Below are 56344 nucleotides of genomic sequence, written 5' to 3' on the forward strand. Positions count from 1 at the left end.
CCGTTGAGGACCCGAAGGTCAGTCAGTCCAAGGGTCAGACCCTGGCGGGAAGCGCTCATCTACATCATCACTGTCAGTCCACCCAAAGGTCCCACGTGCCGAGGTGGAAACGGATCGTCTTCACGCAGACGGGGTTGGTCCAGCGCCCCTTTCGCACCCCGTCACGGGCGGCCGCCCGGCACCCGGCCTCGGAGTAGTAGGAGGCGATGTAGCGCTTGGCGGCGGACTCGTCGGCCGCGGCGGCCCCGGCGGGCGTCAGCACGGCGCCGGCGACCGCCAGGCAGGCGAGCAGTCTGAAAGAGGTGCGCATGGGGAGCTCCAACGAAGGAGGATCGCGGAATGTAATCACTTGATCACCCATAGTAGCAATGAGCTAACTGCGATCTCCTGTTTCCGCAGATCTGCAGGGGCAGCCCTCCCCCAACCAGGTCCGCGAAGTGTGGGCCGTGGCCTCGCTCAGGGCGCGGCCACGCCGTGGGATCCAGTGCGATCGCCCCCCTGCCGTAACGCGGCGGCGGTCACCCCGGCCTTGAGCGGCTCCAGGCATGAGCTATGAGCCCAATTTGAGGTTCTCCGTCCTGAGGCGGGAGATTTCTTCGAGGATCGCTTTTTCTTTGCGGATGTCCTTCAGTGCTGCGCTCTTGAGGTCATTAAAAATGCTCAGCGCTGCCTTCATCCTTTCGTCGAAGATACTTACGAGAGCTCTGGCTTTTTTGTCCGCATCCAGGAGGCTCCACGGCCAGGTCTGGATCACCCAGTCATTGTGCTCGTCCAACGACTTCTTGAGCGTTAGTAGATTTTGCAGGGCGAGCTTCTTGTAGTTGGCAAGGTGGTGGCCTATATCCCAAGTTGGGAAGTTAAGCGCCCAGGACGAGTCGTGGAGGTCCTGGGCGTTCCGTGCGGGAACGGAGTACCAGTATTCCAGGAAGGCTTTGAATGCCGCCCCTCCGTTCCGCTCATCCAAATATTTCATATATTTCTCGCCTTCCGGCAGTTCGGCCCTGTTGGCCGTTCTCAGCCATCTTGAGCCCGCCTCATGATATTCCCAGTTGTCGTCCGCCGGCCATTTGAACCACATCGCGCCCTTGTCCGTCCAATGCGCGAGGAGGCTCCGCACCTCGTCGTGGTCCGCCAAGTCCATGTGCGACGGGATGTTGTAGAACTCTTTGCTCACGGCTTCTCCTTTTCTGGACGATCGAGGGCCTTCTCAAGGTCACCGAACCCCTCAGCGAGATTGTGGTCCTCTACGGCAGCCTGCCTTTTGGCCATCATCGTGAGTCCGTCCGAGCCGAGCCTCACCATACCGACCAGGTTCTTTATTGATGAATTTGCCGCCATAGCCGCGGCATCAAGTTCCACTGCGGCATCATCGGCGATGTAACACATCCAGGGCGCGGGCAGACCGCGGCGGCTCTCGGGCCGGGGAGCCGGCTGATCGGCTTCGCTCGTTATGTACTCCTCAACGTTATCCAGCCATCTCGCTGTATCTCTGAGCGACTCGCGATTCCACTTGGCTTCTTCCGATCCGGCCAATTAACGCTCTCCTTGCTCGGCGGCCGGTGACTTCGCGGCCGCGACGGACGGGATCGACAGCTCAGCGGTCTTGCGACAGTTTGGCGAGCGTTTCCTGGATCTCCCGCGTTCGATACGCGTACATCTGCGCGTTCTCCTCCAGGCTCTTCCGAAGGCGCTCCTGGATGACGCGCGCCCGCTCCTCACGCAGGGGGGCGGTCGCCTGGGCGAAGCGGCGAAACCAGTCCTCCTGGGCGTTCCGCAGCGCCTCCGCAGCCAACTCGGCCAGCTCCTCGGAACCTCGGCGCATCACCCGGGGATCTACCTCGACGAGCTCGACCAGCCCGCTCCCGCCGATCGTCACCCGGACACTCCGGTCGCCCGAAAACCCCTGCCCCACCAGCTGGGCAGCCAACTCACGGCATTCAGGAAGGACCGACTCCATGGAATAGCCCACTTCAGCCGGGCAACGGTCGTTCATCTCTACTCCGATACGGCACTCATCGTTCGCGATGGCAGCCCTCAAACCAGCATGATCCTATATAAAGATCGCCCAAGAAAGGGAGGAGTCGTCATATAGCAGCACATTGCATGTTGGATGGACCCATCGGGCTGAGCGATCTTCTGTTTCCACGGACCCAGGGGCTCCCCTCCCCTCGCCGGGTCATCAATCTTCGTGGACGTCCGGCAGGTCGCAGGAGCAGCCCCATCGGCGACGCCAGTCGCTCAGCTCCCCCGCCTCGCGTACGCCGGTCCGTGTGAAGGTGCGCAGCGCGGAGCGCCAGAGGTCGTGCGCGGACGGGCAACCGTCGAGCCGGGAGCGCGCCGCGCCCAGGTCCCGGCGGGTACGGGCGGCCCAGAGATCGTGTTCCATGTCCTCCCACTCGGTCAGGGCCAGGTGGAGGTGGGCGAGGGCCTGTTCGGGGCGTCCCGCCGCGAGATGCGCCTCACCGAGGGTGCGCAGGGCGAGCGCCGTGCCGAACCGGTCACCCAGCTCGGCGCTCATCTCCAGCCCCGCGGCGAGCAGCCGCTCGGCCTCCGCCGTTCGTCCGGCGCGGAGCCAGACCTTGGCCAGGGCCTGGCCGGTGTAGCAGCGCAGGTGCGGGTCGGCCAGCCCGGTCGCCCGCCGGTGAGCCTCCGCGCACCACCTCTCCGCCCCCACGAGGTCTCCCCTGGCCCGGAACACCAGACCGATGCCACGGATGGCGATGATCTCCCCGGGACGGTGTCCGGCCAGGCGGAACGCCCGCGCCGCCAGGCTCAGCCGGCCGAGCGCCCGCCGGTCGGCGCCCAGTTCGCGATCCGCGACGCCCAGGCCGTAGCTCGCGTGCGCGACGCCCTCGCCGTCGCCGAGCTCCTCGCACATCCGCAGCCCCCGGGTCAGCAGCGGTCTCGCCTCCTCGTGCTCGCCGAGCTCCTTGTGCACGGTCCCCAGGCCGTTCAGCGCGTTCGCCTCACCGCACGCGTCGCCTAGCTCCCGGTAGAGGGCCAGCGCGCGGGTGAAGTGCCGCTTGGCGTCGGCGAACCGGTCCTCGCAGTAGCGCAGCTGTCCCAGCCCGCTCTCTGCGGCCGCCTCGGCACGGCGGCTGCCGCCGGCGCGCGCGGCCGCGTGGGCGGCGTCGAGCGCGCGGTTCCAGGGGTCGAACCGGTTGCGGACGGCGAACAGTGCGTGCACCAGCGTTTCGGTGAGGGCGTAGGCCAGCTCGTCGAACCCGGAGCGGGCGGCGCGCTCGACCAGGCCGACGAGGAACTCCTCCTCGGCGGCGAGCCAGCCGGGAGGGGGGACCACGGTGGGCTCGGCGGGCTCGGGCGGGTGGTGCCTCCTCGGCAGTGTCAGGGGCAGCCGCGCGACCATCGTTCCCATCGTCCGCAGACCGGCGACGGCCACCCGTTCGATCGCGGCGGCCGCCTTCGCGGGGAGCTCCACCTCCGCGGCCCGCTCGGCCGCGTAGACCCGGACCAGGTCGTGCGTACGGTAGCGCGCGCCGGCCCCCCGGCCTCCGACGATCTCCAGGAGCCGGTGGTCGGCCAGGTCCTCGACCAGTTCGAGTGCCCGGCCGGGCGGCAGGTCGAGGAGCGCGGCCACGGCCCAGGCGCCGAACGCGGGCGATCCCAGCAGGCTGATCAGCCGCAGGGCCCGGCGCCGGTCGGCGGCCAGGCTCCGGTAGCCGAGCGCGATGCTCGCCCGGACGTCGAGATCGTCCACGGTCAGTTCGTCCAGGCGGTGGCGCTCGTCCGCGAGCCTGGCCACCAGGTCCGAGATCGCCCAGTGCGGGCGCGTGGCCAGGCGGGCCGCCGCGATGCGCACGGCCAGCGGCAGTCCGGCGCAGAGCCGTACGACCTCGGCGGCGTCGCGCGACTCGGCCCGCACCCGCTCGTCACCGGCGACGTGGCTCAGCAGGCGCACGCCCTCGGCGTCGGAGAGCACCCGCATCTCGACCCGGGCGGTGCTCGGCAGGCCGGCCAGCCGTCGGCGGCTGGTGACGATCACGCCGCAGCCGGGGTCACCCGGGATCAGCGGCCGGATCTGCTCCACGCTCCCGGCGTCGTCGAGGACGAGGAGCAGCCGCCGCCCGTCCAACGCCTGCCGGAATCGTCCGGCCGTCTCGTCGAGACCGGCGCCGTCGCCGGGCGCCTCGACGCCCAGGCTGCGGAGCAGCCGTTCCAGCGCCTCCGCCGGCGGCAACGGCTGCGCTTCGGTTCCCCGCAGGCCGATGTAGAGCGACCCGCCGGGATAGGACTCCCGGAGCCGGTGCGCCGCGCGCACGGCCAGGGTGCTCTTGCCCACGCCGCCCTGTCCCGTCACGACGACCACCGGCACCGCGCTGGACCCGGCTCGGGGTTCCCGGACCGGCAGGTGCTTCTCGATCAGGGCGAGCTCGTCGTCGCGGCCCACGAAGTCGCCGATGTCCGGCGGCAACGGGCTCGGCGGCCCCGGCAGGCCGGGCAGCAGCCGTACGTCGTCGGCGAGTACGCGCCGGTGCAGCTCGCGCAGCTCGGCTCCGGGCTCCAGGCCCAGCTCGGCGACGAGCTCTCCCCGGATCCGCTGGAAGATCTCCAGGGCCTCACCCCTGCGGCCCGCCCGGTAGAGCGCGAGCATCAACTGGGCGCTGAACCGCTCGTGCAGCGAATGCCGGCTCGCCAGCTCGGACAACTCCGGGATCAGCGTGGTGTCCCGGCCCAGCGCCAGCTCCGCCTCGGCTCGGCGCTCCTGCGCCGCGATGCGCAGTTGCCTGAGCCGGTCCGCCTCGAAGACGAGCGGCGGGCATTCCGGGAAGTCCGCGTACGGCTCGCCCCGCCAGAGCGCGAGCGCCTCCTCGAAGCGCTCGACCGCGCGGCCGGGGCCGCCCTCGGCCAGCGCGGTGTCTCCCTCACCGATCAGCCGCCGGAACCTCGGCGCGTCGATCTCCTCGTCGGCGGCGGCGAGGGAGTAGGCGTCCCGGTGGCCGAGGATGCGGTCCTGGCCGAGGGCGCGCCGCAGCCGGTGCACGTACAGCTGGATGTTGCGCCGGGCCGAGGGCGGGGGGTCGTCGCCCCACATGGCCTCGGTCAGCCAGTCGATGGAGGCCGGTGCGCGCGCCCGGGACAGGAGAAGGGCGAGCAGGAGGCGCGGCTTGCCCGCGCCCCCGATGTCGACGTCTCCGTCGGCGCCCCGGCCCGTGCCCCCGTCCGACACGGCCATCGGCCCCAGAATGCGGAACTCCACTCACGCCCCACGTTCGTGAAATTTCAATCAATGACCATCTCAGCGAGCCCGTCGCCCTGTCAAGATCATCTCAAGGCGGGCCTCGTCGAGCCGTGACCGTACCACCTACATCTGTCGATATACCGGCGGTATACCGACATGCCGGATCCTCGCCCCGAACACTTCTCACCAACACCGGGGGCACAGTGAAACGACCTCTCCTCGCCGCGCTCGCGGCCGGCGTGACGCTTACGGCGCTCGCGGCGCCATCGGCCGCCTCAGCGTCGGCATCGGTCCAGAACGGGATCGACGTCAGGACGTCCAAGATCTCCTACCTGCAGTATCCGCAGACCGGCAAGGCCAGGGCGCAACTGCGGAACATCACCGTCACCTGGCGCAGGGATCGGGTCGAGAAGCAGGTGTGGGTCACCGTGACCGCACAGCTGCGCGACTCCGGCCCGGGCGACGGGCACTGCGCGCGGATGACGCTCTCAGCGGACGACGGGTATTTCGCCGACTTCAGGGAGACCACGGCCAAGGAGTGCAACGGGGTCTGGCAGACGAGATCTCTGGCCACCGCGCCAGGCAACTTCGAGGAGCCGGGCAGCTACGGAGCGACCAAACTCATTCTCCGCACGAACCCCAACGGATCCGGGACCTACTGGGGCCTGAAGAACCCCTGGGCCCCGAACTCCGGAAACCGCTGACGATCCGGCCAGGTCATCCTCCGGCCGCAGTGGTCGCTCCTGAGGTTGCGCACGGGGCCCGCACCCTCACAGCACGCCAGATCATCTCGACGCCGTCGCCCGGACGGGGAATCCGGGCGACGGCCACACCTCACCAGCACTGGGGGCACAGTGAAACGACTTCTCCACACCGCGCTCGTGGCCGGCCTGACGTTCACCGGGCTCTGCGCGACGTCGCCCGCCGCGTCGGCGCAGACCGGAGTCATCAGCAAAACGTGGAATCTCCCGAACCTGCAGAACCCGTCATCGGGCCGGGCGAAGGCGCAGATCCGGAACGCCAGGGTGACCTGGTACATCGACCGCACCGAAGGCCGGGAGTGGGTCACGGTCACCGCGCAGCTCCGCGACTCCGGGCCGGGTGACGGCTGGTGCGCCCGGATCCGGCTCGTGGACTGGACCACGCCGGGTAACGAACCGGCTTACGCCAAGGAATGCAACGGCGTCTGGCAGACCAGGGCACTCTCCACGAATTACACTCATTACGCCCGCCCGTCTCACCGGGCCCGGGTCAACCTCGACCTCTACACCTCGAGTGTCAGCTACGGCACATCGCTGCACATCAACCGTCCCTGGTAGGCGCACCTGATGCGTGTCGACACCGTCGCCCGGACGGGGAAGCGGGCGGCGGCGCCGGCGTGCTGGTGCTCACCACCGCCCTGAGCGGCTCCAGGCATGAATCACGGGTTTAATCCGAGGTCTTTCGGCATGGGCTTGGCGATCTGCTCGAGAACCGCTTTCTGCTTGACGATGATTTCCCTTGCCTGGCCCACGTCCTGCTCGAGCTGGGACGTGAGCGGCTTCATGCGGAGGTCGAATTCATCGACGAGGGACCGGGATCTATTTTCCACCTCGCTGCGGTCACCCCCCATCGAGGACCAACGGGACCACCACCATCCCTCGGTGTCGTCCAGCGCCTTCTTGAGATCCAGAAGACTCAGCATGGCGGTCTCCTTGAAGGCGGAAAGTTTTCGATTCACCGCCCAGACCGCTCCCCTCATCACCTCGGATGAGTGGGAGATTTCCCTGGCATTCTGCAGAGGAATGGAATCCCAGTACTCCAGGAAGGCGTCCAACGCCACCCCGTCGTTCTTCTCCCGCATCTCCTTGAACTGTTTCTTCAAGGCATCATTATCTTCCAGCTGCGCCAGCAGCACATCACGCACATCACCCCAGGCCTCGAACGCGTCGTAGTATTCCGAGTTGTCGTCCGCCGGCCACCTGAACTTCATGCCTTTTTGGCCCCAGTGCGAGAGAAGATTCTCCACCTCTTCATGATCTGCGAAGTCCAGGTAGTACGGAGTTCTGCGGAAGTCGATGTCGTTCACGACGTCTCCCCTTCCGGCCGATCAAGTTCCTTCTCAAGCTTCCCGTACGCCGCGGCGAGGTTGTGGTCCTCCACGGCGGTTTCTTTCTTGGCCATCCTGGCGAGGCCGTCCGACCCCCACGTGACCTGGCCCCTCAGGTTCGACAGCGCGTCCAGCACCGCCTTAGCCGCCGCATTGACCTCCACGGCGAGTCCGTCGGCATAGAACCACTGGTAGTGGTGCGGGATCGGATCGCGTTGGCCCGAGGGCCGGGGGGCGCGCCGGTCGTAGGTGCGATCATCCGTTTTGGTCAGCTCTTTTACGGCACCCGCAATGCCCTCTATCGCTTTCGATCCTTTGTTGAGGGAATCGGGGTTCCACGTGGCGCCTTCGGGGCCGGCCAATCAACACTCTCCTTGTTCGGCGGCCGACGCCTTTGCGGCCGCGACGGACGGGATCGACAGCTCAGCGGTCTTGCGACAGTTTGGCGAGCGTTTCCTGGATCTCCCGCGTTCGATACGCGTACATCTCCGCGTTCTCCTGCAGCCGCTTCCGCAGGCGCTCCTGGATGACGCGCGCCCGCTCCTCACGCAGGGGGGCGGTCGCCTCAGCGAAGCGACGGAACCAGTCCTCCTGGGCGTTCCGCAGCGCCTCCGCAGCCAACTCGGCGAGCTCCTCGGAGCCCCTGCGCATCACCCGGGGGTCCATGTCGACGAGTTCGACCAGCCCGTTCCCGCCGATCGTCACTCGGACACTCTGGTCGCCCGAAAACCCCTGCCCCACCAGCTGAGCAGCCAACTCACGCGATTCGGGAAAGACCGACTCCATGGAATGGCCCACTTCAGCCGGGTAACGGTCGTTCATCTCTGCTCCGTTAAGGCACTCGTCGTTCGCGATCGCAGACAGGAAGCCATGACGACCGCTCGGGCGCAGCCGCGACGACGCTGATGCCGTCCACGCCCCTGGCCGCCAAGACCTGCCACCACCACAATCGCCTCCAGCTTCACTCCGCGCCCATCTCCACGACCGGGAACATCCTCACCGAATGGCATTCGGATTGCACCAGGACCACAGAGGCACCGCACGCGAAGAGGTGAGCCACCGCGAATGTCGTAGCGGCTCTGAAACCAGCATGATCCTATATAAAGATCGTCAAAAAAGGGGAAAAGTCGCACGATAGCCGTACATCGCGACCGACCTGAGGCCATCGATCAGCAAAGCAGCCAGGCCATGGTCAGCCGATGCGGAGCGTGCACGGCCGCGGACCTGGCCTTTGGCCCAGGGTCACCGCAAGGCGAAGCCAAACCCGTGGGACCCGTAGTCGTGGAGGTGGGCCGTGGCGGTGGTCAGGGCTCGATGCCGCCGCGGAGCAGGCTCCACATGCGCCGGGCGGTCTCGGACCGCTCGGCGGCCGGGAGGTTGGCCAGGAGGCTGGCCAGCATGCCGACGGCCAGGACCAGATCCTCGGCCGTCACGTCGGCGCGGACGCGCCCTGCCCGCCGGGCCTCGGCCAGCCCGCCCTCCAGCAGCCTCGCCACGCGATCGCGCAGGACGATGACGCGCGGGTCGGGATGCGAGGGCGTGCTGACCATGGTGACGAACGCGGTCGAGGCGATCGTCTGCTCGGTGATCAGGGCCAGCACGTCGTCGAGACCGGCGCCGGGCTCGGCGGCCAGGGCCTCCAGGTCGGCGACGCTGTCCTCGAACACGGCCAGCGCGAGACTGACGCGATCGGGAAAGTGCCGGTAGAGGCTGCCCTGCCCGACTCCGGCGGCGCGGGCGACTTGTCCGGTTGCTGTGACCACGTCGCCTTCACCCTCTGCCGCACCCCCATCAGGAGGACGAACCATGACGACCGACACCTTCGACAACCGCGTAGCCCTCATCACCGGCGCCGGCTCCGGGATCGGCAGAGCCATGGGCACGTCGGAGGCGGAGCGCGGGCCGGTCGCGCCAGATGGCCATGCTGTCCCGTTCGGGCTTGGAGGCGGTGCGGCCGGGGCCGAAGCGACGGGACGGGCGCCGGCCTCGATCCGCTGCGCGGCACCCGCCGTGACGAGCACCGAATTGTCCACCTGCCGACCGCGTTCGACTACACCTCCGGCCTGGTGCTGGCACAGACCAACGTGGACGGCAAACGAACGAGATCACCTGATTCCAGCCTTTGCCAGCAGGGCTTGACCTAGAGGGATGCGTCCTCAGCGCCGACGCGCTCCACACCCAGCGCGAGCACGCCACCTTCCTGGTGACCGAGAAGAACGCCCGCTACATCCTGATCGTCAAGGAGAACCAGCCCACTCTGCACGCCCAGACCAAGCCTCGCGCTGGCCGTGTTCGAGGACAGCGTCGCAGATCTGGAGGCCCTGGCCGCCGAGCCCGGCGCCGGTCTCAGGCCGGTTGCGATGTACGGCTGCCATGATGACTCCTCCCGTTTCTGGTGATCTTTTTATAGGATCATGCTGGTTTCAGGGCTCGCTGCGACATTCAGGGGGGCTCGCATACTTGTGTGCCGCACCTCCAGCATCCCAGGTGAGATCCGAGTGCCACTCGGGACGTTCTCTTGGGTGACGGGCGCGGGGTGAAGCCGGAGGCGATCGTGATGGTGCGAGCCTTCCTAGCTCAGGTCGCGGACGGCATCGGGCGTCGGCACGCCTGCGCGGACGGTTTGTCATGGCTCCCTGCCCACGATCGCGAACGACGACTGCCTTAACGGAGCAGAGATGAACGACCGGTATCCACCCGTAGAATCGCCCTTTCCCGCATCGCGTGCGTTCGCTCATGATGTGATCGTGCACGGCTTCTCGGGCGACCAGAGCGTCCGAGTGACGATCGGCGGGAGCGGGCTCGTAGAACTCGTCGAGATAACCCCCCGCGTCATGCGCCGAGGTTCCGAAGAGCTCGCCGAACTGGCCCTGGAGACGCTGCGAAAGGCCCAAGAGGACTGGTTCCGCCGCTACGCGCAGGTGACCGCCCCCGAGCGTGCGGAGAGGGCGCGGATGATCCAGGAGCGCCTGCGGAAGAGACTGGAGCAGAACGCGGCGATGTACGCGTATCGAACGCGGGAGACGCTCGACAAACTGTCGCAGGACCGCTGAGTCGTCGATCCCCGTCCACCACGGCCGCGAAGTCACCGGCCGCCGAACAAGGAGAACGTTAATTGGCCGGTCCAGAAGGCGCCACGTGGAACTCCGAATCCCTCACCAAAGGAGCGGAAGCGATAAAGGTCCTTGCAGGGGCCGTATGGGAGGCCACCATAAGAACCGACGGCGAACTGCGCGGACCTGACCCCAAGAGGTTTCGCGACGAGCCCCCACCCTGGATGCATTTCATCGCTGATGATCTCGCCATAGCCCTGAGTAAAGCGGGTTCGGGGGCGGCAATGGCCATGTCGAACCTGTCCGACACGGCGAAGATCGGCTGGCAGGGGCTCCAAATGATGGCCAAAAAACAGGATGCCGTAGAGGACCACAACCTTGCTGAGGCGTTTGGTGACCTCGAGAAGGTACTCGATCGGCCGCAAGGGGAGACGTCATGAACGCTGTCGACTTCAGAAACACCCCCTCCCACCTGGACTTAGCAGACTACGGCGAGGTGCGGAGCCTCCTCGAGCATTGGACCGGTAGAGGCGTGATGAAGTTCCGCTGGCCGGCCGACGACAACGCGGAATACTCCAGGGCGGCCCGGGAATGGTTGAAAACGGCAGACAGAGTCAGGGTCCTGGCGCCGGTGGAAGGCGGTGATGCCGCTAAGGAACACATCGAAATGATGGACAAACTGAACAAGGGGGTAGCGTTCGAAGCCTTTCTGGAATACTGGGACTCCATTCCACGGCGGAGGGCCGAGAAAATCTACCACTCGTGTCAATCGCTTTACCTGGTAGTTATGGGTATATCCGAGATCCTTAACGCCTATAAGACGCACGCGCTGCAAAGTCTACTGGCGCTCCAAGAGGCGTTGGACAAAAATAATGACTGGACATGGTCGCCCTGGGGGCGTAGCCCCGGCGAGGTGGACAAGAGCGCCAGGTCCCTCATCGAGCAATTCGACTACAATATGGAGCCGTCACTAAGAAATTTCAGTACCCAGAAGGGCTTGGCACAGGAGATCGTCAACAAACATATAACGATCCTCTTTCAACTATCCCAGGTCTGGACGCACGATCTGAAGTTGGAGCCGTGATTCCATGCGCGGGAGCCGCCGCCGCCCAGGGCGGCGGTCAGGGCCACGGCGAGGTATCGGCACCAGCCCGAGTGTCCGTTTCGTGACGTGACCGGTCTGGGCTGTGGGAGGGGGCCGGAGACTCGTCTGAGGACGAGAACAGGCACGACCTTCGAGATCATGAGGTTCTCGACGCCTAATGATCACCAGAGGAGACCGCGGCTGTCCCCTCATCGCCGATCAGTGTTGCCCTTGGCCAGCTGGCCGAGCATGGCCGGTAGCCGCTTCTGCTGCCGAATGCCTCAGCCTGCTGGGGTGTTTCCAACGCCCTGGACGATCGTGTGGTCACCGCCGACGCCCTGCATACCCAGCCCAGCGTGGGCACGCCACCTGCCTCATAGAGCAGAGAGATGGTCCAAGCCAATCCACCGCCACAGCCGCAGCATCCATTTCGTGGCGAGATCCTTGGCGATGTGATCCATCCAGAACGGGAGCTGGTCGCGGCGGTTCTCAAGCCGGAGAGAACGCGGTTCGGGGGCGGTTCTTCCGGTTTTCTCCAATATGTACCGCGCGATGTTCTCCATCGCTTTCGATCCTCTGCTGAGAGAATCGCGATTCCATGTAGCACAGCCTTCGGCGGTCAATTGGCGCTCTCCTTGTTCGGCGGCCGGTCTCCACTTTGCCGCCATGCAGGCGCGCCGACGCCGTCCGTGACGTGGGCTGCGAGGGCCCGCCACCACCACAATCGCCTCCAGCTTCACCCCACACCCGTCTCGCCAAGAAAAGGGGAGAAACGGCGGTCAGGGCTCGATGCCGCCGCGGAGCAGGCTCCACATGCGCCGGGCGGTCTCGGACCGCTCGGCGGCCGGGAGGTTGGCCAGGAGGCTGGCCAGCATGCCGACGGCCAGGACCAGATCCTCGGCCGTCACGTCGGCGCGGACGCGCCCTGCCCGCCGGGCCTCGGCCAGCCCGCCCTCCAGCAGCCTCGCCACGCGATCGCGCAGGACGATGACGCGCGGGTCGGGATGCGAGGGCGTGCTGACCATGGTGACGAACGCGGTCGAGGCGATCGTCTGCTCGGTGATCAGGGCCAGCACGTCGTCGAGACCGGCGCCGGGCTCGGCGGCCAGGGCCTCCAGGTCGGCGACGCTGTCCTCGAACACGGCCAGCGCGAGGCTGATGCGATCGGGAAAGTGCCGATAGAGGCTGCCCTGCCCGACTCCGGCGGCGCGGGCGACCATGCTGAGCGGCGCGTTGTATCCGGCGTCGGCGAAGACCTCACGGGCCGCCGCTATGAGTGCCGCGCGGTTCTCCGCCGCGGCACTGGGCCCTCTGTTCGGTCGACGCGCGGCAGGCATGGCGGCTATCGTAGCAACCGGACATTGTTGTCCGGTTGCTGTGACCCACGTCGCCTTCACCCCCTCTGCCGCGCCCCCATCAGGAGGACGAACCATGACGACCGACACGTTCGACAACCGCGTGGCCCTCATCACCGGCGCCGGCTCCGGGATCGGCAGAGCGATGGCCATCGCCTTCGCCAAGGCCGGCGCCCGCGTGGTGGTCTGCGACGTCAACCGCGAAAGCGCCGAGCTGACCGCCTCCGGCATCGGGGAGGCCGCCATCGCCGTGACGGCCGACATCGGCGACGAGGCGTCGGTCACCGCGATGGTCGAGACCGCGATCAGCGCGTACGGACGCGTCGACGTGCTGTGCAACAACGCCGGCATCATCGACAACTTGGCCCTGCCGGCCGACATCTCGATCGAGATGTGGGACAGGGTGCTGCGCGTCAACCTGACCGGCACCTTCCTGGTCACCCACGCCGTCCTGCCGCACATGCTGCGCGAGGGACGCGGTGCGATCGTCAACACCGCCTCCGAGGCCGGCATCCGAGGCGGCGCGGCGGGCGCCGCCTACACCGCCTCCAAGCACGGCGTGGTCGGCCTGACCCGCAGCGTGGCCTGGGCGTACGCCAAGGAGGGCATCCGCTGCAACGCCATCCTGCCCGGCCCCACCCTGACCAACATCGCCACGGCGGAGGGCGCCGCCGCCTTCGACACGGCCGGCGTCACCCGGCTCGGGCCCGTGCTCGCCCTGGGCGATCAGATGGCCCAGCCCGAGCAGATGGCCGACGCCGCCCTCTTCCTCGCCTCCGACGCCGCCTCGTTCGTCAACGGCGCCATCGTCCCGGTGGACGGCGGCTGGTCGGCGGGCTGAGTTCCGTCGGCGGGGCCGACGCCGGTCGGCGGGCTGAGTTCCGTCGGCGGGGCCGACGCCGGTCGGCGAGCTGAGTTCCGTCGGCGAGCTGAGTTCCGTCGGCGGGGCCGAGGCCGGTCGGCGAGCTGAGGCCGGCGGTCCGCGCACCTGTTGACTCGGCGAACGCTCATCGCACAGACTACGAACCGTTAACCGGACAGAACTGTCCGGTTGGTGAGATCGCCTTCCGGGCCGTCTCGCGTGAAACGAGGGAGCTTATGACCGATCAGTGGGACGACCTCGTCGACGTACTCGTCGCGGGCTCAGGCGCGGCGGGCCTGACCGCGGCGATCGCCGCGGCCGACAAAGGGCTGACCGTCCTGGTGGTGGAGAGCACCCCGAAATGGGGCGGCACCACGTCCATCTCCGGAGGCGGGCTGTGGATGCCGGCCAACCCGCTCATGATCCGGGCCGGCGTCCAGGACTCCACCGGCGAGGCCCGCCGGTACCTGGACGACGTGATCGGCGACGTCGGGCCGGCCTCCTCGCCCGAGCGCAGGGCGGCCTTCCTGCAGACCGTTTCCGAGGTCGTGACCTTCCTCGGCCGCCTCGGCGTCAGGTGGAGAAGGTCCGCCGACTACCCCGACTACTATCCGGACCGGCCGGGCGGCAAGGTGGGCCGCTCCCTCGAGGTCGCGGCCTTCGACACCAGGCTGCTCGGCGACTGGTACGCCAGCTCGCGCGCCAAGGACAGCATCCCGCTCCCGCTCATGACCGACGACGTGTGGCTGCTGGCCCGCGCCTGGTCCACCCCCAGCGGCTTCGTCCGCGGCGCGCAGTTCGTCTTCCGCTCGCTCGGCCAGCTCGCCGCCGGCAAGCGCCCGGTCGGCATCGGCGGCGCGCTCGCCTGCTCGCTCATGCACATCGTGCGCACCCAGCAGACCCCCGTCTGGCTCTCCACGCCGATCGTCGACCTCATCGTGGAGGACGGCGAGGTGGTGGGCGCGGTCGTCGAACGGGACGGCCGGCGGCGGAGGGTCCGAGCCCGGCACGGCGTCGTCCTGGCCGCCGGAGGTTTCGCGAACAACCGCGAGTGGCGCCTGAAGCATCACGGCGTCCCCGGATACTCCTCCGCCCCCGAAGGCGACCTGGGCACCGCCATCGAGGCAGGCACCCGGGCGGGTGGCGCGCTGGCGCTCATGGACGACGCCTGGTGGGGCGGGAGCCTGATCGGCCCCGACGGCAAGAGCAGCTTCCTCGTCGCCGAGCGCTCGCTCCCCTTCAGCATCGTGGTGGACGCCAACGGCGAACGCTTCACCAACGAGTCGCAGTCGTACATCGACCTCGGACACGACATGCTCCGGCACGACGTGCCCGGCCCGATGTGGATGATCACCGACGTCAGGCACGCGCGGCGCTACCTGAACACCGCCTATCTGGGCCGCAAGAAGAAGTGGATCGAGGCGGGCCTGCTCGTCGAGGAGCCGTCCCTGAAGGCGCTGGCCACGAAGATCGGCATCCATCCGGAACGGCTGGCCGCGACCGTCGAGCGGTTCAACGGCTTCGCCCGCGCCGGGGTCGACGAGGACTTCGGCCGCGGCCGGACCGTCTACGACAACTACTACGGCGACCCACGGGTCAAGCCCAACCCCAACCTGGGCGCGCTGGAGCGGGGTCCCTTCCGCGCCGTCCGCATCCATCCGGGCGACCTCGGCACCAAGGGCGGCCTGCTCACCGACGAGCACGCCCGCGTCCTGCGCGAGGACGGGTCGGTCATCCCGGGCCTGTACGCGGCGGGCAACACCACCGCCTCGGTCATGGGCCGCACCTATCCGGGCCCCGGCTCGACCATCGCCCCCGCCGTCGTCTTCGGCTATCGCGCCGCGCGGCACGCCGCGTCCCGCTGAGTCCGGGCTCGGATCCGCTGACCGGTCCCCACCGGTCCGCGGGTCCGAGCGCCGCCGGTGTCGAGCAAGGGGCCAGAGGCGGGCCTGGGCGGCGGGTGGGAGCTTTTACCATTCGCGCATGACCACGCACGGATTCACGCTCACCGCCGAGGGACCGTTCAGTTTCGACGCCTCGCTGCGTTTCGTCGAGGACTGGCCGGCCACCAGCGCGCTGCCCTCCGATGGGCGGGCGCTGCGCTTCGCCTACTGCGCGGAGACCGACTGGCGGCCAATCGGCGTGACCGTGACGGCCGCGCCGGGCGGGGTCGCCGTGGCCACCACGCGGGCCGCCGGGCCGGGGATCCGGGGCGAGGTGGCCCGGATCCTGTCCCTCGACGTGGACGGCGCCGGGTTCGCCAAGCTCGGCGAGGCCGACCCGATCCTCGGCGAGCTGCACCGGCGCAGCCCCGGCCTGCGGCCGGTGTGCTTCTGGAGCCCGTGGGAGGCGGCCTGCTGGGCGGTGATCGTGCAGCGTTCGTCGATGCTCATCGCCTCCCGGATCAAGCAGCGCATCGCCGAGCGGTGGGGCGCGAAGGTCACCCTGGACGGGCGGGAGTACCCGGTCTTCCCGCCGCCCGTGACGCTGCTGGACGCGGGCGGGCTCGGTCTGCCCGCGCAGAAGGAGGAGTGGGTGCGCGGGCTGGCCCGCGCGGCGCTCGACGGCGTGCTCACCACCGAGCACCTGCGCTCCCTGGCTCCGGAGGAGGCCCTGGCCGAGCTGCGCGCCCTGCCCGGCGTGGGACCGTTCTCCGCCGGGCTCATCCTGATCCGCGGCGCGGGCGCGCCGGACGCGTTCCCGGGCGACGAGCCGCGGCTGTTCGCGATCCTGCGCGAGGCGTACGGCCTGCCGGAGGACACCCCGCCGGCCACCTACCGCGGGCTCGCCGAGGCGTGGCGGCCCTACCGCTCCTGGGCCTCCTTCCTGTTCCGGGCGTCCACCTACGGCGCCGTGGACGATCGCGCCGGTGCCCGGCGCCTGACGACAGATGATCACTGACAGCGACACTTACCCCACGTTCAGCAAAGAGTCACAACTCCATTACAACCGCCCGCAAAGGACTTTCGAACCCTGCCCCATATCCAGTGATACTGACACCGGCAACATCAACACCGGTCAACCGCGACTCGAACCGCGCGGGGGCGGACCGGGTGACAACCCAGAGCGGGTGGCTCTCTGGGCGATACGACCGTCTGCTCGCCGGCAGTCCACAAGACCCATGGCGTGCCAGCCGGCGTGAAGAACCCAAGGACGGCAGTGGAGATTGACCTCGTCATAGCCGGCGCCGGGCTCTTCGGCCTCACCGTGGCCGAACGATCCGCGCGCGAGCTCGGTTTACGGGTGCTCGTCGTCGAGCGCCGCGACCATATCGGCGGCAACGCCCACAGCGAGATCGAGCCGACCACCGGCATCGAGATTCACACCTACGGCACCCATGTCTTCCACACCTCCAACGAACGCGTCTGGGAGTACGTCAACCGGTTCACCGCCTTCACCCCGTACCTGCACCGGGTCTTCTCGGTGTTCAAAGGCCGCGTGTACTCCATGCCCATCAATCTGGGCACGATCTGCGAATACTTCGAACGCGTCCTGTCGCCCGGCCAGGCCCGCGCGCTCCTCGCCGAGCAGGCGGCGGAGTTCCCCGACCCGGCCAACCTCGAGGAGAAGGCCATCTCCCAGGTGGGGCGCCCGTTGTACGAGGCGCTCATCCGCGGCTACACGGCCAAGCAGTGGCAGACCTCGCCGCGCGACCTGCCACCGGAGATCATCGGCCGGCTGCCGGTCCGGTACACCTTCGACGACCGCTACTTCGACGACACCCATCAGGGCCTTCCGGTCGACGGGTACGCGGCCTGGCTGGAGCGGATGGCCGACCATCCCCGCATCGAGATCCGGCTCGGCACCGACTTCTTCGACCTGGACGCCGCGGGCGCCGTCCCCGTCGTCTACACCGGCCCGCTCGACCGGTACTTCGGCTACGCCGAAGGCGCCCTGACCTGGCGCACGCTGGACTACGAGATCGAGGTCGCGCCGACGGGCGACTTCCAGGGGACGGCGGTGATGAACTACGCCGACGAGGACGTCCCCCACACCCGCGTCCACGAGTTCCGCCATCTGCATCCGGAACGCGGCCATCCGGACGACCGGACCGTCATCATGCGCGAGTACTCCCGCTTCGCCGGCGCGGGAGACGAGCCGTACTACCCGATCGGGACCCCTGCCGACCGGGCCCGGCTGCAGGCGTACCGGAAGCGGGCCCGTAGCGAGCCCGGAGTGTTCTTCGGCGGCCGGCTCGGCACCTACAAGTACCTCGACATGCACACCGCCGTCGCGTCCGCGCTGACCATGTACGACAACCGGATCCGCCCGCACTTCGCCACGGGCCGGCGTTGACCACGGGCGACGGCCCGGCCGACGCCGGGCTCTCGATCGTGATCCCCTGCTTCGACGAGGCCGACAACGTCGGCCACGTCTACGCCGAGGTGGTGGCCGAGTTCGGCGACCTCGACCTCGAAGTGATCTTCGTTGACGACGGCAGCGGCGACGGCACCCTGCCCGCGCTCAAGGCGCTGGCGGACGCCGACCCCCGGGTGCAGTACATCTCCTTCACCCGCAACTTCGGTTTCGAGGCGGCGTTCTCCGCCGGATACCGGTACGCGAGCCGGCCGTGGGTCCTGCACCTCGACGCCGACCAGCAGTTCCCCGCCGCCGAGGCGCGCCGGTTGATCGAGGCGGCGGCGCGGGGGCGGCACGACGCGGTGTTCGGCGTCCGGGCCGGCCGCGACGACCCGTGGTTCCGACGCCTCGGCTCGGCCGGCTTCCACGTCCTCGCCGCCCGGTTGGGGATCGAGGTCCCCCGTGGAGCCACCGCGTTCCGCCTGGTGCGCACATCACTGGCGCGCACCGTCGTGGACCTCCGGCTGGGCTCCCCGAACTTCCTGGCGACCGTGCCACGGCTGACGAACCGCTACACCACCGTCCCGGTGGGCCACCGCGCCCGCCTGCGGGGCACGTCGAAGATGAACGTGCGCGGGCTCGCGCGGCACGCCGTCGACCTGTACGTCAGCGTCGGCCGGCGGCTGACCACGGCGGTCACCGGCCTGGCCGTGGGCGCCGGCGCGGTGGCGCTGCTGTGCGCCCTCGCCACCGCGCTCGGGCTGCTCGGCCCGGCGGCCGGCCGCGCCGCCGGGTTCCTGCTCGCGGCGGTGGCGCTGGCGGTCCTCGGGTTCACCGTGCGTCACCTGGTCTCGATCGCGGCGGGCCAGGCCGCCCGTCCCCGGCTCTTCTACGTGCGGGAGTCGACCGTGCCGGTCCGCGACGAGGACCGGCTGCTCGGCCCGGCGGACACCACGAGGGCGCCGTCGTGACCACCGTGACGGTGGCCGTCCCCCGGACCGCGACGATCCTGCGGCTGCTGATCGGCCGGGGCGCGTTCCGGATCGGGGTCCAGGTGACCGCGGTCGCCCTGGTGGCCGTGTGGGACGGGCCCGCGTTCAGCCTCTACGCCGGCGCCGTCGGGCAGTGCGCGTGGCTGCTCCTGGCCGGCGACGCGCCGGAGAAGGCGGCGCTCAAGACGTTGCCCCGCACCAGACGGCTCGGCCCCTCGGTGGCCCGGCTGTCGCTCGCCATGGCGGCCGTCCCCACCCTGGTCCTGCTGGCCGCGCTCGTCCCGGTGGCGGTGTTCGCCCCGCTGTCGGCGGCGACCGCCTACCTGGCCGCCGGGACCTGGTCGGCCTGCACCGGCCTGCTGATGGCGGTGTCCGGCCTGCACCGGCTGCGTGGCCGGCCGGGGCTGGACACGGTCGCGTTCGGAGCGACCGGCGGCGTGGTGCTCGCCGTCACCGCGGCCACCCTGCTGGTCGGCTGGGCGCCTCAGGTCCATCTGCTGCTGCTGCTCGCCGGCACCCTCGTGGTCACCGCCATGGCCGTGGCGGCGCTGCCCCGCGACTGGCTGCGCAGACCGCCGGGCGCGCCGCGCCGCCGGCTGCTGGGCAAGCTGGCCCGCCTCACCTGGCTGCTCGGCGTCGCCGACCTGTGCGACGCGCTCTGCTTCGCGCTCGTCTACCTGGTGCTCGCCGTCTCCGGGCTGGCGGGCCAGAGCGGGACGCTCTATCTCGCCCTGCTCCCGGCGGTCGCGGTCTGCCAGGTGGTCGTCTACCTGCTGCGGGTAACGCAGCCGGCCACCTCCCACCGGCTGCGCGGCGTCCAGGGCCGCTCGGGCCGGTCCCGCGCCCGGCGGCTGCTGCGTCTCGGCGAGCGCCTGGGCGCCGGGTTCGCGGCGGTGTTCGCCCTGCTGCTGGCCGTACCGGTCACGCGGGGGCAGCTGACCGCCGGCGAGCCGTCCGTGCTCGCGCTCGGGCTGCTGGTCGGCGTCGTGCTGATCCTCTTCCTGATCGTGATGTACGCCGGCTACCTGGTGGAGAACACCAACAACGACGTGCTCGTCGTGACCTCGTCGGGCGCGCTGGTCGGCCTGGTCGCGACGGGCCTGCTGGCCGCCGCCCTCGTGCCCTGGCTGGGCGCGCTCGGCGCCTTGGCGGCTCTAGCCCTGTCCATCCCGATCAAGGCTCATACGATCCGGCGAATGATGATCTTCCGCGAATTGGAGCGAACGACATGTACGTACTAGGCATCTCCCGGGTGCACGACTCGGCCGCGGCGCTGGTGCGCGACGGCGAGATCGTCGCCTTCGCCGAGGAGGAGAGATTCACCCGGGTCAAACACGACGGCCGGTTTCCCGCCCGGGCGATCCAGTTCTGCCTGGAGCAGGCCGGAATCGGCCTCGACGAGGTGGATCACGTGGCGTTCTACTGGCAGCGCTGGCGGGAGGCCGCGCACGCGGCGAAGGTGTTCGCCCGCTACTTCCCCGGCACCCTTGACGTGTTCCGCAACGAGCGCGAGAACGGCGCCAAGTCGGCCGGCCTGGTCGAGACCCTGCGCCACGGCGGTGGCCCCAAGAAGAACGACGACTACCACGTCGGCGGGGCGGTCCTGGCCCACATCAAGCGCACGTACACCCTCGCCGACGACGTCAGGGCCGCCGTCGGCCACACCGGGCCGACCAAGTTCAAGGTCCACCTCATCGACCACCACCGCTCGCACGCGGCCAGCGCGTTCTTCGTCAGCCCGTTCGACAGAGCCGCGGTCCTCACCCTGGACGGGGTCGGCAGCGACGGGACGACCACCTGCCTCGCGGTCGGCGACGGCAAGCGGATCAGGGACCTGAAGCGCATCCGGTATCCGCACTCGCTGGGCGCCATGTACGCGATCGTCACGGGCTACCTCGGCTTCTACTCCACCCGCGACGCGGGCAAGGTGATGGGCCTCGCGCCGTACGGGAACGACACCTACGTGGAGCAGTTCGCCGAGCTGCTGCACCTCACCCCGGACGGCGGATACGAGCTGGACCTGAGCTACTTCCAGCACCACCGCAACGGCAAGCACATGGTGTCGCGGAAGTTCATCGACACCTTCGGCCCGCCCCGGCCCCAGACCCGGATCACCCAGGACAATCCCGTCCCGCAGCACTACATGGACATCGCCTACGCCCTTCAGGCCACGCTGGAACGGGCCGGCCTGCACCTGGCCCGCTGGCTGCACGAGGAGACCGGGATGACCCGGCTCGCGGTGGCCGGCGGGGTGGCGCTCAACTCCGTGATGAACGGCCGCATCCTGCTGGAGACCGGGTTCGAGGAGTTCTTCGCCCAGCCGGCCTCCGCCGACGACGGGTCGTCGCTCGGCGCGGCGCTGGAGGTGAGCGTGGGCCGGTTCGACCGGCCCAGGCCGACGACCGGTTACGTCTTCACCGGTCCTGAGTTCACCGAGGAGCGGATGGAGCAGGCGTTACGCGACGCGGGCGTCGAGTACCAGCGGGTGGACGACATCGCCCGCCACACCGCGGCGGGGATCGCCGAGGGGCTGATCGTCGGCTGGTTCCAGGGCCGGATGGAGTGCGGTCCGCGAGCCCTGGGCAACCGGTCGCTGCTGGCCGACCCGCGCGATCCCCAGTCCAAGGCGCGGATGAACGAGAAGGTCAAGCATCGCGAGCCGTTCCGCCCGTTCGCGCCGTCCTGCCTGGCGGAGCGGTCCGGCGAGTACTTCGCCAGTGACCATCCGTCCGAGGTCATGCTGCTCGTCTTCGACGTGCTGGAGCACCAGCGGGCCGTGGTGCCCGCGATCACGCACGTGGACGGCACCGCCCGGGTGCAGACGGTGAGCCGCGCCGACAACCCGCTCTACCACGAGCTGATCAGCCGGTTCGACGAGCTCACCGGGGTGCCGATGCTGGTCAACACCTCGTTCAACGACAACGACGAGCCGATCGTGTGCACCCCGGAGGACGCGGTCGCCTGCTACCTCAAGACCGACGTGGACGCGCTGGCGCTCGGGCCGTTCTGGGTGCGGAAGCCGGCCAACGAATCGGGTGCCGGTCGATGACCTCCGTTCGCCCCGCCCGCCGCGGCACCGCCCGCGCCGACGCCTGGATCGCGGCGGCCCACCGGAACCGGAACTGGCTGTGGCTGGTGTCCGGCGTCCCCACCGCCGTGCTCGCCGGGCTGATCATGCTCGTGCTGCCGCCCCAGCAGACGCTGGGCGACCTGGCCGACTGGGCCTTCCGGCTCAGTCCGTTCGTGTTCGGCGTGGTGACCGTCGCGCTGCTGCCCCTGCGGCGATTCGGACCGCCGCTGCTGCTGGCCGCGGTCGTCTTCTACATGGGGGTCCTGGACACCGGGCTGGTGCTGCGGATCCTGCCCTTCGGCGCCGCGTCCGGCGATCAGCAGGACCTCCTGTTCCAGACCATCTACCAGTGGATCCTGCTGACCGTCACGTTCGTCGTGCTGTTCGCGCTGCTCGGCTACCGGATGGGCGGAGCCCGTACGACGTCGGTCCTCAAGCTGGGGCTCGCCTCGGTCCTGGTGGTCATCTCCGGGCTGAACGATCTCACGTTCTGGCTCACCTACGACTGGCCCGACGGCCCGCCGTCGCACCTCCACTACGCCTCCCACATCATCGTCTTCACCGGTGGACCGCCCAGCATCGCTACCGCCGTCGTGTTCATGGTGATCCACCTGGCCCTGGCCGTCGCGGTGCTGTCGCTGCCGCTGGGGCGCTACATCGACCAGGCGGTCGCCCGGCACCGGAAGCACACGGCATGACCTCACTGCTGATCCTCGGCGCCGCCGACGGCGCGCTGTCCACCTACCGCGTGGCGGCCGGGATGGGCTACCGGACGATCGCGGTGGACCAGTCGGCCACCGCGCCGGGCGTCGCCCTCGCCGACGAGTACCTGCCGGTCAGCACCCGCGACGCCGGGGCGATCCTGGCGGCGCTCGGCGGGCGTACGGACGTGGCGGGCGTGGTGGCGCCGTCCAGTGACGTCGCGGTGCCGGCGCTGCGCGCGCTGGCCGTCGCGTTGGGGCTGCCGAGCCGGCTCTCCGAGGAGGCGGCCCGGGCCTCGCTGGACAAGTGGGTGGTGCGCGGCATCCTCGACGAACTCGGCGTATCGTCCTATCCCTGGATCATGGGCGACGACCCGGCCGAACTCGCCGCGCGGGCCCGCGCGCTCCGCTTCCCCGTGTTCGTCAAGCCCGCCGACGCGCAGAGCGGGCGCGGGGTGACCAGATGCGTCTCCCCCGGCGCTGTCCTGTCCGCCGCGATGGCGGCCCGTGACCGCTCCTACAGCGGCATGATCATGGTCGAGGAGGAGATCCCCGGAGTCCTCTACAACTGTGAGTGCGTCGTGGACGACGGACGCGTGGTGTTCATGGCGGTGAGCCGGCAGACGGTGAGCCCACCGCCTCTGGTGCTGACCCTGCGCCGCGACATGCCGGTCGCGCTGCCCCCGGACATCGAGGACACCGTCCGCTCCGTCGTGGACAAGGTCTGCGCCCGCCTGGACTACCGGCGCGGGCCGCTGAACCTCGACCTGATCGTCACTCCGGACGGCGAGCCGTACCTCATCGAGCTGGGGCTGCGCACGGGAGGCAACGGAACCGACGACCTGGTACGGCTCTGCCACGGCGTGGACCCCGTACGGGCCGCCGTGCAGGCCGCGACCGGTCTGCCGATCGAGCTGGATCCGCACCCGCCACGTCCGGTCCGATGGCAGGTGATCACCGCCGAGCGGGCCGGGACCCTGGTGTCGGTGTCCGGCGAGGAGCGGGTCAGGGCCGTCCCGGAGCTGGCCGAGCTGGTGGTGCTGGCCCGGCCGGGCCGGCGAGTCCGGCCCTACCAGGACGTGTCGGACCGGCTCGGCTGGTTCGTCGTGCGGGCGGCCACGACCGCCGCGCTGGACGCCTCGGCCGACCTCGTCGCCGGGACCATGAGGTTCGAGGTGGCCGGGCCGGAGAACAGCGATGCACACGGTTGACGTGCTCACCTCCATCGAGGGAGTGTCACCCGGCGAATGGGACTCGCTCCGCGGCGAGCTCCCCTTCGTCCGGCATCGCTGGCTCCACCTGGCCGAGACCGTCCTGGCCGATCACCGGCCCAGATATCTGCTGGTACGCCGGCAGGGAAGACTCGTGGCCGCCGCCGTCGGCGCGCTCGAACACCGGCTGCAGAACCCCCGGCTCGACGCGCGGTTCGGCCGGCTGCTGCGCCGCTCGCCCTTCCTGCACGTCGCCGTGCCGATGACGGCGTCCCCGGGGCTGCTGGTGGGTGACGGCCCCGATCCACGGGCCGAGCTCGACGTACTGCTGCGGGAGATCCGCGACTTCGCCAGACGAGAGCGGTCGCCGTTCTGCGTCGTCGACCATCTGCCCGCGCCGGATCCGGCCCATGCGGAACCACGCGGTTATCTCCGGCTCGGCTGGCTGCCGGACACCCGTCTGGATCTGACCTGGCCGTCGTTCGACGACTATCTGGCCGACCTGCCGAGCAAGAGGCGCCGTGAGATCCGCCGCACGCAGCGGCGCGCCGAACGCGAGGGCATCGTCGTCCGGCCGCTGAACCCGACGGCCGGGGACGGTCCGGCACTGGACCGGATGGTGGCGGACGTCACGCGCCGTCACGGCGCGGTCCGGCACTACGGGCCGGATCTGTTCGTCAAGGCGGCCACCGTCCTGGGCGCCGACCTGACCCTGCTCGCGGCCCACCGGGACGGCACGCTGGTCGGCTGCATCGCCCTGCTCCGCGATGACGACGACCTGGCGGTCAGATGGATCGGGCGTGACTACGAGCGCACCGCCGGCACGGCCGCCTATCACGCCCTCCTGACCGCCTGCGTGCGGAACGCCATCTCGTCGGGCGCCCGTACGCTGCGCTTCGGCGCGGCGGCCTACGAGACGAAGAAGCAGTTCGGGGTGAGCTTGGAACCGCGGAGCCGGCTGTTCGCCGCCCGCAGCCGGGCCGTCACCTCGCTCATGGGCCTGTTCAGCCGTCGTTTCGACCCGCCTGACCTCCCGGCCGGCTGAGGACGCGCGCCGCCCCGGACACCCGGCTCCGCGACCTGGAGGGTTTCGCCTGATGGATCAGGGGCACCAGGCGGGCCAGAGAACGGAGGGGACGGGGTGTCACGCAAGCTGGTGGCGATCGGCAATCCGGCCGCGGGCGGGGACGACGACGAGACCCGCCGGGCGGTGCTGCGCACGCTGGGCGACGAGGCCGACGTGGTGACCTGCGTCGTGGAGGAGCCGGGCGACATCGACCGGGTGCTGGACCGGCACCCGGACCGCGCCCCCGTCGTCCTCGGCGGCGACGGCTCGCTGCACCGGGTGGTGGCCGCGCTGCTCGCGCGCGGCGAGCTCGGCACCCGGCCGGTGGGCCTGGTCCCGATGGGCACCGGCAACGACCTGGCTCGCACGCTCGGCATCCCGCTGGATCCGCGGCAGGCCGCGACGCTCGTCCCGCGCGGAGTGGAGCGGCCGCTGGATCTGCTCGTCGACGACCAGGGCGGGATCGTGCTGAACGCCGTGCACGTCGGGGTCGGCGCGCTGGCCTCCGAGCAGGCCACCCCGCTCAAGCCGTTGCTGCGGCGGGCCGCGTACGCGGTGGGCGCGCTGGTCGCCGGCACCCGGGCGCGGGGGTGGCGGCTGCGGGTCCGCGTGGACGGCCAGGTGATCGCCGACGGCCGCCGGCGGATCCTCATGGTGGGCGTCGGCAACGGCGGCTCGATCGGCGGCGGCACCCCGCTGGCACCGGCCGCCCGGCCGGACGACGGGCTGGCCGACGTCGTCATCTCCTACGCCGTGTCGCCCTGGTCCCGCCTCGTCTACGGGCTGCTGCTGCGGCGCGGCAGGCACGGCCGGCTCGACGAGGTCACGACCGTCAGGGGGACGTCGATCGTCATCGACGGCGAGCCCGTCCCGGCCAACCTGGACGGCGAGCTGCGCCCGGCCGCACCGCGCTGGTCCTGGACGCTGCGCCCCGCGGCCTGGCGGGTGATCGCCCCCGGCGGATGAGCCGGAAGCGGGCCGCTCACTGAGCTCCAAGCCGCGTACAAGAGCGCGCCGGTAGTCCTTGGGGTGACGAACGACCCACGATCCCGGGAGACCTCTCATGCGCATCGCCGCCCGCCTGCTGACCGGCCTGACCGCCGCCGCCATCGCCCTGGCCGTCCAGGGTGCCCCCGCCGCCGCGGATCCCACGTCCTGGAAGTGGGGTGGCGTCCACTCCACCGACGGCAAGGCGACCGCGTGGGGGCGCGTCGTGGCCGGGCAGTCGGGGCTGATCGTGAAGGGATACCTCGACGACACCCATGGCAAGGGCTGCTCGTGGGTGCTCATCCGGCGCCAGAGCGGGCAGAACGGCCGCTGGCGGACGCACGGCGTGTACAACTGCGTGACGGGCACGGGCTCGTTCAGCAAGAGCGTCGGCGGGGCGCTGCAGATCAGGGTGCAGGTGTGCCGAGGCAACGCGACGCGCCCGGTCGGCGAGTGCTCCCGCTGGAAGACGATCTACACCCAGGGGAGCTGACGCAGAATAAACCTATATTTCCGGCTTGTTTACTTCTGTAACCTGAGTGACTCGATGAGTCGAAGAGAGTCAGGAGACGGAAATGACATCGCCGGCCGATCCGTTCAGCGACACCAGCGACCATGAGTTCAGCAGGCTACTCGACCGCTTCCGCCAGGAGACCGCGGAGCTGGAGCGGTTACGCGAACGGATCGCCGCAGTGCGCGGCCGGGGCGTGGCGGCCGACGGGCGCGTCGTGGTCGAGACGACGCAGTCCGGGGCCCTGGCCGGGCTCGTCATCGACTCGCGCGCCATGCGGCTCGACTCCGCCGAGCTGGCGGCGGCGATCCTGGAGGCGTCCGCCGAGTCGGCCGGTGACGCCCAGCGGGCGGTGGGTGACCTCATGGCCCCGTTCGTCACCGGCACCGTGCTCGACCACACCGGACCGCCGGACGCCCGCCGCGCGCGGAGGAGCCGCCCATGAGCGTCAACCCGGCCCGCGTGAGCGTCTACGGGCTCGGCACCATCGGCATCGCCGCCTTCGTGTTCAAGATGCTCGCGGTCGACTACCCCGAGGGCGACCCGGCGAAGGCGCGTCAGGCCGCCGAGGTCTGGTCGCGGCTGGCCGAGCGCATCGAGCAGGCCCCGGACAGGACGTTCGCCGCCGCCGAGTCGGTGTGGAAGAAGAACTCCGGGGACGACGTGGACGCCTACCGGAAGGCCGTGACGGCAGGACTGTATCCGCACCCCCCCGAGTCGGGCTTCGCCGGCCGGCTCGCCGACCGCTGCCGGCGCAACAGCGCGGCCTGCGCGGAGTTCGCCGAGGTTATCGAGACGGCCCGGCACGCCTACTGGACGCTCGCCCTGGCCAACTTCGCCAGCTTCGTCTACATCACCACCTTCCCCTGGCAGGCCGGCGCGGCCTACCAGATCACCCAGTTCCTCATGCGGCGGGCACAGGCGGGGCTGCTGGCGAAACTGCTGGAGCACAGCCTCGCCCGGATCCTGCTGAGCAAGCTGACGGAGTACACGATCGGCAGCGCCTTCTTCGCCGTCGGCGACGTGGCTGTGGTGGCGGGCGTCAAGGCGGCGCGGGGCGACGACCCCGGCTCCCTCGGGGACAACGCGACCCAGGCCCTGAAGGAGTTCGCCGCGTCGTTCGCCTTCTACGGCGTGTTCGACGCCGCCGCGCCGCTGGCCAGGAGGGCGACGGCGAACGTGGACGTCCAGTACTTCCTGAACCGGCTGGCCGGCGGGTCGCTCGGCTACGGCCCCACCTACGACGCCCTGAACGGCCAGGAAGGCTCGGACCTCGTGCCCACCTGGAAGGAGACCCTCGGCCGGCTGCTCCTTTACTTCACCATGGCCCACAAGCCGGCGGGCTGACGCGATGACGATGTGGAGGAGAGCGTGGAGAACCATCCGTCCCAGATCCGCTCGGCGGCCAAGGCGTTCGACATCGAGAGGGAGGAGCTCGGCGGGTTCGTCGACGACGCGGCCAAGCAGCTCAACGCCATCGGCGCCTTCTGGGGGGAGGGCAAGGAGGGCGTGACGTTCTTCAAGGGCCAGGGCGGGGGCAGCGGCTACGAGGCGGTCACCGGTCAGATCATCGAGGCCATCGAGATGCTCCTCGACGCGCACGAGGAGATCCCGAGGCGGCTGCGCCTCATGGCGGACAACGTCCAGGTGACCGACTGGGCGAACGTGGCCCTCGTCCTGTCGGCGCTGCCCCCGGCCGAACCCGGACAGCCGATCTGGGGGCAGCCGTAGGGGTGCTCGCGCGGCGTCTCCTCATCCGCGTTTAAGGATGGCCGCCTAGGGTGTGCGGCTGTGCTGACGCAAGGTGACACAGAGACGACGCGGCGGGCGCGGCCCCGCCGGACCCGGGCCGCGCGGGTGACCGCCGGGGTGGCCGTGCTGTTCGCGGCGGGGACGGCCATGCGCGTGGGCGGGCTGGAGTGGGGCGTGTTCCTGGTGCCGATGGTCGCCTTCACGCCGTACTTCGGGGTCGCCGCGCTGGTGGTGCTGGCGATCGCGGTCGCCGCGCGGAGCAGGGTGGCGATCGCGCTCCTGCTGGCGGTGTGCGCCTGCCTCGCCTGGTGCGTGGCGCCGCGCGCCGTGGGCGCCACCGCCGTGGCCGAAGGCCGGCCCTTACGGGTGCTGACCGCGAACCTCAACGGCGGGCGCGGGGACGTGACGGTGATCGTCGACCTGGTACGCCGGCTGGACGTCGACGTGCTGAGCATCCAGGAGCTGACCTGGTCGGCCCGGCAGCGGCTGGACGCGGCCGGGCTGGAGGGACTGCTGCCGTACGAGGTCACCCAGCCGGCGCCGCGCGGGCCGGAGGGCAGCGGTGTGTACGCGCGTCATCCGCTGCGCGAGCGGGGCGGGCTGTTCCGGCCGGTCGGGCACCGCATGCCGGTGGCCGAGGTGGCGCTGCCCGGCGGCTCGGCGGTGGAGGTGGTGGTCGTGCACCCGGTCGCACCCGTGCCCCCGACGGTGCCGGAGTGGGAGGCCGGCATCGCCACGCTGCCGCCCGCCCCGGCCGGGGGGCCACCGCGGCTGCTGGCGGGCGACTTCAACGCGACGCTCGACCACGCGGTCTTCCGGCGGCTGCTGGCCACCGGCTACACCGACGCGGCGGCGGCCACCGGACAGGGCCTGGTGCCCACCTGGCCGGCGGGGCGCGGGCTGCCGCCGCTGGTGGCCATCGACCACGTGCTCGGCGACGCCCGCGTCCGGCCGGTCGCCGTACAGGTGCACGACCTGCCGGGCTCCGATCACCGCGCCCTCTTCGCCGACCTCCGCGTCCGGCCGTGAGAGCCACCGGGAGAGCCGCGGGGAGAGCCGCCGACGGTCATTCGGCGGCGAGGCGGGCGACGTCCAGGTCGCCCAGCGCGCCCTGGTAGGTGCGTACGTCGTCGAGGATGCCCGGCCAGTGACCGGCCATCACCCCGTCGCGCAGCGCCCGGCCGAGCTGGAGCGGCCCAGTGGAGTTCCAGGTGCTGGAGTGGCTCACCTCGGTGGTGGACACCAGGTGCCCGCCGACGTAGATCCGGAGCTTGCGCGCGAGCGCGTCGTAGACGCCCGCGACGTGCGTCCACTCCATCACGTACGGCACGACGTCCGAGCGGGCCCGCACGATCGAGGCCGCGTTCGCGTCGGCGCCGGCCATGCCGAACATCCAGCGCGGTCCGTCGGCGGCGTAGCCGAGGACGAAGCCGCTGGCGCGGGTGCCGCTCTGGGCGACCGCGGCGGCGTCGGCGGCCGGCAGCGTGTCGAGCTGGGCCCAGGCGGTGACGGTGAAGCTCTGGTCGGTGCGGGTGGCGGCGCGGCCGGCCTGGGCGTGACCGCCGGTCCCGTCCAGCGAGAGCGCGCCGTCGAGCCAGCCGCTGGTCCAGGTCGCGGTCCCGCCCAGGGTGAGCGGGCCGGTCCTTGCGGCGGCGTCGGCGGCGGTGAGGCCGGACTCCTCGTCGAGCTTCCAGTGCCCGGTCAGCGTGGCCGCCTGGCTGACCAGCAGCGCCACCTCCTCGCCGAACACCGCCCGGTCGTAGACCCGCACGTCGTCCACGTCACCGGGCCATGGGTCGGTCATGCCGCCCTGGTAGAGGGCCCGCCCGAACTGCAGCGCGGTCGCCGGTCCCGCGCCGCCGTGGTAGGCCACGGGCCCGGCCGCCCGCACACCGTTGACATACAGGAACAGCGCCTTCGCCGCCGAGTCGTAGACGCCGGTCAGGTGGGTCCACTCGCCGGGTCGCGGCACCACCGCGGGGTTCAGCGCCCACACCGACTGGGAGGTGCCGCCGGAGTGGTTCATCATGAACCCCCACGAACTGACGTCGGTCCGGTAACCCAGCCAGAACCCGCTGTGCAGTTGGCCGCTCTGGCTGACCGCGGCGACGTTGCGCGCCGGGAGGGCGGTGCCGGCGAGCCGTACCCAGGCCGAGACGGCGAGGTTGTCCTCGGTCGGCACGATCGGCGCGCCGGTCGCCGCGTACTGCCCGGCACCGGCGAAGCGCAGCGCCTTGCCCGCGCGGCCGTCGACCCAGGCGCCGCCGCCGAGGGTGGCCGGGTGAGCGCCCGCCGAGTCGGCGGCCGCGGTCCCCTGTCCCTCGTCGAGCCGCCAGTGGCCGGCGGGGGCGGTGCCGTCCCTGACGTTGAAGACGTAGCTGCGGATCGGCCCCAGCCCGCCCGCGGCGTTCTTGCCGCGCACCGACAGGACGTTCGGGCCGTCGTCGCTCGGCGTGAGCCGGACCGTCGCCGACCCTCCCGGGGCGTCGGCCGGCACCTCGGTGGACGGGCCGGTGTTGAGCCCGTAGAGGAACGCGGTCACGTCGGCCGCCCCGTTGGCGGCGAAGGTGAAGGTCCCGGCACGGCCGACTCCGTCGCCCCAGCCGTTCTCCGGATACCGCTGAGAGCTCACCGTCGGCTCGCGGCCGGGCTCGCTGGTGTCCAGGTCGAGCTCGCACCACGGGCTCCACCCGCCGGTGGTGATGGCGTCCTCGGCGCGCACCCGCCACCGGATCATCGAGCCGTCGCCGTACGCCCCCGCCGGGACGCTCGCGGTGAACGCGTTGCCGGAGGAGGCCATCGGCGTCAGCCATTCGCCCACCGGGTTTCCGGCGGCGTCCTGCCACTCGAAGCGGCCTCTGACCGAGTCGTCGGCGTCCCGGAGCTTGGCCCAGAGCTTCGGCGTCGCGGTGCCCACGACCGGCCGGGCGGCGCCCGACACGCACGGGCCACCCGGGTCCGTCCAAACGTCGGCCGCCACCGGCGTGGCCGGGACGCTGTTGTACTCGACGACGAGCACGGGATTGTTGCGGAACTTCTTCCACGCGTACGTGTCGGTCTCGCTGGTCGCCCGCAGGCCCAGCGTGATCGTCCCCCAGTTGGCCGCCGCCGCCTTGACCGCCGCCGCCGTCGCGTCGAACTCGACGCCGCCGGCCGGGCACGACGAGCTCCAGCCCTTGGCCACGGTCTCGGTGTCGAGCTTCTGCGACCACGACGGCTGGTTGTTCCAGGTGGTGGACTTGCTGATCGCGCCGGTGAGCCAGAGCTCGACCGCCTTCTTGGTGCAGGACCACGACCAGGTCTCGTACGTGCGCAGCGTGGCCTTGACGATCTGCTTGCCGTGGATGGCGGTGCCGGTGTTCATGGTGAAGAAGGAGCGGTTGGTCTGGCCGGTTTCGTTCTCGTGGCCGACGCGGGCCACGTCGCTGGAGTTGAGGTAGTTGGTCGTCGGGTACTTCTTCCAGACCGACGTCCACGAGCCGCGCGGGGCCGACACCGACGGGTCCAGGTAGACGGGATAGCGGGTGCCGGGCGCGGTCAGCATGGCCCGGTCGGGGGCGAGCGTCAGCGTCTCGCCGGCCAGTTCCAGGCCCATCGCCTCGTGCCGCGAGCCCGGGGCCGGCCCTTCGCCCGGCCGGACGGCGGGGGCGGCGCGGCGGCCGTCGGGAGTGGCGGGCGAGTCCCACATCAGCGGCACCGGGGCGACGAACACCTCCGCGCCGGCCCGGTCGACCGCCTCGACGCCGCCGCCCCGGCTGCGCCGCACGGACAGCCCTTCGGCCCGGAGGGCGAACCGCAGCCGGTCCAGCCGGCCGTTCTGGGCCGCCTGCCGCGTCTTCACCACGAGCACGTGCGAGAAGCCGTCCACGTCGGCCGTGACCTGGAGGTCCACGCCGGGCAGCACCTCGGCGTAGGTGGCGGTGGGGCCGTCGAGGGCAGGCGCGGGCAGGCCGCCCGGCCAGGACACGGCCAGTGACTTGGCCCCTCGCGTGACCGTCGCCATCGGAGCCGCGCCGCCGCCGGAGAACCGTAGTCGGGCCGCCGTCGCGGCCGGGGCCACCGAGCCGTCGGGCAGGCGCCGCAGTGTCGTGTCCACCTCGACCCAGCGGCTGTCCTGGCGCACGCGGATCGGCCGGGCGTGCTGCTCCAGCACGAGGGCGCCACCGGGGGTGGCGTGGACCGTGCGCGTCTCGGTCCGCAGGGAGCCGACCTCGACGCGCTCCCCGGTCAGCCGCGCCGCCGACAGGGCCTCCCGCTCGGTGGCGGCCCCGGCCGCGGGCGGCTCGGCCCGCTCGGCCCGCTCAGCGCCCGAGGTGGCGGAGGTGGCGGAGGTGGCGGTCGCCGGCGGGACGACGGCGGTGCCGGCAACGAAAAAAGCAGCCGCCATGGCGACTGCTGTGACACGTCGGGTGGTGTGACCGGGACCTGATGGGGTGTGCCCTCTCGCCTGCACCGCGATCACCGCTCCGATAACGCGACAGGCGGGTGTCCGCATGAATCCACTCGACTCTCCTCCGGCTGGTACGGGGCGGCCCCGGGATGGTGTCCGACGAGGGAAGGGGCCGTCACGGCCGCCGGCCGATCCGACCGAACTACGATCTTGACCGCACTATACGACGCCATGGTCATCCCGTCACCAGCCCACTTCGGCCGACCCGTCCGCCGTCCTGAAAGAAACGACATCCGCGCCCCGGCGTGCGGGGCGCGGATGTCGTCCGGACGGGGGATCTCCGGCGGAGGGGGTCAGGAGGAGGTCAACCGGTCAGGCCTTGTAGGCGGGGTAGCCGTAGCCCGTGACCTGCGTCTTGGGCCGGACTCGCTCCTCGACCTTGCCGTTGCCGGTGTTGCCCTCGATCGCGGTGATCGTGCCGTCGCCGTTGTCCTTCTTGACCAGGCCGACGTGGTCGATGCCGCTGGTGGACTCGCCGCTGTTCCAGTCGTAGAAGACCACGGCTCCGGGCTTGGCGCCGTCGCCCCAGCGCTTGTTGGCCTTGAACCAGTCGGCGTAGGTGACGGTGTAGGCGTCCCAGCCCATCGTGCTGCGGGCGCCGGCCTGCTCGCCGACCCAGGAGATGAACATGGCGCACCACGGGGCGTTGGCGTACAGCTTCGGGCTGCCGCCGCCGTCACGGGCGAGGGTCTCGGCCGCGCGCGGCGAGGACATGTACCAGCTGTGGTACGGGGTTCCGCCGCCGGACGCGTTCTCCTTGACGCCGATCTGCGATTCGGCGATCTGCAGCACGCTCTGGGTGCTCACCTGGTTGGCGGGGGCCGCGGCGACCTGCTGCTGGGAGGCGTTGGTCTGCGCCGGGTGCTGGGCCGCCATCGCCGGCGCTCCGACGAAGGCCGCACCGGCCGCGATGGTCAGCCCGACTGCGATCCGGGAGGCGTTGGCCTTGATCTGGGCGCGGTTCAGGATGTTCTTGGCCATGCAGAGATTGCTCCTTGCTTCCATTCCGCCTACCGGGTTAGCTGCCGGGTTCGGGCGTGGAAGTGCCCTACGGACCGTCTCTGGAAGAGATCGACCGATTCACCCCAGAAATGAAGTGGGTCCCCGGTTTCGCGATGTCGCGGATTCGGCGGGCCACGTCGCTCTGCGCTGAAGGTTCACGCAGGTCAGGACGTAGTCTCCGGCAATTGAACGGTAACGCGGACGTCTCTCTCAGCCCTGGCGTCTACCGCATATGTCCACCAAGGTATGCGAATCGTATAGAGCACTGCAAGCGCGGTTAGGGTCCCCCTAACGGAATCCCCTATCCCGCAACGGATGTCGGCCCGAACTTTTACCTTTCCACCCTCAAACGGGCCTCTCGGAAAGGCAAAGCGGGGGCGCTCCAGACCACCCCGCGATAGATCGAACCGCGACCGGCATGGTATGGAGACTGTCCACTGTCGTGACACCCGTGAGGACCACCATGCCGATCTCCCTTGGCCCGTTCGCCGGCCGCGGCATCACCGAGCTCGCCCGCGACCTGCGCGCGGGCCGGACCACGTCGGCCGAGTTGACCGAGCTGGCGCTCGACGCCATCGCCCGGCTCGATCCGCCGCTCAACGCGTTCGTGACCGTCGACGCCGACGGGGCCCGGGCGGCGGCGCGGCGGGCGGACGACGAGCTGGCCGAGGGCGCCGATCGAGGCCATCTGCACGGCGTGCCGGTGGGCGTCAAGGATCTGATCATGGTCGCCGGCCTGCCCGTGACCATGGGATCGCGGCACTTCGCCGGCCACGTCGCCGAGACCGACGCGGAGTGCGTGACGCGGCTGCGCCGGGCCGGCGCGGTCATCGTCGGCACGACCACGACCCACGAGTTCGCCTACGGCCCCACGGGCGACCGGTCGGCCACCGGCCCCTCACGCAACCCCCACGATCCGGCCCGCATGTCGGGCGGCTCCAGCGGCGGCAGCGCGGCCGCCGTGGCCGCCGGCCTGGTCCCGCTCGCGCTCGGCACCGACACCGGCGGCTCCGTGCGCATCCCCGCCGCGCTGTGCGGGGTGGCCGGCTTCAAGCCCGCGTACGGCGCCATCCCGGCGGACGGCGTCTTCCCCCTGTCGCGGACTCTCGACCACGTCGGCGTCCTCGCGGGCGACGAGCGGGACTGCCTGCTCGCCTACCGCCACCTGGCCGGGACCGCCCCGGCCGAGGGCGGTCACCCCGAGTCCGGCGCGGATCACGGCACCCCGGCGGGCCCGCCCGACGACGCCGGGGCCGCGCGGGTGGCCTGGCTGGATCCCACCGGTCTGTTCGCCTGCGACGCGCGGGTGGTGAGCGCCGTGCGCGCGGCGGCGGGGCCGCTGGAGGAGGTCCGGCTGCCCGCGGGGATCGCGGGGGAACTACGGGAGACCTACACCGCCGTCCAGAGCGCCGAAACGGCGGCCGTGCACGCGGGCCGCCTGGCCGAGGCGCCCGAGCTGTTCGACCCCGAGGTGCTCGAACGCCTGCGCGTCGCGTTCGAGATGCCCGGCTGGAGATACGTCCGGGCCATGGACGAGCGGTCCCGGCTCGCCGAGATCGTCGGCGCGCTGTTCGACCGGCACGACGTGCTCGCGCTGCCGACCGTGCCGCTGACCGCCCCGCCGCTCGACCGGCGCGAGACCCGGCTCGGCGGCGAGACCGTCGCCGTGCGGGCCGCCCTGCTCGCGCTGACCAGCCCGTGGAACGTGCTCGGCCTGCCCGCGCTGACCGTGCCGGCCGGGACGGTGGACGGCCTGCCGGCCGGGCTGCAGCTGGTCTGCCCTCCCGGCCGGGAGCACCTGCTCTTCGCGGCCGCCGCCCGCCGGCCCGCGCCGCGTCGCGCCGCCGCCCCCGGCCGGGACGTTCAGCCCTGACCCCTGGCGGCCCTGGTCAGCGCGGGCCGCGGACCTCCTCCGACGGGACGGGCTCCGCCCCTGCCCGCGCGGCCAGCGAGGTGTAGACGTTCACCTCGTCGGGACGGATGAGGCCGTCCTGGATGGCGCAGATGAGCAGCTTCTCCTTGGTGGGCGCGGGCCGTCCCGCCGCCGCGTACTTGACCCGGGCCCGGTCGATGTACTGACGAACGGTCCGCTCCTTGATCCCCATCCGGGCCGCCACCGACGCCTTCGACATCGACTGGAACCAGAACAGCAGGGCGGCCCGCTCCTTGTCCGACAGCTGCGGCCGGTGCGGGCTCTCGTCCGTGGCGATCGCCTGCGCCATCGGCGGCGTCACGCTCGGCCGGTCGGCGGCCACCTCCAGGACGGTCTCCAGGCAGGACTCGCGGGTGGCCCGCCCCTTGCCAATGAACGCCGAGGCCCCCGCGTCGAGCACGACGCGCACCGTCTCCGGCTCCTCATGCTCGGAGAAGACGATGACCCGCTGCCCGCTCCCGCACAGCTCGGCGACGCGGTCGATCACCATGGTCCCGTTCAGATGGAGATCGAGCAGCAGCACGTCGGCCGGCACGTCGCGGACGGACTCGATGGTGGGCCCCTGCGCCACCAGCTCCACCGGCCCCGGCGGGGCGAACCACGACCTGACGCCGTCCACCACCACCTGGTGGTCCTCCACCAGGGCGACCGTCACGGGCCCTGCCAGATGCTGTTGATCCATACCTCCCCTTCCTGCCGCTGGTACGTGACGACGACCCCACTGGGCTCACGCACCGAGGTCGCGCTGATGGGCAGGTCGTCGTTGTCGGCCACGACGGCCACGCTCACCATGGTGGACATCGCGGACACCGTGACCCTGGCCCGCGACCGGGCTCCGTCCAGCGCCCGGATCGGCGCCCTGAGCAGGTCCTCCCGCACGCCGTCGGGCAGGTGGGGCAGGTGCTCGCCGAACGGCGGCGCCGTCACCAGGACCCTGCGCCGCTCGGCCGCGTCGATGCGCTCACGCAGCGCCGACACCAGCTCGTCGGGCACGTCCTCCCGCTCGGTGATGAGGCGGCGCAGCCGCATGGCCCCGGCCGTGCAGTCGGCCCGCACCCGGGGATCACCGGGATCGGCGCCGTCGGCGAGCTCCTTGAGCAGTGACTCCGCCGCGTCGCGGATCACCGCGTACCTGTGCAGCCGGTCGGCGTGGATGCGCCGGGCCGACTCCCGCCAGGCGTCGTCGGAGGCGAGCCTGCGGGCCAGCAGCACGGCGTCCTCGGCGCGTTCGCGCAGGGTGTGGCAGCCCGCCAGGTAGCCGAGCTGCAGGGTGACGGCGCCGACCATGACGACCAGGTACTTCGCGATGGAGACGCGGTCGTACGTCCCGGTCACGGCCATGGCCGCCAGCATGATGCCGGCGTTGGCGGCGAGGAACACCATCAGGTCGCGCCGCCGGCGCGGCCGGTTCCACATCAGCAGGACGCCGAGCCAGCCCACCGAGCCCCAGCCCCAGTCGATCGGGCCGAGCAGGTCCTCCGGCCGGCAGGACACGATCACCGCGACGTCCACGGCCAGCACGGCGACGGCGAGCGCGCGCGCCCTGGCCGGCGGGCGGGAGCCGCGCAGCATGGCCAGCGCGGCGACCACCCCGATGGCGGTGTAGACGACCCAGGCCGCGGCCGCCAGGGCGGGCCAGCGGAAGGACTGCCAGCCGGTGACCGTGACCGTGAGGTCGTAGCCCGTGTGCCAGACCGCCGCGATCACCACCGCGCCGATCGCGGTGTAGCGGGAGTAGCGCTGGGCGACCTGCTCGATGTCGTCGGTCATGGCCTCCACCACAGGCTGACGCGGGTGCCGTGGCCGCCGGAGGAGATCTCGGCGCCGCCGTTCGGCAGGGAGCGCATCGTGGCGAGGATCGACCCGCGCACGCCGAACCGGTCGGGCGGCAGCCGGTGCTCGTCGAACCCTCGGCCCTCGTCCGCGACCTCCACGCGGATCTCGCCGTCGCGCCGGCTGGAGACCAGCTCGGCCTCGCCGACGCCGGCGTGCCGGGCGACGTTCGCCAGGGCCTCGGTGACGGCGCGGGCGAAGCTCTCGGCCACGTCCCCGGGCACCGTCCCGGGTGTCAGCCGCCGGTGGACGACCAGGCCCGGCGCCCGTCCGGCCACCTCCTCCAGCAGCGTGTCCAGCGCGATGGGCGCGGCGGCGGCCCGAGGGGTGTCGCGCAGCTTCTCCAGCGCCGCCAGATCGGTCGCCACCTGCTCCCGCAGGGTGGGCGAGGGCTCGTCATAGGTGCCCAGGCCGACCATCGTCAGCGTGTGCAGCGACGTCTCGTGCACGCTGCCGACCTGCCTCAGCTCGTCCTCACGCCGCAGCCGTTCGACCATGAGCGCGATCCCGGCGCGCGCGCTCTCCCTCAGGAAGGCGTCGGCCAGGGCTGCGGAACGGCGCAGCAGCGTCATCAGCACCGCGATCGACACGATCTGGACCAGGTGCACCCCCAGGGTGCCGGTCACGTCCTGGCCCGGGGACGCGAGCCGCACACCGGCCAGGTACGCGCCCGCCACGACCAGCCCGGCGGGAACGGCCGCCCTCGGCCGCCACGAGACCCCGGTGACGACGATGCTCATCGTGGCCAGCCCCGCGACCCAGCTCGCGCCGCCTTCGAGGGCCTCCTCCGCCACGAGATGGCGCTGCGCGAGGCAGAGCGCGACGGTGACGGCCACATCACCGGCCACCAGCCGGCCGGGCAGCGGCCCGCCGCGCCAGGCCAGGCGCAGGAACAGGGCGGTCAACCCGAGGTCGGCCGCGAGCATGGGCACCAGCCACAGGGCGGAGACCGGCGGATCGGCACCGAGCGTCGCGGCGAGGACCGCCACCAGGCCCACCGCGCCCCGCGCGCCCGCGCCGGTGCGCGCGACGGCCTGCTCCAGTTGCCTGGTCGCCGAGTCGTATCTCGTGGAGCCGGGGTGAGCCATGTGCCGTCCGCCCGCCATGAGAGCACAAGACGGACTTCACCCTAACGCACCTGTTAAGGAGGAGAAGGGAGTGCAAGGAGGTTTCTCCGGTCATCGCGGCGGACGAGATGCTGGGTCGCATGGCTGATTCCTCGGTCCGGCTCGGCTGCGGTCTGCACCGCCTTCTCGCACCCTGGCCCTCCGGTCTGCAGGCGGCATGACGGCCGATCGGCCGTCAGTCGCCGCGTCCCGCGCGGGCGTCTACTGAACTGGCATCGCGATGACCTCGTCGCAAGGGGGGCCCATGACCTTCGTCGTGATCACGATCCTGCTCGCCTGCCTGCCCGTGATGGCGGTCAGCGGCCGTCGCGCCGCCTGGCCGCCCGGCCTGCCGGTGCCGCGGCCGCGACTGGTGGCGGCGGGCGGCACGTACGAGGGCTCGCACGGCCACCCCTCCGACGCGTACGTCATCCAGGAACGGCTGATCGCGGTGGCCGACGGCGGGGGCGGCGAGCACGGCCCGGCCGCCGCGGCCCTGGCGCTGAGCGCCGTGGTCGCCGCCGGCCCCGACCGTACGGGCGGACGGGAGGCGGACCTGGAAGACCGCGCCGCGCGCGCCACCGCCACGCGCGCCCCCACCAGGCCCGGCCTGGTCAGCACGCTGGACCTGATCATGCTCGACCCCGGCGAGAACCCGTGCCTGCGCTTCGCCCACGTCGGCAACGGCGCGATCTGGCACGTCGCGAAAGGCGAGACGCCTCAGCCGCTCACCACGTCGCACTCCTTCGACGGCGGCCCGCCGCCGCACGGGATCGCGCCCGAGGTCGGCACCGTGCCGCTGCGTCCGGGCGACCGCGTCGTCATCGTCACGGACGGCGTGATCCAGGCCGTCGGCATCCCGCGCATGGCCGAGCTCTTCACCGACGGCTCCTCCCCCGCCGCCTGCCTCGACCGGCTGTACGACGAGATGGCCGCGGTCGAGCCGAAGGACGACGCCACGGTGGTCATCGCGGAGTTCGTCACGGTCTGAACGGCCGGACCCGGCGATGGGCCACCTCCGGGTGACGCGGCCCACGATGCGGCACCGGCCGCCGGCGGCCTGACGGTCAGTACGGCGGGCGGGCGAGCCGGTCGAGACGCTGGAACAGCCCGTACACGAAGAGGGCGCGGTAGTCCGTGCCCTCGTGGACGAAGTCGACCGCCCAGTGGTGCGGGGCCGCCCCCTCCCGCTGCGACGCCCCTGGGAAACTCGTGCCGACATCGCCGACGACGCACCGCCACGGAACGAGGTCGTCGAAGGCCAGCGCCCGGTCGCCGCCGGGCCGGACGAACCACTGGTTCCACACCCCGCCGCCGGGACCGGACAGCAGCTCGAACTCCAGGCCAGGCCAGGACGGCAGCGCCCAGCGGGCCACCCGGCAGGTCACGCTCCCGATCGGCCTCGTGCCCTCGTAAGCGGGCGGCCCGAGCGCCGTCCGCAGCGCGGCCCGCCCCTTGGGTGTCCGCGCGGACCAGGCCCGCCTCGTCCACTGGGCGTGCGCGGCGCGCACCTCGGCCCGGGACGCGCCCATGTCGCCGAGCGCGTCCTCCACCCGCTCGGCGTTGAGATCACGCATGCGATGCATCAAGGTCAGCTCGAACTGTCGAACCCCGAATCCCATGGCGACCAGCCTGCCAGCCCTCGAGAGTGAGCCGGGGCCCCGTCAGGTCCGGCCGAGCCGGGTCAGCGTCCCGGATCGGGCCCGTCCCGGGGCCCGCGCCGCAGTCTGATGCCGACCACCGCGGTGGTCACCAGGACGACGCCCGCGATGATCAGGATGACCGAGCCGCTGACCGCGCCGCCTGTCCAGTCCCAGACGGCCTCCGGGACGGCCACGGTGAACCCGATCACGCTCGCCACGAGCAGCACCCAGGTCCGTTCCCACCGGTACAGGAGCAGGCAGGCCAGGGAGACCGCGAACGTCAGCCCGTACGCCCACGCGGCTGTGTGCTCCTGGCCGAGCGCCCACTGGCCGCCGAGCAGCGCCATGGCGGCGCCGAGCCCGAGCCCCAGCCGCCGCTGCCTGATCACCCCGGTCAGCACCAGGACGGTCCAGAGCACGCCCGCGCCGATCAGGGACAGGCCGACGGCCAGCGCGGAGTGGGTCAGCTCGCCGGCCAGGGTGCCGGCCGTCAGGACGGCGAAGGCGGCGCAGGCGAGAGCTCCAGGCACGGCGGGAAGCAGGGCGTAGCCAGCCGCGGCCAGCACCAGGCCCGCCGAGGCCGCGATCGTGCCCCCGTCGGCGAGCAGCACGTCGGAGACCAGCACGTCGACCGCCAGCGCGCCCGTGCCGGAGGCCAGGGCCAGCGACACCGCGGCCGAGCGGGCCTGCGCCGGCCCGACCCGCGCGGGCGGGCGCCAGGGCAGCCGCACACCGCCCAGCGCCACCCCGGCGGCGAGCAGGCCGCCCGTCGCGGCCAGCAGGATGACGATCCGGGCGGTGCGGCTCAGCTCCGCCCAGGACAGGCCGACCAGCGAGAGGGCGCCCATGAGCACCAGGCCGCCCCCGACGTATCCGGCCACCTCCACCCACCGCACCCGCGCGCGGGGCGGCTCCGCCTGGTCGAGCGCCTGGCTGACGGCCGCCGCCTGCTGTGCGGTCAGCACGCTCTCGCGCACCAGACGCCGCAGGACGTCGTCCCGGCTCTCCGCCACCGCGCGCTCCTTCCGTGCCCACCTGGCCGCGACGGCCCTTGCCTCCATCCTCCCGCCTCCGGGACGAGGGCGCCCGGCCGGGGATCGACCGGGCCCGCGCGGGCGGCGGCGGTCCTGGCCGCCGCCGCGGCCGGTGGCGCCGTCAGCGCCGGTAGTCGGCGGCGATCCCGATCAGCGCGATGAGGCCCGAGGCGAACTCCATCGCCTCCTCGTGCCCCTCGCTGAACGGCGGCTGGAAGCCCACACCCTCCCATTGGCCGGTCGCGGGGTTCCACAGGTCGCTGCCGACCTCGAAGTCCCAGCCGAAGACGCCGTAGTCGTACCAGAGCTCGTCGGCGGAGTTGCCGGCCGCCGAGTAGAGCACGTCGGTCACCGGCCCGGTCTGCTGCGGCCAGGTGACGGTACCGCGTTCGGCGGCGATGGCCTCCTCGATCGTGCGGGCCGAACGCAGGAAGTACGCCTCCTGCTCGGCCGTGGGCCGGGGCAGGGTGACGCGGCCGTCGAGCTTGTAGGCGCCGGGCGGCCACATGAAATAACCGCCGTAGCTGTGCACGTTCAGCGCGAACTTGATGTTGCGGTACTTCTGCGCCAGCCAGATGACGTTGCGGCTCTCGGGCTCGGAGTGCTCGGCGGGCCCGGCGAACGTGCCGCTCTGGCAGTTGGCCGAGGCGCCGAAGTAGCCGTCGGACAGCGAGCCCACGGCGTAGTTGCGGTTGACGTCCACGCCCCACGTGTTGCGCAGCGCCGGGTCGGACTGCTGCGGCGGGCAGTGGTTGGTCATGTTCTTACGCTGGGAGTTGAAGTCGTAGAAGCTGTAGTTGGCGCCGTCGGGGTTGACCGTCGGCACGATGAACACGTCGGTGTTCCTCAGCAGCCTGCGCGTCGCCGCGTCGCGCGCGTGGTTGCGCAGCAGCCGCTCGGCCGCCTCGATGGTGACCAGCGGCGTCACCCATTCCCTGGCATGCTCCTGCGCGTAGGCAAGCACGCCGGGGCGCGAGCCGTCGCGGTGCGCGCCGATGCGCAGGGCCAGCACCCGCATGGGCTGCCGGGAGACGTCGGCCGGGGCCTGGAGGAAGTCGCTGAGCTGGGTGAGCGGCGCGGGAGCCATGACGCCGGCGCCCGGGTCGGTGCGGTAGGTCGAGGCCTTGACGGGGCTGCCCGGCGTGCCGCTGATGGCCGCCGCGACCTGGGCGGCGGTGCTGGTGACCGCGCCGGAGCCGTCGGTGGCCAGGGTGACGGTGATCTGCTTGCCGTTCACCGTCACCTGGAGCGGACGGTCGGGCGCGCCCGGGGTGACGAGCTCGACCGCCAGGTCGTTGCCGCCCTCGGAGCCGTAGGCGCCCGAGGTGACCACGACCGCGGCGCCGGGCGGGGCGCCGATCAGCGCCTGGGCGTGCCGCCGGTAGCCGTTGGTCGGGTTGGGCAGCGTGATGATGTCGGTGAGCTGCGGGAAGCGCCGGTGCAGCGCCTTGATCCGCTCGTTGAGCTGCGCGGGCGGCATGTACTGGCTGACGAAGTCCTTCTGGTAGCCGGGGCCCGTGCGATCGGGCCGCTCGCCGTCGGGCCACTCCCTGACGCGCGCCTCCGCGCTGCCGCCGCCCGCCGAGGTGACGGTGACCCACTGCGGCTGGTCGGTGGCGGGCACGGGGGTGCTGAGCTGATGGCCCAGGTACGCCCCCGCGTCGACGTACGGCACCATGGGCGCCTGCCCGGTGGAGCCGCGCCTGCCCTTCCAGGTCACGCTGAGCGTGGCCGCCGCCCCGGCGCCGCTGGACGCCTCGACCGACAGGAAGTAGCCGTCGCGGGACCTGAACCAGACGGCGCGCTCGACCACGATCTGGTCCTCGGCCGCGGTGCGCTCCTGCGCGGGGCGGGACGCGGAGGGCGAGCCGGGCGCGAGGGTCGCGCCGAGCGAGCGGAGCCCGGCCAGCTGGCTCGCCGTGACGACCGCGTCGACCTGGATGCCGCCGCCGGGCTGCGGGCGTACCCGCTCGGTCAGGTCGGCGCCCGAGGCGACCAGGCGCTCCATCGCGGCCCGGTCCGGCACGGAGAGCGTGACCAGGGAGGCCGGCTCCGGGTCGGCCGGGCCGGCGACCGCCGGCGTGGACGGCCCTGCGGACAGGGCCGTCGCGAGAACGATCGTCAGTAGTGCCGCGGATGCCCGTAAGCCACGCATCGGCTCCTCCAGATCACCGGTATGGGGATCATTGAAGGCCGACTTGACGCGACCGGCAAGACCCAGCCGGACCGCGAGGGCGTCACTTGCTGAAGCCGACGGTCAGGCCGCTGACGAGCTGGCGGCGGCCCACCACGTAGAGCAGCAGGATGGGCATCGTGGTGAGGACGACGGAGGCGAGCACGGCCGGCACGTTCACGCTGTACTGCCCCTGGAAGGTCCACAGGGCGAGCGGCAGGGTCCGCTTGCCGGGGCTCTGCGTGAGGATCAGCGGCAGCAGGAACCCGTTCCAGATGGTCAGCGCGTTGTAGATCGACACCGTCACCACGGCCGGCCGGGTGAGCGGGAACGCCAGCCGCCAGAGCGTCATCCACTCGGTCGCGCCGTCCATCCGCATCGACTCGAACAGCTCCCTGGGCACGTCGCGGATGAAGTTCGACAGCACCAGCACCGACAGCGGGATCGCGAAGGCGATCGACGGCAGGATCAGGGCCAGCAGGGAGTCGTAGAGCTGCAGCCGGATGATGATCAGGTAGACGGGGATGATCGTGGCCTGGAGCGGGATGGCCAGGCCCATGAGGAAGAGGCCGTTCACCGAGCGCAGGAACCTGCCGGAGCCGCCCCGCACGATCGCGAAGGCCGCCATGAAGGAGATCACGACCGCGGGGACCACCGCGCCGACGGTGGTGATGAGGCTGTTGAGGAAGTACAGCGGGAAGTCCGACTCGATGACCAGCTGGTAGTTGCGCAGGGTCGGCTCGCCGGACGGCACCAGCGGGTTGGTCGCGTAGTAGGTGCTCTGCGACTTGAAGCTGGTGATGACGATCCAGTAGATCGGCACGATCACGACCGCCAGCCAGAGCCAGCCGGCCAGACCGGCCGGCCAGTTGCGGCGACCGGTGGCCGGGCCGCGCCGGGCGTGCCGGGCGTGTCTGGGCGGCCGGGCGGCGGGCCGCTTGGACCGGGTCGTCAGCGTCGTCTGCATGGTCAGGCGCCTTCCAGCTGGCTGTGGGCGGCGTCGCGGCCGCCGAGCCGGCGCAGCAGCAGCGCCAGGACGAGGCCGACGAGGACGAGGATGACGGCGATCGCGCTGGCCGGGCCCATGAGGTTGGCCTGGAAGCCCCGTTTGTACATGTCCAGGGCGAGCACCCGGGTGGTGTCCCCCGGACCGCCCGCGGTCAGCACGAAGATCAGGTCGAAGAAGGTCAGCGAGCCGACGACCATGAGGGTCGAGGACGTGATGATCGTGTACTTCAGCTGCGGCAGGGTGATGCTGAAGAACTTGCGGACCCGCCCGGCGCCGTCGAGCTCGGCGGCCTCGTACATGGAGCGGGGGATCTGCCGTACGCCGCCCTGGTAGATCAGCGCGTGGAACGGGATGAACTGCCACGACACCACGAAGATCACCACGCTGAAGGCGAGGACGGGCTCGCCGAGCCAGTCCTGGACGAGCAGGGGGATCCCGAGCCCCGCGCCCAGCCCGAAGTTGGGATCGAGCAGCGCCTTGTAGGTGATCGCGATGGCCGCCGAGCTGAGCAGCAGCGGGATGAAGTACAGCACCGACAGGAAGGCGCGGTAGCGCTGGTCACCGGCCAGGAACGTGCCCAGCAGGATGCTCGCCGGCGTCTGGACGGCCCAGGAGGCGGCCATCACCAGGAACGTCACCCACAGCGCGTGCGGCAGCTGCGGGTCGGCGAGCACGGCCCGCCAGCTGTCGAGACCGGTGAAGCCGATGTCGCCGAGCCCGTCCCACGAGGTGAAGCTGAGCACGAGGACTCCGGCCAGCGGGATCAGGCCGAACCCGGTGAAGAGGACCAGGGCCGGCACGGCCAGCCACGCGAGCGAGCCGGAGCGGCCCGCTCGCGAGGCGGCCGTGGCGGAGGTCGCGACCGTGCTCACTTGCCGATGACCGCGTTCATGTTCGTGGCGAACTCCTTCGGCGAGATCGACAGCTGGAACAGCTTGGAGATGTTGTCCAGCAGCACCTCGGCGGCGGTCGGGCTGAGCGCCTGGTCCCAGGACTGGGCGAACGACTTGGCGTTGACGGCGATGCCGTAGACGAACTTCAGGAATTCGGCGTCCTCGGCGCTGGCGAACGCGCTGTCGGCGCCCTTGACGATCGGCACCGCGCCGGTCCCGACCCACTCCTTGACCGCCTGGTCGCCCATCAGCTCGGTGGCGAAGAACTTCTTGGCGATCTCCTTCTGCTCGGGGGTCGCCTGGGAGGAGATCGACATGTACTGGCCGGGGTTGCCGACGGTGTTGCTGGGGTCGCCCTTGCCGCCGTCGATCGGCGGGAAGTTCATGTAGCCGAGGTGGCCGCCGGAGACGAAGTCGCCCCCGTCCTGCTTCATGCCGCCGTAGGTCCAGCCGCCGTGCAGCATCATCGCGGCCTTGCCGGTGTAGAGCAGCGCCTGGTCGGCGTTGGAGTCGGCGGTGATCGACGAGAAGCCCTTGATGAACCCGTCGGCCTTGACCAGCTCCTGCACCTTGCCGAGGGCGTCGATGGCGATCGGGTTGTTCCAGGCGTCCTTCTCCTCGTCGAACACGGCCTGGAACACCTCGGGTCCGCCCATGCGGTCGAAGAGGAACTCCAGCCACATCATGTTGGTCCAGCGTGACTGCCCGCCGAGTGAGAACGGCGCGATGCCCTTGGCGTTGAACTTGGGGACCAGGTCCATGATGTCGCCCCAGGTCTGGGGCGGCTGCGCGCCGATCTTCTCGAAGGCCTGCTTGTTGTAGTAGAGGACGATCGGCTGCATCGTCTCGCAGGGCATCGCGTAGATCTTGCCGTCGATGGTGGCGGCGCCGAAGGAGGAGGGGAACAACCGGTCCTTGAGGGCGGTGTTCTGGTCGAACCACGAGGTGAGGTCCTCGACCTGGCCGGCCTGCACGTAGCTGCGCAGGCCGCCGCCGCCCCAGCCCCAGATCAGTGTGGGCGCCTGGCCGGCGCCGATCGCCGTCTTGATCTTCGTCTTGAAGGCGTCGTTCTGGAGGATCGTCCCGACGATCTTGCCGTTGGGGTTGGCCGCGTTGAACCGTTCCATGGTCCTGGTGCGCACGCCTTCCTGCGGCTGGACCGACAGGTACCAGTAGGTGGCGGTGGCGCCACCCCCGCCACCGCTCGGGCCGCCACCGGGTCTGGTCGGTCCCGAGGTGCCGCACGCCGCGAGCGCGGCTCCGAGCGGCAGGCCCATCGAGAGGCTGAGGAACGTACGGCGGGATGTTGTCCTGGACTCCACGCTGATCTCCGTACTCGAATGCCGGGGGCGGGCCGCGGCGCGTTGATCATCGGTTGCGGTGGCCGGCGGTCATGGATCAGCACCCCCCGATGCCGTTCCTCCCATCGTCTGAGCAGGTCTCGAAACTTTTCCGAAATGACCGCGCGGCACGTCAATCTAGATTTCGGCCCTTGGCCTGTCAACCCCCTGCGGGGACACGAATTCGGCTCGGCGCAGGGCAGGTCGTTGAGGTACCCTCGCATGGGCGCTTAGCTGGTTATCCAGGCCAGGGACAGTCCTTCGGCCAGGCCACCCGACAGCGCCGAAACATTGCGAAACATGTGTCAGGAACCGTCTGCTAAGGAGACCAACAATGACGGCACTCGATCGGATCCCCGCCGCGGGACAGGACCTACGCCCTTGGCAGGACCCGGCGCTTCCCGTGGCCGACCGGGTGGAGGCCCTGCTGGCGGAGATGACGCTGGAGGAGAAGGTCGCCCAGCTCGGCAGCCTGTGGGTGGGCAACCACACGCAGGCCGGCGACGGACCGGCCGATGCCTCCCTTGACGGCACGGGACTTGACAGCCCCGGAGCTGACGGCACCGGACCTGACGGCACGGGACTTGACGGCACCGGCTCCGAGGCCGATGGGACGCCGAGCGTGGCGCCGGCGCAGGACACCTTCGGGGCGTTCGGGGCGCTCCCCTTCGAGGAGGCCGTCCGCCACGGGCTCGGCCACCTGACCCGCGTGTTCGGCAGCAGGCCGGTGACCGTGTCGGAGGGCGCCGCGGAGCTGGTCCGGCTCCAGCGCTCGGTCGTCGAGGGCTCCCGGCTCGGCATCCCCGCGCTCGCCCACGAGGAGTGCCTCACCGGCTTCACCACCTACGGCGCGACCGTCTATCCCGCGGCCATCGCCTGGGGCGCGACGTTCGACCCCGAGCTGGTGGAGCGGATGGCCTCCGCCATCGGCCGCGACATGCGCGCGGTGGGCGTGCACCAGGGCCTGTCCCCGGTGCTGGACGTGGTCCGCGACTACCGCTGGGGCAGGGTCGAGGAGACCATGGGCGAGGATCCGTACCTCGTCACGATGCTCGGCGCGGCCTACGTCCGGGGGCTGGAGAGCGCCGGGATCATCGCCACCCTCAAGCACCTCGCCGGCTACTCCGCCTCGCGCGCGGCCCGCAACCACGGCCCCGTCCCGATGGGACGGCGCGAGCTGATGGACCTGATCCTGCCGCCGTTCGAGACGGCCATCACCGAGGCCGGGGCTCGCTCGGTGATGAACTCCTACTCCGACGTGGACGGCGTCCCGGCCGCCGTCGACTCCTGGCTGCTGACCGACCTGCTGCGCGAGGAGTGGGGGTTCACCGGCACCGTCGTCTCCGACTACTGGGCGGTGCCGTTCCTCGCGACGACGCACGGGGTCGCCGCGGACACGGAGGACGCCGGCGTCCAGGCGCTCACCGCGGGCCTCGACGTGGAGCTCCCCGACACCCGCGGCTTCGGCCGGCACCTGGCCGACCGAGTACGCCGGGGCGAACTGCCGGAGTCCCTGGTGGACCGGGCGGCGCGCCGCCTGCTCACCCAGAAGGCGCAGCTCGGGCTGCTCGACCGGGATTGGACCCCCGAGGGGTCGGTCGCCGCGGCCGGCGAGGTGGACCTCGACTCGCCGGCCAACCGCGCGCTGGCCCGCGAACTGGCCGAGCGCTCCGTCGTCCTGCTCGACGCAGGCACGGCGTTGCCCCTGCTCGGGGAGGGCCGCCCGGCTCCGCGCCGGGTCGCCGTGGTCGGTCCCGGCGCGGCCGAGCCGCGCACCTTCATGGGCTGCTACGCCTTCCCCAACCACGTGCTGCCCCGCCACCCCGGCCTCGGGCTCGGCATCGACGCGCCCAGCGTGCTCGACGCCCTGCGGGCCGAGCTGCCCGGCACCGAGATCGTCCACGAACGGGGCTGCGACATCCGGGACGACGACCGCTCGGGCTTCGCCGCCGCGACGGACGCGGCCCGCGACGCGGACGTGTGCGTCGCCGTCGTGGGCGACCTCGCGGGCATGTTCGGGCAGGGGACCTCGGGTGAGGGCTGCGACGCCGAGCACCTCCGGCTGCCCGGGGCGCAGGAGGACCTGCTGGCCGCCCTCGCCGCCACGGGCACGCCGCTCGTCGTGGTCGTCGTCTCGGGCCGCCCGTACGCGATGGGCGACACACACGCCCGGGCCGCGGCGCTCGTGCAGGCGTTCATGCCTGGTGAGGAGGGCGGAGGGGCGATCGCCGGTATACTTTCCGGACGTGTCCAGCCCGCAGGCAAGCTGCCCGTGCAAATCCCCCGCCGGCCGGGCGGCCAGCCGGGCACCTATCTGCAGCCGCCCCTCGGCAACGACAGCCAGGGCATCAGCAACCTCGACCCGACCCCCCTGTTCCCGTTCGGCCACGGCGCCTCCTACACCACCTTCGACGTCGGCGACCTGCGCGTCAGCGACACCGAGGTGCCCACCGACGGCGAGTTCACCGTGTCGGTCCGCGTTCGCAACACCGGCGGCAGAGCGGGTGAGGAGGTCGTCCAGCTCTATCTGCGCGACGTCCTCGCCCAGGTCACCCGGCCGGTGAGGCAGCTGACCGGCTTCGCGCGGGTCCGGCTGGAGCCCGGCGCGAGCACCGAGGTGAGCTTCCGCGTCCACGCCGACCGCACCGCCTTCACCGGCCGCGACCTGCGCCGGATCGTCGAGCCGGGCGACCTCGACATACTCGTCGGCACGTCCGCGGCCGACCTGCCCTGCCGCGCCGGCATCCGGCTGACCGGCCCGACGCGGGTCGTCGGCCACGGCCGGCGGCTCGTCACGCCCGTGTACGTGGGTTCGTCGCCGGGCTCCGCCGCCCGGCGACAGGAGGGAAGAGATGCAGGCCAGTCCTAGACGCACCACGCTGGCCACCGTCGCGGCCTCGGCCGGGGTGTCCGTCGCGACCGTCTCCAAGGTGCTCAACGGCCGCAGCGACGTCGCGCCGGCGACCCGCTCGCTGGTGCAGTCGCTGCTGCGGCAGCACGACTACGTCGCGCCGTCACCGCGCCGGGCCGAGGCCACCCCGTCCGGCACGATCGAGGTGCAGTTCGACACCGACCTCAACGCCTACTCCTCCGAGATCATCCAGGGTGCGGTGGAGGCCGGCGCCGAGGTCGGCGTCGGGGTCGTGGTCAGCATCCGCAAGGACACCGACCGCACCGCCGCCTGGGCCCGCGACCTGGTCGCCGCCGGTCGTCAGGCGCTGATCGCGGTCACCAGCGAGCTGACCTCGGGCCAGTTGGCCGCCTTGTCCCGGGCCCGGCTGCCGCTGGTCGTGATCGACCCGCTCAACCTGCCGCGCGCCCCCGTGACCAGCGTCGGCTCGACCAACTTCGCCGGCGGCCTGGCCGCGACCCACCACCTGCTCTCCCTCGGGCACCGGCGCATCGCCTACATCGGCGGCCCGGCGACGGCCGCCTGCAACCAGGCCCGCCTGCACGGCTACCGCGCCGCCATGGAGGCCGAGGGAGTGCCCGTGCCGCCGGGCTACGTGCAGACGGGGCACTTCCGCTACCCCGACGGCGTGGCGGGCGGCGCCACCCTGCTCGACCTGCCCGAGGCGCCGACGGCGATCTTCGCGGGCAGTGACGAGACCGCCCTCGGCGTCATCGAGGCGGCCCGGGCGCGCGGCCTGCGCATCCCCGAGGACCTCAGCCTCGTGGGCTTCGACGACACCCAGATCGCCCGGATGGCCTCGCCGCCCCTGACCACGGTCCGCCAGCCCCTGCGGGAGATGGGCCGGGTCGCCCTGCGCACCGCGATGCGGCTGGCGGCCGGCGAGCAGGTCGACTCCCATCACGTCGAGCTCGCCACCGAGCTGGTCGTACGAGGATCGACCGCCCCCGCGTCGGCCACGTCGGGCGGGCGGCCCGGACACCGGGGAGCGTGACGCGGGTCGATCACGGAGCCCCCGAGCGCCTGATTCGGCAAGATTGATGAGATGCCCTCATGTTTGGGCCTTGTAGGGGGGCCGGCGGGGGCGGATGCTGGCGATGGATCCGGTACCCCCCGTCCAGTGTGAGGTGTCCGTGATATCTCCCCGCCCCCTCGCCCACCGCCTCGCCCGTCAGGCGGTCGCCGTCGTCCTCATCCTGTCCGCCTCGCTGGTCTCGCTGGCCTCACAGGCCTCGCAGGCGGAAACCGTCGCGGCGGCCCCGCCGAAGGCCGTCGCGGCAACCCCGCCGCAGGCCGGTGCGACCGCCGGCGGCGACGTCCGCGGGTTCGTCGACGCGCACAGTCACCTGTTCTCCTACGAGGCGTTCGGCGGCAGCCTGATGTGCGGCAGGCCGTTCCACGCCGAGGGCATCGCCAAGGCCCTGACGGACTGCGCCGACCACCACCCCAACGGCGAACTGGCCTGGTTCGAGAACTTCACCCGCACCGGCTCGCCGACCGGCACCCACGACCCGGTGGGCTGGCCCACCTTCCGCGACTGGCCGGCGCACGACTCGCTCACCCACCAGCAGGCGTACTACACATGGGTGGAGCGGGCCTGGCGGGGCGGGCTGCGGATCATGGTCAACCACCTGGTGGCCAACCGCCAGCTGTGCGCGATCTACCCGCTTAAGAAGAACTCCTGCGACGAGATGAGCTCGATCAGGCTCCAGGCTCAGCGGGCCCGCGAAATGCAGGACCACATCGACGCCGAGCACGGCGGTCCCGGCCTGGGCTGGTTCCGGATCGTGCGCGACGCGGCCGAGGCCAGGCGCACGGCCGAAGCCGGCAAGCTCGCCGTCGTCCTCGGGATCGAGACCTCCGAGCCGTTCGGCTGCCGCCAGACCCTCGGCATCCCGCACTGCACCAAGGGGCAGATCGACCGCGGCCTGGACGAGATGTACGAGCTCGGCGTCCGCAGCATGTTCGTCTGCCACAAGTACGACAACGCCCTGTGCGGGGTCCGCTTCGACTCCGGCACCCAGGGTGCCATCGTCAACCTGGGCAACTTCCTCAGCGGCGGCTCCTTCTGGAAGGCGCGCACCTGCACCGGGCCCTATCACGACAACCCGATCGAACCCGGCGGAATCCTGCCCGACCAGCTCGCGGGACTGCTGCCCCCCGGCATCTCGCTGCCGGTCTATCCCCCCGCTCCCCACTGCAACACCAAGGGCCTGACCTCCCTCGGGGAGTACATGGTCCAGGGGCTGATGCGACGGGGCATGCTCGTGGAGGTCGACCACATGAGCGTGAAGGCCGCCGACCGCACGCTCGGCATCCTCGAAGCGGCCGGCTACCCCGGCGTGATCTCCTCCCACAGCTGGACCGACCCGGGCTACTTCGACCGGATCTACGCCCTCGGTGGCATGATCACGCAGTACGGGCATGACGCGTCGCACTTCGTCGCCGAGTGGCGCCGCACCGAGCCGCTCAGGCAGGCGCGCCAGATCACCGGGTACGGCTACGGCCTGGACGTCAACGGCATGGGCCAACTGCCCGGCCCTCGCGCCGGCAACTCCGCCGACCCGGTCACGTACCCGTTCGCCTCCTTCGACGGAAGCGTGACCCTGGACCGGCAGCGGACCGGGCAACGGGTCTGGGACGTCAACACCGACGGGGTCGCCAACTACGGCCTGGTGCCCGACTGGATCGAGGACATGCGGATCATCGCGGGCCCGGACCTCGTGCGGGACCTGGCGGCCGGCGCCGAATCCTACCTGCGCACCTGGGAGGCGGCCACGGCCCGCGCCCGGCGATGAGCCACCCTGCCACGTTCCGTGACGTCGCGGCACCGGGTCCGCACGGTGCGGTGGCAGGCTGAAGGAGCGCGCCGCCGGCCCTTGCGGGCGATGGGCCGGAGCGCCCCGCGCGCCCCGACGCGGCCGGCGGCCGGCGCGATGGCCAGATGATCTAGGTTTGACGTTCGGTTCCGGCCAGGGCTTGGATGATCGCCCATGAGCCGGTGTGCGCCGAAGGAGGCCGATGAAGCCGTTACGCGTGGTCGCGGGGGTCGTGGTGGCGGTGGTCGTGGCGGCGGGGGCCGTGGCGGCGGGGGTCGCGGTGTCGCCGTCGCTGTGGGACGGCGACGACGGGAAGCCCGTCCGCGACCAGCTGCCGGTCGCGCCCCTGGTGGTGCGGAAGAACATGTGGCTGGACTCCCAGGGGGCGGTCGTCGAGGAGCTTCCCGACCGCTGCGAGGACAGCCGATACCCGTACTTCTGCCAGCGGGTGCGGACGGAGGTCGGCGCGCACGACGAGCGGCTGCTCGCCGGCGGCGGCCTGACCATCAGGACGACGATCGACCAGGCGATGCAGGAGGCGTCGCAGCGGGCCGTGGACGACCACGTCCACCGCGACGATCCGCAGGTCGCCGGCCAGGCGATGGTCGTCCCGGGCAGCGGTGAGATCAGGGCCATGGCCACCAGCAGGGGCACCGGCGACCCGAGCGGTCTCCAGCAGGGCAGTACGGCGATGGCCTACACCCTGGCCGCCGCGTTCGAGAACGGCATGCGGTCGGAGGACGGCTTCGCCGTCTCCGGCGAGTACCGGATGCCCGGCTTCGCGGCGTTCAGGAACTGCCAGGACGTGAAGGTCGGCGATCCGACCCACCAGGTCGTCGACCCGCGGCGAGCCGACCGGTTCCACACCCTGCGGTCGGGCACCCGGGAGACGGTCCCCACCTTCTTCATGAAGCTGGAGGAGAGGGTCGGCCTGTGCGAGACGGTGCGGATGGCGCGGCGGCTCGGCCTCGGCCGCGCCGACGGCCATCCCCTGGCCGAGTACGCGACCTTCACGCTCGGCATCAACGAGGTGGAGCCGGTCTCGGTGGCCACCTCCTACGCCACCCTCGCCGCCCGCGGCCGGCACTGCGCCCCGATGGCGGTCACCGAGATCCGCGACGGCTCCGGCGCCGCGCGCTCCTTCGTCCCGCGCTGCCGGCAGGTGCTGGACCCGGCGGTCGCCGACGCGGTGACCGGCGTGCTGGCCGACGCGGCCGGGGACGCGGTCAAGGGCCTCGGCCGTGACGCGGCGGGCCTGCCGGGGACGGTCGACGCCCACGCCGCCGCCTGGTACGCGGGCTACACCCCGGCTCTGGCCTCGGCGGTCGGCGTCGGTGATCCTCGCGGCGGCTTCCGGCACCCGCTGACCGACGTGACCATCGGCGGCCGCCGCTACTCCAGCGTGCCCGGCAGCTCGATCCCTGCCCACATCTGGACGGACTCCATGACCACGGCGGTGCGCGGCACCGAGGAGGCGGCGTTCGTGAAGCCGGATGCCGGTCGGTTCGGCGGCTGCCGCGAAGCCTACGCGAAGTGACGGCTCCGAGGTCCCGAGAGCTTCGAGCCCGTGGAGAGTAGCATCACCGAGTGACACTTCCGCTACCGGCGGTGACCGGTGCGGGCGCATCCATTCGGAGAGGGGCTCAACCATGGCACAGGACTTCAGCAGGCTCCCGCAGCCTCAGTCGGTGCGGCTCATCGACTTCGACGAGGCGAAGGTCGTACCCGGGATCGTTCCCGGCACGTTCATCCTGATCGTGAGCGGCGAGAAGCCCTACCAGAACATGAAGGTCCGGCTCTCGCCGCTGGTGTACGTCCAGCGGCCGGAATACTGGGGCATCGAGGTCATCGGGATGCTTCCCGGCATCGGCCTACCCGCGCTGGCGCCGTACACGGAGTCGCTGCCGCTCGACAGCGTCCTCGGCACCAAGGGGATCGAGGTCATCGGCGCGACCACCCGCGAGACGTTCGACGTCCCGTAACCCTCTCCGCACCGCGTCCCGCGCGGGAAGTGGTGGCAGGCTGGAGAGATGCGCCTGGCGACGTGGAACGTCAACTCGGTCAAGGCACGGCTGCCCCGGCTGGTCGACTGGCTGGCCGGGGTCCGGCCCGACGTGGTCTGCCTGCAGGAGACGAAGTGCGCCGCCGGCGGCTTCCCCGTCGAGCAGGTGGGTGAGCTCGGATACGCCGTCGCGGCCCACGGTGACGGCCGGTGGAACGGCGTCGCGCTGCTGTCCAGGGTGGGCCTGGACGAGGTGTCGCGCGGCTTTCCCGGCGAGCCGGGCTTCGACGCGCTCGCCGACGGCGTGCCCCCGGAGTCGCCGGAGACCGGCGCGGGCTCGACACCGCCCGAGGCGCGGGCGGGCGGCACGGGCGCGGCGCCGCCCGAGGCGCGGGCGATCGGCGCCACCTGCGGCGGGCTGCGGGTGTGGTCGTTGTACGCGCCGAACGGGCGCACGGTCGATTCGCCGCACTACCGGTACAAGCTGGCCTGGTTCGCGGCGTTCCGGGAGGCGCTGGAGAGCGAGCTGGCGACGGGAAGCCCGCTGGTGGCCTGCGGCGACTACAACGTGGCGCCGACCGACGCGGACGTCTGGGATCCCGCGCAGTTCGCCGGCTCGACCCACGTCACCCCGGCCGAGCGGCAGGCGCTGGCCGGGCTCAGGGAGCTGGGGCTGCGCGACGTGGTGCCGACGGCCATGAAGGGCCCGCACCCGTTCACCTACTGGGACTACCGGGCGGGCATGTTCCACCAGAACAAGGGCATGCGCATCGACCTCGTGTACGCCGCCGCGGGGGTCGCCGGCCGGGTGCGTTCGGCGTACGTGGATCGCGAGGCCCGCAAGGGCAAGGCGCCGTCCGACCACGCGCCGATCGTCGTCGACCTCGACCTCTGACGGTGCCGGGCGTTCAGCCGAGGTCCAGGTCGTGCCACTGCCGGACGGCCTCCAGGTGGTCGGGCCGGCCGATCGCCACGAGGTTGGAGCGGTAGAGGCCGATCGCGCCGGGACTGTCGAGGTCGGCTTGCGCGCACGGCCGCAGGACGCCGTCCAGCTCGTCCACCAGGAAGACCCACCGATAGTGGGCGAAGACGAGGTCGAGCAGTTCGCTCGCGTCGCAGCCGCAGTTCGCCTGGAGCTCGGGGTGCAGCTCGAACAGCAGCGTCGGTGAGGCGGCCAGGGCCTGGGTCGCGCCGCGCAGCACGAAGCCCTCGTAACCCTCGACGTCGATCTTGACGAGGTCGGGCGGGGCGAGGCCGCGGTCGGCGAGGTAGGCGTCGATCGACGTCATGGGCACGGTGATCGTCTCCACGGGCGTCCCGACGTTCGCCGCGGCGGCCGAGTGTTTGCCGGACTGCTCGCCCGACAGGTGCACGGTCAGCTCACCGGGTGAGTCACCGACGGCCATCGGTTCCACGCTCACGCGGCCGGTCAGCTCGTTGCGCTCCACGTTGCGTCGCAGGTAGGCGAGGTTCTCCGGGACCGGCTCGAAGGCGACCAGCCGGCCACCCGGCGCGACCCGCGCGGCACCGGTGCAGGCGTAGACGCCGATGTTCGCCCCGACGTCGACGATGGAGTGACTGACCGAGGCCAGCCGCTCGAAGACGCCGACCTCGAACTCCTCGTAGTAGCCCCCCGAGACCGACGGCATGATCGTGGCGTCCCACACCGGGCCGGTCAGCACCACCCCCCGGTAACGCGCCTCCATGTCCCGATCGCCGGTGGCGACGCCGAGGCGGAAGACGGCGTGGTAGATCCGGTTGACCAGGGGGAAACGCCGGACGCTGCGACCGCGCAGCAGGACGCGGGCCGGTCGGCTCCTGTTCGCCGCCCTCGCCGCGCGCATCAGCCCGATGGCGACCCTTCTCCGCACTCGCTTCATTGACATGGTCATGGTGTGCAGTTTGATCGAGTCTCCGGCGCATAGGGGCGGACAATCGAGCAAATTGTTCTCCTTTCTTGAGAA

Annotated in this window: 52 protein-coding genes and 1 riboswitch; of the genes, 29 read left to right on the plus strand and 23 right to left on the minus strand. The window is 71.3% G+C overall.

Going from position 1 to position 56344, the window contains the following annotated elements:
• Positions 1–73 precede the first annotated feature (73 nt).
• From AC5L3X_RS33875 to AC5L3X_RS33895, 5 genes are all read right to left on the minus strand, one after another.
• Positions 74–310 carry a hypothetical protein gene (locus AC5L3X_RS33875; protein WP_494862462.1) on the minus strand — a complete coding sequence of 79 codons (237 nt, stop codon included), beginning with the start codon at positions 308–310 and terminating at the stop codon, positions 74–76.
• Positions 311–550: 240 nt separating this feature from the next.
• Positions 551–1174 (minus strand): hypothetical protein, encoded by a 624-nt coding sequence (locus AC5L3X_RS33880; protein ID WP_494862464.1) that lies wholly within the window; start codon positions 1172–1174, stop codon positions 551–553.
• Entirely contained in the window at positions 1171–1533 is a 363-nt protein-coding gene (locus tag AC5L3X_RS33885; RefSeq protein ID WP_494862465.1) for a hypothetical protein, read from the minus strand. The genes AC5L3X_RS33880 and AC5L3X_RS33885 overlap by 4 nt, the downstream gene beginning before the upstream one ends.
• Before the next feature lie 61 nt (positions 1534–1594).
• Complete coding sequence (locus AC5L3X_RS33890) at positions 1595–1993, minus strand: YbaB/EbfC family nucleoid-associated protein (RefSeq protein ID WP_494862467.1); 399 nt, start codon at positions 1991–1993, stop codon at positions 1595–1597.
• 186 nt (positions 1994–2179) lie between these two features.
• Positions 2180–5194, minus strand: coding sequence for an AfsR/SARP family transcriptional regulator (locus tag AC5L3X_RS33895; protein WP_494862469.1), 3015 nt, complete (start codon positions 5192–5194; stop codon positions 2180–2182).
• A 209-nt stretch (positions 5195–5403) separates the two neighbouring features.
• Between AC5L3X_RS33895 and AC5L3X_RS33900 the strand changes: the two genes are divergently transcribed.
• On the plus strand, positions 5404–5904 hold the full coding sequence (locus tag AC5L3X_RS33900) for a hypothetical protein (RefSeq protein WP_494862471.1): 501 nt from the start codon (positions 5404–5406) through the stop codon (positions 5902–5904).
• Positions 5905–6054: 150 nt separating this feature from the next.
• Positions 6055–6519 (plus strand): hypothetical protein, encoded by a 465-nt coding sequence (locus AC5L3X_RS33905; RefSeq protein ID WP_494862473.1) that lies wholly within the window; start codon positions 6055–6057, stop codon positions 6517–6519.
• Positions 6520–6620: 101 nt separating this feature from the next.
• Here AC5L3X_RS33905 and AC5L3X_RS33910 read toward each other — a convergent pair whose 3' ends face one another.
• From AC5L3X_RS33910 to AC5L3X_RS33925, 4 genes are all read right to left on the minus strand, one after another.
• Positions 6621–7268 (minus strand): hypothetical protein, encoded by a 648-nt coding sequence (locus AC5L3X_RS33910; RefSeq protein ID WP_494862474.1) that lies wholly within the window; start codon positions 7266–7268, stop codon positions 6621–6623.
• Positions 7265–7651 (minus strand): hypothetical protein, encoded by a 387-nt coding sequence (locus AC5L3X_RS33915; protein WP_494862476.1) that lies wholly within the window; start codon positions 7649–7651, stop codon positions 7265–7267. Before AC5L3X_RS33915 ends, AC5L3X_RS33910 begins: the two co-directional genes overlap by 4 nt.
• 61 nt (positions 7652–7712) lie before the next feature.
• On the minus strand, positions 7713–8111 hold the full coding sequence (locus AC5L3X_RS33920) for a YbaB/EbfC family nucleoid-associated protein (protein ID WP_494862478.1): 399 nt from the start codon (positions 8109–8111) through the stop codon (positions 7713–7715).
• 482 nt (positions 8112–8593) lie between these two features.
• Entirely contained in the window at positions 8594–9052 is a 459-nt protein-coding gene (locus tag AC5L3X_RS33925; RefSeq protein WP_494862479.1) for a TetR/AcrR family transcriptional regulator, read from the minus strand.
• A 915-nt stretch (positions 9053–9967) separates the two neighbouring features.
• Here AC5L3X_RS33925 and AC5L3X_RS33930 point away from each other — a divergent pair.
• The 3 genes from AC5L3X_RS33930 to AC5L3X_RS33940 all read left to right on the plus strand — a co-directional run bounded on the left by AC5L3X_RS33930 (position 9968) and on the right by AC5L3X_RS33940 (position 11426).
• Positions 9968–10342, plus strand: coding sequence for a YbaB/EbfC family nucleoid-associated protein (locus AC5L3X_RS33930; RefSeq protein WP_494862480.1), 375 nt, complete (start codon positions 9968–9970; stop codon positions 10340–10342).
• A gap of 62 nt (positions 10343–10404) precedes the next feature.
• On the plus strand, positions 10405–10782 hold the full coding sequence (locus tag AC5L3X_RS33935) for a hypothetical protein (RefSeq protein WP_494862482.1): 378 nt from the start codon (positions 10405–10407) through the stop codon (positions 10780–10782).
• Positions 10779–11426: a hypothetical protein gene (locus AC5L3X_RS33940; protein ID WP_494862483.1), complete on the plus strand. Its 648-nt coding sequence runs from the start codon at positions 10779–10781 to the stop codon at positions 11424–11426. Before AC5L3X_RS33935 ends, AC5L3X_RS33940 begins: the two co-directional genes overlap by 4 nt.
• 374 nt (positions 11427–11800) lie before the next feature.
• Here the strand turns inward: AC5L3X_RS33940 and AC5L3X_RS33945 are convergent, their stop codons facing one another.
• Both AC5L3X_RS33945 and AC5L3X_RS33950 read right to left on the minus strand, forming a co-directional pair.
• The gene (locus AC5L3X_RS33945; RefSeq protein WP_494862484.1) at positions 11801–11989 is read right to left on the minus strand and encodes a hypothetical protein; all 189 of its coding nucleotides are present in this window, start codon (positions 11987–11989) and stop codon (positions 11801–11803) included.
• 216 nt (positions 11990–12205) lie between these two features.
• On the minus strand, positions 12206–12763 hold the full coding sequence (locus AC5L3X_RS33950) for a TetR family transcriptional regulator (protein ID WP_494862486.1): 558 nt from the start codon (positions 12761–12763) through the stop codon (positions 12206–12208).
• 94 nt (positions 12764–12857) lie between these two features.
• Here AC5L3X_RS33950 and AC5L3X_RS33955 point away from each other — a divergent pair, with 94 nt between their 5' ends.
• The 16 genes from AC5L3X_RS33955 (at position 12858) to AC5L3X_RS34030 (ending at position 29261) form a co-directional block, all read left to right on the plus strand.
• On the plus strand, positions 12858–13622 hold the full coding sequence (locus AC5L3X_RS33955) for an SDR family NAD(P)-dependent oxidoreductase (RefSeq protein ID WP_494862487.1): 765 nt from the start codon (positions 12858–12860) through the stop codon (positions 13620–13622).
• 257 nt (positions 13623–13879) lie between these two features.
• Positions 13880–15508, plus strand: coding sequence for an FAD-dependent oxidoreductase (locus tag AC5L3X_RS33960; RefSeq protein WP_494862489.1), 1629 nt, complete (start codon positions 13880–13882; stop codon positions 15506–15508).
• A gap of 118 nt (positions 15509–15626) precedes the next feature.
• On the plus strand, positions 15627–16544 hold the full coding sequence (locus tag AC5L3X_RS33965; RefSeq protein WP_494862491.1) for a DNA-3-methyladenine glycosylase family protein: 918 nt from the start codon (positions 15627–15629) through the stop codon (positions 16542–16544).
• A gap of 258 nt (positions 16545–16802) precedes the next feature.
• Positions 16803–17939: a UDP-galactopyranose mutase gene (glf, locus tag AC5L3X_RS33970; RefSeq protein WP_494862492.1), complete on the plus strand. Its 1137-nt coding sequence runs from the start codon at positions 16803–16805 to the stop codon at positions 17937–17939.
• A complete protein-coding gene (locus AC5L3X_RS33975) occupies positions 17936–18913 on the plus strand; it encodes a glycosyltransferase family 2 protein (RefSeq protein ID WP_494862494.1) in 978 nt (325 codons plus the stop codon). Before glf ends, AC5L3X_RS33975 begins: the two co-directional genes overlap by 4 nt.
• Entirely contained in the window at positions 18910–20175 is a 1266-nt protein-coding gene (locus tag AC5L3X_RS33980; RefSeq protein ID WP_494862496.1) for a hypothetical protein, read from the plus strand. Before AC5L3X_RS33975 ends, AC5L3X_RS33980 begins: the two co-directional genes overlap by 4 nt.
• Complete coding sequence (locus AC5L3X_RS33985; protein ID WP_494862498.1) at positions 20163–21983, plus strand: carbamoyltransferase family protein; 1821 nt, start codon at positions 20163–20165, stop codon at positions 21981–21983. The genes AC5L3X_RS33980 and AC5L3X_RS33985 overlap by 13 nt, the downstream gene beginning before the upstream one ends.
• Positions 21980–22702 (plus strand): hypothetical protein, encoded by a 723-nt coding sequence (locus AC5L3X_RS33990; RefSeq protein WP_494862500.1) that lies wholly within the window; start codon positions 21980–21982, stop codon positions 22700–22702. The genes AC5L3X_RS33985 and AC5L3X_RS33990 overlap by 4 nt, the downstream gene beginning before the upstream one ends.
• Complete coding sequence (locus AC5L3X_RS33995) at positions 22699–23916, plus strand: ATP-grasp domain-containing protein (RefSeq protein ID WP_494862502.1); 1218 nt, start codon at positions 22699–22701, stop codon at positions 23914–23916. Before AC5L3X_RS33990 ends, AC5L3X_RS33995 begins: the two co-directional genes overlap by 4 nt.
• The gene (locus AC5L3X_RS34000) at positions 23903–24961 is read left to right on the plus strand and encodes a GNAT family N-acetyltransferase (RefSeq protein WP_494862503.1); all 1059 of its coding nucleotides are present in this window, start codon (positions 23903–23905) and stop codon (positions 24959–24961) included. Before AC5L3X_RS33995 ends, AC5L3X_RS34000 begins: the two co-directional genes overlap by 14 nt.
• A gap of 96 nt (positions 24962–25057) precedes the next feature.
• Positions 25058–25948, plus strand: coding sequence for a diacylglycerol/lipid kinase family protein (locus AC5L3X_RS34005; protein ID WP_494862505.1), 891 nt, complete (start codon positions 25058–25060; stop codon positions 25946–25948).
• A gap of 97 nt (positions 25949–26045) precedes the next feature.
• Complete coding sequence (locus AC5L3X_RS34010) at positions 26046–26462, plus strand: hypothetical protein (RefSeq protein WP_494862507.1); 417 nt, start codon at positions 26046–26048, stop codon at positions 26460–26462.
• Between the two features lie 82 nt (positions 26463–26544).
• Entirely contained in the window at positions 26545–26925 is a 381-nt protein-coding gene (locus tag AC5L3X_RS34015) for a YbaB/EbfC family nucleoid-associated protein (protein ID WP_494862509.1), read from the plus strand.
• Entirely contained in the window at positions 26922–27827 is a 906-nt protein-coding gene (locus AC5L3X_RS34020) for a WXG100-like domain-containing protein (RefSeq protein ID WP_494862511.1), read from the plus strand. Before AC5L3X_RS34015 ends, AC5L3X_RS34020 begins: the two co-directional genes overlap by 4 nt.
• 24 nt (positions 27828–27851) lie before the next feature.
• The gene (locus AC5L3X_RS34025; protein WP_189123928.1) at positions 27852–28211 is read left to right on the plus strand and encodes a WXG100 family type VII secretion target; all 360 of its coding nucleotides are present in this window, start codon (positions 27852–27854) and stop codon (positions 28209–28211) included.
• 60 nt (positions 28212–28271) lie between these two features.
• On the plus strand, positions 28272–29261 hold the full coding sequence (locus AC5L3X_RS34030) for an endonuclease/exonuclease/phosphatase family protein (protein ID WP_494862513.1): 990 nt from the start codon (positions 28272–28274) through the stop codon (positions 29259–29261).
• Between the two features lie 37 nt (positions 29262–29298).
• Here the strand turns inward: AC5L3X_RS34030 and AC5L3X_RS34035 are convergent, their stop codons facing one another.
• Both AC5L3X_RS34035 and AC5L3X_RS34040 read right to left on the minus strand, forming a co-directional pair.
• Positions 29299–32619 (minus strand): LamG-like jellyroll fold domain-containing protein, encoded by a 3321-nt coding sequence (locus AC5L3X_RS34035; protein ID WP_494862515.1) that lies wholly within the window; start codon positions 32617–32619, stop codon positions 29299–29301.
• Between the two features lie 375 nt (positions 32620–32994).
• Entirely contained in the window at positions 32995–33663 is a 669-nt protein-coding gene (locus tag AC5L3X_RS34040) for a CHAP domain-containing protein (protein ID WP_494862516.1), read from the minus strand.
• An 11-nt stretch (positions 33664–33674) separates the two neighbouring features.
• A riboswitch (cyclic di-AMP (ydaO/yuaA leader) is annotated at positions 33675–33824 on the minus strand.
• Between the two features lie 323 nt (positions 33825–34147).
• Here AC5L3X_RS34040 and AC5L3X_RS34045 point away from each other — a divergent pair.
• A complete protein-coding gene (locus tag AC5L3X_RS34045; protein WP_494862518.1) occupies positions 34148–35557 on the plus strand; it encodes an amidase in 1410 nt (469 codons plus the stop codon).
• A gap of 16 nt (positions 35558–35573) precedes the next feature.
• Here AC5L3X_RS34045 and AC5L3X_RS34050 read toward each other — a convergent pair whose 3' ends face one another.
• Genes AC5L3X_RS34050 through AC5L3X_RS34060 form a run of 3 tightly spaced genes read right to left on the minus strand, consistent with a single transcriptional unit; the run spans position 35574 to position 38556 of the window.
• Positions 35574–36299, minus strand: a complete 726-nt coding sequence (locus AC5L3X_RS34050) for a response regulator (RefSeq protein WP_494862519.1) — start codon at positions 36297–36299, stop codon at positions 35574–35576.
• Positions 36269–37387 carry a hypothetical protein gene (locus tag AC5L3X_RS34055; RefSeq protein WP_494862520.1) on the minus strand — a complete coding sequence of 373 codons (1119 nt, stop codon included), beginning with the start codon at positions 37385–37387 and terminating at the stop codon, positions 36269–36271. The genes AC5L3X_RS34050 and AC5L3X_RS34055 overlap by 31 nt, the downstream gene beginning before the upstream one ends.
• Entirely contained in the window at positions 37384–38556 is a 1173-nt protein-coding gene (locus AC5L3X_RS34060; RefSeq protein WP_494862521.1) for a sensor histidine kinase, read from the minus strand. The genes AC5L3X_RS34055 and AC5L3X_RS34060 overlap by 4 nt, the downstream gene beginning before the upstream one ends.
• 265 nt (positions 38557–38821) lie before the next feature.
• Between AC5L3X_RS34060 and AC5L3X_RS34065 the strand changes: the two genes are divergently transcribed.
• Positions 38822–39547, plus strand: a complete 726-nt coding sequence (locus AC5L3X_RS34065; RefSeq protein WP_494862523.1) for a SpoIIE family protein phosphatase — start codon at positions 38822–38824, stop codon at positions 39545–39547.
• A gap of 76 nt (positions 39548–39623) precedes the next feature.
• On the opposite strand, the gene AC5L3X_RS34070 is transcribed toward AC5L3X_RS34065, so the two are convergent.
• From AC5L3X_RS34070 to AC5L3X_RS34095, 6 genes are all read right to left on the minus strand, one after another.
• Positions 39624–40133 (minus strand): hypothetical protein, encoded by a 510-nt coding sequence (locus AC5L3X_RS34070; protein WP_494862525.1) that lies wholly within the window; start codon positions 40131–40133, stop codon positions 39624–39626.
• Between the two features lie 107 nt (positions 40134–40240).
• Positions 40241–41212 (minus strand): hypothetical protein, encoded by a 972-nt coding sequence (locus AC5L3X_RS34075; protein WP_494862526.1) that lies wholly within the window; start codon positions 41210–41212, stop codon positions 40241–40243.
• A gap of 142 nt (positions 41213–41354) precedes the next feature.
• Positions 41355–43388, minus strand: a complete 2034-nt coding sequence (locus AC5L3X_RS34080; RefSeq protein WP_494862528.1) for a M14 family zinc carboxypeptidase — start codon at positions 43386–43388, stop codon at positions 41355–41357.
• Positions 43389–43470: 82 nt separating this feature from the next.
• Positions 43471–44373: a carbohydrate ABC transporter permease gene (locus tag AC5L3X_RS34085; protein WP_494862529.1), complete on the minus strand. Its 903-nt coding sequence runs from the start codon at positions 44371–44373 to the stop codon at positions 43471–43473.
• Positions 44374–44375: 2 nt separating this feature from the next.
• Positions 44376–45287: a carbohydrate ABC transporter permease gene (locus tag AC5L3X_RS34090; RefSeq protein ID WP_494862531.1), complete on the minus strand. Its 912-nt coding sequence runs from the start codon at positions 45285–45287 to the stop codon at positions 44376–44378.
• On the minus strand, positions 45284–46630 hold the full coding sequence (locus AC5L3X_RS34095; protein WP_494862533.1) for an extracellular solute-binding protein: 1347 nt from the start codon (positions 46628–46630) through the stop codon (positions 45284–45286). The genes AC5L3X_RS34090 and AC5L3X_RS34095 overlap by 4 nt, the downstream gene beginning before the upstream one ends.
• Positions 46631–46982: 352 nt before the next feature.
• On the opposite strand from AC5L3X_RS34095, the gene AC5L3X_RS34100 reads away from it, so the two are divergent.
• The 6 genes from AC5L3X_RS34100 (at position 46983) to AC5L3X_RS34125 (ending at position 55275) form a co-directional block, all read left to right on the plus strand.
• Positions 46983–49517 (plus strand): glycoside hydrolase family 3 N-terminal domain-containing protein, encoded by a 2535-nt coding sequence (locus AC5L3X_RS34100; protein ID WP_494862534.1) that lies wholly within the window; start codon positions 46983–46985, stop codon positions 49515–49517.
• On the plus strand, positions 49501–50553 hold the full coding sequence (locus tag AC5L3X_RS34105; RefSeq protein ID WP_494862535.1) for a LacI family DNA-binding transcriptional regulator: 1053 nt from the start codon (positions 49501–49503) through the stop codon (positions 50551–50553). Before AC5L3X_RS34100 ends, AC5L3X_RS34105 begins: the two co-directional genes overlap by 17 nt.
• 103 nt (positions 50554–50656) lie before the next feature.
• On the plus strand, positions 50657–52357 hold the full coding sequence (locus AC5L3X_RS34110) for an amidohydrolase family protein (protein WP_494862537.1): 1701 nt from the start codon (positions 50657–50659) through the stop codon (positions 52355–52357).
• A 223-nt stretch (positions 52358–52580) separates the two neighbouring features.
• Positions 52581–53915 (plus strand): hypothetical protein, encoded by a 1335-nt coding sequence (locus tag AC5L3X_RS34115; protein ID WP_494862539.1) that lies wholly within the window; start codon positions 52581–52583, stop codon positions 53913–53915.
• A gap of 112 nt (positions 53916–54027) precedes the next feature.
• A complete protein-coding gene (locus tag AC5L3X_RS34120; RefSeq protein WP_494862541.1) occupies positions 54028–54360 on the plus strand; it encodes a hypothetical protein in 333 nt (110 codons plus the stop codon).
• 48 nt (positions 54361–54408) lie between these two features.
• Positions 54409–55275 carry an exodeoxyribonuclease III gene (locus tag AC5L3X_RS34125; RefSeq protein ID WP_494862542.1) on the plus strand — a complete coding sequence of 289 codons (867 nt, stop codon included), beginning with the start codon at positions 54409–54411 and terminating at the stop codon, positions 55273–55275.
• A 13-nt stretch (positions 55276–55288) separates the two neighbouring features.
• On the opposite strand, the gene AC5L3X_RS34130 is transcribed toward AC5L3X_RS34125, so the two are convergent.
• A complete protein-coding gene (locus tag AC5L3X_RS34130) occupies positions 55289–56260 on the minus strand; it encodes an FkbM family methyltransferase (RefSeq protein WP_494862544.1) in 972 nt (323 codons plus the stop codon).
• Positions 56261–56344: the final 84 nt, after the last annotated feature.

The organism is Nonomuraea sp. CX421 (assembly GCF_059358955.1).

What these genes read in the sequence shown, in the direction of transcription:
- AC5L3X_RS33875 (WP_494862462.1), bottom strand. Translation starts at nt 310, where the DNA reads ATGCGCACCTCTTTCAGACTGCTCGCCTGCCTGGCGGTCGCCGGCGCC.
- AC5L3X_RS33890 (WP_494862467.1), bottom strand. Translation starts at nt 1,993, where the DNA reads ATGAACGACCGTTGCCCGGCTGAAGTGGGCTATTCCATGGAGTCGGTC.
- AC5L3X_RS33895 (WP_494862469.1), bottom strand. Translation starts at nt 5,194, where the DNA reads ATGGCCGTGTCGGACGGGGGCACGGGCCGGGGCGCCGACGGAGACGTC.
- AC5L3X_RS33920 (WP_494862478.1), bottom strand. Translation starts at nt 8,111, where the DNA reads ATGAACGACCGTTACCCGGCTGAAGTGGGCCATTCCATGGAGTCGGTC.
- AC5L3X_RS33930 (WP_494862480.1), top strand. Translation starts at nt 9,968, where the DNA reads ATGAACGACCGGTATCCACCCGTAGAATCGCCCTTTCCCGCATCGCGT.
- AC5L3X_RS33940 (WP_494862483.1), top strand. Translation starts at nt 10,779, where the DNA reads ATGAACGCTGTCGACTTCAGAAACACCCCCTCCCACCTGGACTTAGCA.
- AC5L3X_RS33945 (WP_494862484.1), bottom strand. Translation starts at nt 11,989, where the DNA reads ATGGAGAACATCGCGCGGTACATATTGGAGAAAACCGGAAGAACCGCC.
- AC5L3X_RS33950 (WP_494862486.1), bottom strand. Translation starts at nt 12,763, where the DNA reads ATGCCTGCCGCGCGTCGACCGAACAGAGGGCCCAGTGCCGCGGCGGAG.
- AC5L3X_RS33955 (WP_494862487.1), top strand. Translation starts at nt 12,858, where the DNA reads ATGACGACCGACACGTTCGACAACCGCGTGGCCCTCATCACCGGCGCC.
- AC5L3X_RS33960 (WP_494862489.1), top strand. Translation starts at nt 13,880, where the DNA reads ATGACCGATCAGTGGGACGACCTCGTCGACGTACTCGTCGCGGGCTCA.
- AC5L3X_RS33965 (WP_494862491.1), top strand. Translation starts at nt 15,627, where the DNA reads ATGACCACGCACGGATTCACGCTCACCGCCGAGGGACCGTTCAGTTTC.
- AC5L3X_RS33985 (WP_494862498.1), top strand. Translation starts at nt 20,163, where the DNA reads ATGTACGTACTAGGCATCTCCCGGGTGCACGACTCGGCCGCGGCGCTG.
- AC5L3X_RS33990 (WP_494862500.1), top strand. Translation starts at nt 21,980, where the DNA reads ATGACCTCCGTTCGCCCCGCCCGCCGCGGCACCGCCCGCGCCGACGCC.
- AC5L3X_RS33995 (WP_494862502.1), top strand. Translation starts at nt 22,699, where the DNA reads ATGACCTCACTGCTGATCCTCGGCGCCGCCGACGGCGCGCTGTCCACC.
- AC5L3X_RS34000 (WP_494862503.1), top strand. Translation starts at nt 23,903, where the DNA reads ATGCACACGGTTGACGTGCTCACCTCCATCGAGGGAGTGTCACCCGGC.
- AC5L3X_RS34010 (WP_494862507.1), top strand. Translation starts at nt 26,046, where the DNA reads ATGCGCATCGCCGCCCGCCTGCTGACCGGCCTGACCGCCGCCGCCATC.
- AC5L3X_RS34015 (WP_494862509.1), top strand. Translation starts at nt 26,545, where the DNA reads ATGACATCGCCGGCCGATCCGTTCAGCGACACCAGCGACCATGAGTTC.
- AC5L3X_RS34020 (WP_494862511.1), top strand. Translation starts at nt 26,922, where the DNA reads ATGAGCGTCAACCCGGCCCGCGTGAGCGTCTACGGGCTCGGCACCATC.
- AC5L3X_RS34035 (WP_494862515.1), bottom strand. Translation starts at nt 32,619, where the DNA reads ATGGCGGCTGCTTTTTTCGTTGCCGGCACCGCCGTCGTCCCGCCGGCG.
- AC5L3X_RS34040 (WP_494862516.1), bottom strand. Translation starts at nt 33,663, where the DNA reads ATGGCCAAGAACATCCTGAACCGCGCCCAGATCAAGGCCAACGCCTCC.
- AC5L3X_RS34045 (WP_494862518.1), top strand. Translation starts at nt 34,148, where the DNA reads ATGCCGATCTCCCTTGGCCCGTTCGCCGGCCGCGGCATCACCGAGCTC.
- AC5L3X_RS34050 (WP_494862519.1), bottom strand. Translation starts at nt 36,299, where the DNA reads ATGGATCAACAGCATCTGGCAGGGCCCGTGACGGTCGCCCTGGTGGAG.
- AC5L3X_RS34055 (WP_494862520.1), bottom strand. Translation starts at nt 37,387, where the DNA reads ATGACCGACGACATCGAGCAGGTCGCCCAGCGCTACTCCCGCTACACC.
- AC5L3X_RS34060 (WP_494862521.1), bottom strand. Translation starts at nt 38,556, where the DNA reads ATGGCGGGCGGACGGCACATGGCTCACCCCGGCTCCACGAGATACGAC.
- AC5L3X_RS34065 (WP_494862523.1), top strand. Translation starts at nt 38,822, where the DNA reads ATGACCTTCGTCGTGATCACGATCCTGCTCGCCTGCCTGCCCGTGATG.
- AC5L3X_RS34070 (WP_494862525.1), bottom strand. Translation starts at nt 40,133, where the DNA reads ATGCGTGATCTCAACGCCGAGCGGGTGGAGGACGCGCTCGGCGACATG.
- AC5L3X_RS34080 (WP_494862528.1), bottom strand. Translation starts at nt 43,388, where the DNA reads ATGCGTGGCTTACGGGCATCCGCGGCACTACTGACGATCGTTCTCGCG.
- AC5L3X_RS34085 (WP_494862529.1), bottom strand. Translation starts at nt 44,373, where the DNA reads ATGCAGACGACGCTGACGACCCGGTCCAAGCGGCCCGCCGCCCGGCCG.
- AC5L3X_RS34100 (WP_494862534.1), top strand. Translation starts at nt 46,983, where the DNA reads ATGACGGCACTCGATCGGATCCCCGCCGCGGGACAGGACCTACGCCCT.
- AC5L3X_RS34105 (WP_494862535.1), top strand. Translation starts at nt 49,501, where the DNA reads ATGCAGGCCAGTCCTAGACGCACCACGCTGGCCACCGTCGCGGCCTCG.
- AC5L3X_RS34110 (WP_494862537.1), top strand. Translation starts at nt 50,657, where the DNA reads ATGGATCCGGTACCCCCCGTCCAGTGTGAGGTGTCCGTGATATCTCCC.
- AC5L3X_RS34115 (WP_494862539.1), top strand. Translation starts at nt 52,581, where the DNA reads ATGAAGCCGTTACGCGTGGTCGCGGGGGTCGTGGTGGCGGTGGTCGTG.
- AC5L3X_RS34120 (WP_494862541.1), top strand. Translation starts at nt 54,028, where the DNA reads ATGGCACAGGACTTCAGCAGGCTCCCGCAGCCTCAGTCGGTGCGGCTC.
- AC5L3X_RS34125 (WP_494862542.1), top strand. Translation starts at nt 54,409, where the DNA reads ATGCGCCTGGCGACGTGGAACGTCAACTCGGTCAAGGCACGGCTGCCC.
- AC5L3X_RS34130 (WP_494862544.1), bottom strand. Translation starts at nt 56,260, where the DNA reads ATGAAGCGAGTGCGGAGAAGGGTCGCCATCGGGCTGATGCGCGCGGCG.